The organism is Nitrincola nitratireducens, from assembly GCF_000585235.1.
In the GTDB taxonomy this organism is placed as follows: Bacteria; Pseudomonadota; Gammaproteobacteria; order Pseudomonadales; family Balneatricaceae; genus Nitrincola; species Nitrincola alkalisediminis.
On the sequence record NZ_AONB01000002.1, the window covers coordinates 171,586 to 229,256 of the forward strand.

Sequence of the window (57,671 nt, forward strand, 5' to 3'; positions counted from 1 at the left end):
TGAGTAAGCAGGTGGCTCAGTTAGAGTCAATTCTGGAACATCTTTTGTTTATTCGTGTTCGAAAACGCCTGCAATTAACTCCAGAAGGGTCTTTGTACCTGACCGAAGTACGGAAAATATTAACGCAGGTCGAGATGTCAACGCGTTATATGCAATCCTATGGTGGGCAAAGTGAGGTGTTGAATATAACAACCTTGCCCACTTTTGGTGCTCGTTGGTTAATTCCGCGGTTAAAGGGTTACCGACTTCGACATCCGAATGTGTATTTAAATATCAGTAATAAAACCGATCCCTTTGATTTCGATGAAGAACATGTTGATGTCGCATTCTTCTTTGGGCAAGGCTCTTGGCCTAAAGCCGAGTGTGTAAAGCTGCTTGATGATGAAATGGTCCCGGTTTGCTCCCCCTCAATACTGCCAGAGCAAGGCATTCAAGATCCGTTGGATTTAGTGAAGCTAGTGTTGTTGCAGCACTCTAAACGTCCCGAGGCTTGGCATGACTGGTTTGATGGTCAAAATTGCTACACTCGCCATAGTTATCATGGGCCGCGCTTCGACACGTTTTACATGTCGCTTCGTGCGGCGCGCTCTTGCTGCGGAGTGGCCTTGGTACCTAAATTCTTGGCGCAAGATGAGCTAGAGTCCGGTCAGTTGGTCATACCCTGTGCCTTTTCATTGAACAGCAGTAATGCTTACTACTTGGCGTTTCCTGAGCATAAGGCCGAGCTAACGAAGGTTAAAAATTTTATTGAATGGATTCTTGAACATCGATAATGCAGGGTTGGACTTGAGCCGTTTGAGATTGTTCGTATGCGGTTTTGCACTGTATTTGAGCGAACATTGATCTGAGGGTGCATTATTTTAGTTCATTAGAATTTGGAATGAACTGGTTTGTTTTTTTCGTTTGCGAGCTATAGCCGGGTCTGTTTTTATCGTTAAACCATTTATTTTGGAATTAACGGGGACCCTCAATATGGATTTAGCCTGCGTCAGTCAATCGCTTGGAATCATTCACCCGATTTGTATCGAGCGAGGTCGTAATGCTGAGGTATGGGATCAACAGGGGACGCGCTACATTGATTTCATCGGCGGTATAGGTGTTCTAAATCTGGGGCATGGCCACCCTGAAATAGTCAATGCAGTGATCAACCAAGCCACAAGACTCATCCACTCTGCTTTCAATGCGGTTCCTCACCAAGGGTACATGGATGTTTGTCGGCAATTGGCTGACTTTGTACCAGTTACTTATTCTTTAACCTGCATGCTGACCAACAGTGGAGCGGAAGCCACTGAGAATGCATTGAAGATCGCGCGGGCAGCGACGGGTAGACAAGCCGTTATCGCCTTTGATGATGGCTTTCATGGACGGACACTTGCGGCCTTAAGCTCAATGGAAAAGTAAAGCCGTATAAAATTGGCTTAGGGGCGTTGCCCGGGCCTGTGTATCACCTGCCATTTCCAAGCCCCGACAGTGATGTCGATGCTGACCAAGCACTGCTAGCCTTAGAGCGACTGTTTGAGGTCGAAATTTCATCTGAAGACGTTGCTTGCATCATCGTTGAGCCGGTGCAAGGCGAGGGTGGTTTTAGACGGCTGTGTCCGCAATTTGCTCAACGCTTGCAATCCATATGCAAGGATCTGGGCATCTTGTTAATTATTGATGAGATTCAGTCAGGGTTTGGTCGCACAGGGCGTCGCTTTGCCTTTTCACAGCTCAATATCGAACCTGACTTGTTATTAATTGGAAAAAGCATTGCCGCTGGATTGCCGTTAGCGGCGGTTGTGGGTCGACCTGAATTGATGAACGCCCTCACCAAAGGTGGATTGGGTGGAACCTATTCCGGCAATGCACTTGCCTGCGCTGCAGCCAGTCAAGTTATGAAATTAATGACTGAAGATCAGTTGCGTACTTGGGGAATACAGCAAGAAGAGATGATTCTGGATTTTCATGCGGCTTTAAAAGCCACTCATCTGTATCCAATGCTGGGGCCGTTAACGGGTATTGGGTGTATGCGGGGCATTGTTTTTGAAAGCACACCTGATGTCACGGGCGCTGAGCACTTAGCAAAGCTCTTGGTATTTGCGCGTGAAGAAGGAGTGCTTTTAATGCCCAGTGGCCGCCATAAAAACATTCTGCGTTTGTTGCCCCCTTTAACGACCGAAGCCGAGATCCTTCAGGAAGGGTTGGCTTGCATCGAAAGGGCATTAAGAAAGCTCTAAGTACAAACCTATGTCAACACATCTTAATAACAAATGAGTCCTTTAAATAAGGGAGCTGTAAAACGATGAGCCTGTATGTTTCGAGTGATGAAATTCGTGATCACTTCTCAAAAGCTATGTCTGTGATGTATCAAGAAGAAGTTCCACAGTATGCCGCGCTGCTTAGCTTGGTTGAGCAAGTGAATCAAGAAACCTTAGATAAGAATCCAGCTTTGGCAAAAAGGCTAACGGATTCAGGCGAGCTAGACCGCATTAGTGTTGAGCGTCATGGCGCTATTCGGGTTGGAACGGCTGCTGAAATCGGAGTTTTACGCCGTTTATTTGCGGTGATGGGAATGTCTCCCGTGGGATACTATGATTTGTCGGTAGCGGGTGTGCCAGTGCATTCAACGGCTTTTCGCCCGATTGATGTGCAGGCATTGGCACGAAATCCCTTCCGCATTTTCACATCCTTGCTTCGATTAGAGCTGATTGAGAATGAGGCCCTTCGAGAAAAAGCGGCGGCGATTTTAGGTGCACGTCAGATTTTTTCTGAAGCGCTTATTGAGTTAATTGCTTTGTATGAGTCACAAGGTGGCTTGAATGAGCAGCAGGCGGAAAGGTTTATCACTGAGGCTATTAATGTGTTCCGTTGGCATCAAGAGGCAACGGTTGATTATGCCACCTATCAATCACTTCATGCCGAACACCGTTTGGTTGCGGATGTTGTCTGTTTCAAAGGCCCTCATATTAATCATCTGACCCCGCGCACGTTAAATATTGATTGGGTTCAAGAGCGGATGCCTCAAGCGGGCTTAAATCCAAAGGATCTAATCGAGGGTCCGCCGTACCGTGTCCATCCGATATTGTTGCGCCAAACCAGCTTTAAAGCCTTAGATGAGGCCATCACGTTTGCTCAATCAGAAGCAGGCTCTCATTCGGCTCGTTTTGGTGAAATCGAACAGCGAGGCGTGGCATTAACGGCGAAAGGTCGCCAGCTATACGATCAGCTATTAGTCGAAGCCCGGGCCGTGACAAATACATCGGATAACAAAGCGTATCAAGCAACGCTTGCCGATGTTTTTAAGGCATTTCCAGATGATGAGTTAGAACTGCATCGTCAAAGGCTGGCTTTTTTTGAGTATCAGCTGACCTCCTTGGCTAAGTCAGCGGCAAATGTTGACTCAACCGATATCGATCAGTTGATTGAAAACGGATGGGTTACTGCGCAGGCACAGACGTACGAAGACTTCTTACCTGTTAGTGCCGCGGGTATTTTTCAATCTAACCTTGGAGACAATCAACGAGATGCTTACCAAGCGAACGCCAACCAGAGCCTTCTTGAAGAGGCGCTCGGCGTTAAGATTCTTGATGAAATGTCACTATACGCGCAGCGGGAATCTGATTCCTTAAAGGCTGTATTCGATATATTGAATCGATAGTCACTCGTTGAATAAGTCGTGTCGCTGAGTCACGGCTTCTGAGTAAATTAGAGAGTTTCAAACGTTTATGTACGTCTAGTCATTTATCAATCGCGGTCCTTGGGGTAGATCGAAGAATCTACCTCAAATGGAGATTAAAAATATGAAGAAAAGCAACTCACCTGAATGCTGTCGGCTACCAAACCTTGCTTTAGCGATGATACCCATTGTGTTAACGCTATTTGTTCTTGGAATTCAGCTTTTTTACTTTGGCGACTTTACGCCGCACATTCCTTTGGCAATTGGGTTAGCCATCACATCCTTATTGGGAATCTATCTGGGTTTAAACTGGAAACAGATTGAAGAGGGTGTCTTTCATGTCATTCATGTTTCGCTTCCGTCAGTTTCGATACTTATTTGTGTGGGGATGACCATTGGTGTTTGGATCGCGAGCGGCACCGTTCCTACCTTGATCTACTATGGATTAAGGCTATTTTCACCTGAGATATTTTTAGCCGCTGCGATGGTGCTCTGCTCTATCGTTTCGTTAGCTTTAGGTACGTCTTGGGGAACCGTGGGTACGGTGGGTCTGGCTTTAATGGGGATTGGTGCTGGCTTTGATATCCCAATGTATTGGACAGCAGGTGCTGTTGTATCGGGTGCTTTCTTTGGGGATAAGATATCGCCGTTATCGGATACAACCAATTTAGCGCCTGCCGTTACGGGAACCGACGTTTTCTCACACATCAGAAATTTGATGCCGACCACGATTCCTGCCATGTTAATTGCATTTGTTATCTACCTAGTCGCAGGCATGTATTTAATGGGTTCTGGTGATGTTTCATCCACCAGAATTGATGCCATTACAAGTGCTCTACAAGAGCACTTTGTGATTTCACCTTGGCTGTTATTACCCGCACTGGTTGTGATTATTTTAGCTGCGAAACGTATGCCTCCTATTCCATCGTTGTTCGCTGGTATTCTCTTAGGGGGAGTTGCCGCGATGTTTGTTCAGGGTAATGGTCTCCATGATGTTTTTACCTATAGCAATAGTGGCTACACTGTTGCAACTGGTATTAGCGAAATTGACAGCTTGCTCAATCGAGGTGGTATTCAGTCGATGATGTGGACGATATCACTCGTCTTAATCGCACTAGGGTTTGGAGGAGCTCTAGAAAAAACTCGCTGCTTGGAAGCAATCATTAATGTCATTATTGCTAAAGTCAGAAGCTTTGCGGGTATTCAAACCGCTGCCGTCTCAACATCCATGGCAACGAACTTGGTCGCAGGTGATCCTTACTTATCGATTGCATTGCCGGGACGCATGTATGCACCTGTTTATCGAAAAATGGGGTACTCACCACTGAACTTGTCGCGTGCAATTGAAGAAGGAGGCACGCTTGTCTCTCCGCTGGTGCCTTGGAATGCAGGCGGAGCGTTTGTAATAAGCGTGCTGGGGTTAGGAATTGCAGAGGGTAACTTGGAAAATCTGCTTTATATTCCGCTGTCATTCGCATGCTGGATATCTGTAGTACTTGGGCTCATCTATGCCTACTTAGGCATCTTCTCACCACGAGCTACTGAATATGAAAAGCGTGGCTGGGAAGCAAAAGGTGAGTTGGTTTCAGAGTTCCAAGCACCGCTTAGCAAGTAGGGTTAGCTCTTGCTCGGGTGCAGAGTTTTACGATAACTAGAGGTGTTTTTTGTCATCCGTAAATTTTCAGCCTGTGCCTAGTGTTCATTTAGGTGCAGGTTGTTGTCGGAAATGGCGGTTACGTGACGTTTTTTTGTCGTTGTGATTTCGTTACTTCAACGCGAAGTCGGAGAATCAGGATTAAAAAACCAACAACTAAAATTTTGAATGTAGAGAAATTCTCTAGGACGGGTGAATGGATGACCGTAAACCGCCGGCAATAATCGGGAGGGAATAACTGATACTCGCAGGCAGTGACTGGCGCTGGCTGGCATCACAGCTGAGGCTTCAAGATCCCGCAATTGAGCGATAGACTGCATAAAAATACAGCGTTGAAATGCGCGGATCATGCTCCACACGGAGGCTAGGATGACTATCTGGGACGAGAACACTAGTTGTTACCAACTTAAGCGCTTCGGCAGTGCACTGAACCTCAACATCCTCTTTCACATACTGTTCCTCAATGGCGTATACGTTGAGTGGCTCAATGAAATAGCCCTGTTTCTCTGTGTCAAAGCACCAACCAGTCAGGAACTATACACCATCGCCCATCGGGTCGGCTGCTTTTTTGAGTGGCTAGGTCTACTGGAACGGGGGGCGAAAACAGCTATCCGAGTGGGGATGCGGTGGATGATGATCCTATGAGCTAATTGTGCGGTCACTCGATCACGTTGTAGGCCTTGCACAAGGTGTTTACTATACCTAGAAATTTAGTACTTCGGGTTCCGTTCGATGATCAACAAGCCTTTGCTGCAGAGGATCGGGTAGCCGAAGTTGAGTGGAGGGATTTGGGGCGGAAAACAATTCGATTTACAGAAAGAGAATGCATGGCAAGGCCCCATTTTGCTGTATACTTAGCAGAAATTGGCTTCAAGTAGGATTCGTTCTTTGAACAGACTGTTCAAGGATGCATTCGTGAGTCTGAAATTTTGATTTACGGCCACTTGAATATATAATACAGGCCTTTTACTTCTTCTGGTGCGTTATGTATTTGAATAATTCTGTCGCACTATATTAAAACCCTAGCTTATGAGATGACTATGTCAGCAGACTTATCCTTATACAGAAACATTGGTATCTTCGCCCACGTAGATGCTGGCAAGACTACTACAACTGAACGTATCCTGAAACTGACCGGTAAAATCCATAAAGCCGGTGATACTCATGACGGCTCTACCACTACTGACTTTATGGAACAGGAAGCCGAGCGCGGCATTACCATCCAGTCAGCCGCCGTTACTTGTTTCTGGAAAGGTCACCGTCTGAACGTTATTGACACCCCGGGGCACGTTGACTTCACCGTAGAAGTTTACCGTTCACTGAAAGTACTGGATGGTGGTATCGGTGTATTCTGTGGTTCCGGCGGGGTAGAGCCTCAGTCCGAAACCAACTGGCGTTATGCCAACGATGCACGCGTTGCACGTCTGATTTTCGTGAACAAGCTCGACCGTATCGGTGCAGACTTTTTCCGTGTAACAGAGCAGGTTAAAAAAGTACTGGGTGCAAACCCGCTGATCATGGTGCTGCCAATCGGTCGTGAAGATACTTTTACCGGTGTTGTCGACCTGCTGACCCAGAAAGCCTACATCTGGGACGAATCAGGCCAGCCAGAAAACTACACCGTTACCGATATCCCTGCAGACATGGCTGACGATGCTGAAATGTACCGCACCCAACTGATCGAAACTGCGCTGGAGCAGGATGACGATCTGCTGATGGCCTACATGGAAGGTGAAGAGCCTTCTATTGAAGACCTCAAGCGCTGCATCCGTAAAGGCTGCCGTGACATGGCATTCTTCCCGACTTTCTGCGGTTCTGCATTCAAGAACAAAGGCATGCAGTTGGTACTGGATGCAGTTGTTGATTACCTGCCTTCACCAACAGAAGTTGACCCACAGCCACTGACTGATGAGGAAGGTAACGAAACTGGCGAATACGCTATTGTTTCTGCGGACGAGCCGTTCCGTGCGCTGGCATTCAAAATCATGGATGACCGTTTCGGTGCTCTGACCTTTATCCGTATTTACTCAGGTGTTCTGAACAAGGGTGACACCATCCTGAACTCTTTCACCGGTAAAACAGAGCGTGTTGGTCGTATGGTTGAGATGTACGCAAATGACCGTATCGATCTAACCTCTGCTCAGGCAGGCGATATCCTTGCACTGGTAGGTCTGAAGAACAACACCCAAACGGGTCACACACTCTGTGACGTTAAGAAGCCATGTACTCTTGAGCCAATGGTGTTCCCGGAGCCCGTAATCTCTATCTCTGTTGCGCCTAAAGACAAAGGCTCTATGGAGAAAATGGGCGTTGCGATCGGCAAGATGGTTGCTGAAGATCCAACCTTCCGCGTTGAGACTGACGAAGACTCAGGCGAAACCATCCTGAAAGGTATGGGTGAGTTGCACTTGGATATTAAAGTTGACATCCTGAAGCGTACTTACGGTGTAGAACTGGTTGTGGGTCAACCACAGGTTGCATACCGTGAAACCATCACGCGCGCCGTTGAAGACAGCTATACCCACAAGAAGCAATCCGGTGGTTCAGGTCAGTACGGTAAGATCGATTACCGCATTCGTCCAGGCGAGCAAAACTCTGGCTTCAAGTTCTCATCAACTGTTGTGGGTGGTAACGTACCTAAAGAGTACATCCCAGCACTTGAAAAGAGCTTTGCTGGCATGATGGCAACAGGTCCTTTGGCTGGCTTCCCTGTATTGGACGTTGAGATTGAAGTATTCGACGGTGCCTACCACGCGGTTGACTCCTCTGCGATTGCGTTTGAGATTGCAGCGAAAGGTGCTTTCCGTCAGACCATGCCAAAAGCCGGTCCACAACTGCTTGAGCCAATCATGAAAGTTGACGTATTCACCCCTGAAGATCACGTGGGTGATGTTATCGGTGACTTAAACCGTCGTCGCGGCATGATTCAAGGCCAGGAAGCCGGTGTGACAGGTGTTCGTATTAAAGCAGATGTACCGCTGTCTGAAATGTTTGGTTATATCAGCTCTTTGCGTACCATGACGTCAGGTCGTGGTCAGTTCTCCATGGAATTCTCTCATTACGCGCCTTGCCCAGCTAACGTTGCTGAAGCAGTTGTTGCGAAAGAGAAAGAAAAGAAAGCAGCGGCTGCTAAAAACTAAGTTGTTAACCTGCTTTTAAAAAGCCCCGTCAGTTTACGCTGACGGGGCTTTTTTGTTTGAATTTTTTATTAAGTCATCCATCTCAGATTCAATCCCTCTCTCGTTGAAACAATTCTGTCATACCACTTGGGTATAAAGAGGCCTGTTTATTAAGAGAGATTGAGTATGTTGTCCAGCCTCAGTATAGCTAAGAAATTATCCATCCTAGTTGTCTTCCCCATCATGATTCTGTTGGGACTTTTGAGTATTAACTATTGGGTATCTGTTCAAAAAGATCAATTATTTCATCGACTTTACAATGATCACTTGGCCGTATTGTCGGATGTGCTTCGAGTGCAAAGTATTTTAATGAATGAAGGGTTGAGTTATTTAAATCAATATCGAACTGGATGGATGGGGGCTGAACAGGCGAAAACAACAGTGACTGAGTTAATGGAAAATGCGCAGTCACATTGGCATAAATTCCAGCAGATTCGACCTGATGAGGGTGACAGTGAGCCCGATTCGTTGGTTGCTGAACTGGATGATTTGTTTGAAAAGTCTGTTCGGCAGTATCAAGAGTGGATTGAATATGCAGGCAGTGATGCTCTAACGATACGCATTCTGAACGAGTCGACCGTAAATGCTGAAAAAGCACGCAATATAGGCTTATTTAACGAACGCGTTGATCTATATATTCAAGCGCAAATACAAGCCGCTGGCGATGTTCGAGTGGAAGCTGAAACGCTAACAGACCAATTGGTATGGGGGTATATTTTAGGGGCTCTTTTGGTCAGCTTAATCTTGGGAGGCATTGGTGTGATCATTCAACAATCGATTGCAGACCCGATCCGACGGCTACGAGATGTGTTGGTCAATATCGAAACCCAATCGGATTTGTCTTTGCAAGCGGATGAAAAGGGTCGGGATGAAGTCGCTGCGGCGGCGAATGCTTTGAATAAGATGCTCAAGCATTTTCGTGAACTGATACAAGAAATTGTTCAGGATACGCAGGCTCTGGAAAAACAAGCCAATGCGGCTCAGCAGGTGAGCAATCAAGTGGCAGAGGGTGTTGACAGTCAAAGTCAGCAAGCCAGTGCCTTAGCATCAGCCATTGAGCAAATGGCCGGTGCGATAGAACAGGTGAATACCAATACCCGTCGTGCAGTGGATGTCGCTGTCAACGCGCAAGAGATCAGCGGACAAGGCAATCGTATTTCGAAGTCCAGCATGAGTAAGGTGATTGAGTTAGAACAGCATCTACAACAGACACAATTGGTTATCAAACTGCTGAACGAAGGCTCCAAAGAAATTGCAGACGTTCTGACAGTGATAAAGAACATCTCGGAACAAACCAACCTGTTGGCGCTAAATGCTGCAATAGAAGCCGCTCGCGCGGGTGAAGCTGGAAGAGGGTTTTCGGTTGTTGCCGATGAAGTAAGAACTCTATCATTAAACACGCAGCGAGCAACGGAGTCGATCAACCAAATCATTGAGAAGTTGCAAGCACAGTCATTAAAAGCAACCGAAGTCATGAATATCGCTTGTCAGCAAGCCGTTCACAGTGTGGATGACGCTCGCAAAGCGGATGAGCTGTTCAGTGATATCAGTTCAGCGGTGACAGAAATTGTCTCTTTAAATCACAATATTGCACTGGCTACACAAGAGCAAACCGGTGTCACGGATCACTTAGGCCGGTCCATGCATTTACTCAATCAGGATATTGAACAAATTAGCCGCACCGCAAATCTCTCAGAAGGTGCCAGTGAAAGCTTGAATCGTCTAGCGGTAAAACTATCCCAAGGCTGTGCAAGGTTTCAGTAGAAATGCGTTTGAAGCCTACTCAAGGCTCATCCAGACACTTCTGTGAGAAGGGTGAGGCGGAAACGCCGTACCCTTCTATCAAGTTAAACAGATTTTTGTTTAGCGGATTGCTTTATTGAGTCTATCCAGGCTGAATCAAAGCGTGTCTGTTGTGGGTCCAGTTCTAGTGCCTCAATTTTGAGCAAGAGCTTTTGGATAGGCTTCTGCAACTCGCTAACACCGCCGTCATTGCCCTCTAATTGGTGCATTTGCATTAGGCCTAAATGATAGAAGCGCAGCAGCTTGATGGCGGTGATATCGTTTTGTTCAACACTGGCTTCGACCTGATGCATACAATTTGTGATGCTCATCAGGCAGCGTTTAAGTTTCCAGCCATAGAGCGATGAACTCATCCAGGGTTGCTTCAATAGAATCTGCTTAAAAATAATGGTTGTCAGTATGAAACCAGTGAATACCCCCGCCGCATTCCATTTAAAGTTATTGCCATCAGGATGACCGAAAAATGACACACTCAAGGTGGCCAGACTCATTGCCAGAACAATAAAAATCGCCATTAAGATCAGGGTGTTTTTTCGGGTTTCTTTGCGATAAATCTCTGGGTCACGCGCTTCCAACTCAAAAATGTCTGACACACGGGTCTCCTGATATCGTTTGTTATGGATTGGCATGGTTCATCATGCGCGGAAGTAAGATGGGGATAAGGTTAACATTTTTGACGATTTTTTAGTAAATGCCATCTAGCCTAATAAGAAGTTTCTTGTTAACGATTTTCGTGGGATTGAGTTACAGTATGTTCGAGTAATGAATGGCAAGTTTATATATGACGAAAATCAAAGGGTTTCATGCGTTATGACTAAATTAGAATCAAAAAAGCCAGACGTCTTGGTCGTTTGGCCTAACCGTCCAGTGCAAATGCAAATTCTAGAGCAAACCTATACTTTGCATCGATTGGATTTGGCTAAGAATCCTCAAGCTCTCATTAAAGAAGTAGGTGAAAGAATTCGTGCTGTAGTGACCTCTCATGGTGGAGGTTTTACCCGTGAGTTACTAGATCAATTACCAAATCTTGAAATTGTATGTTCATCCGGTGTTGGGATTGACAGTTTATGCGTCGAAGCATGCCATCAGCGAGGTATTCCTGTCACGCATACACCGAATGTATTAAATGATGACGTTGCCGATATGGGTATGATGTTGTTGCTGGCAACACTTAGACGTTTAATTCCGGGGGAGCGTTGGATAAGGGGAGGGCATTGGCAAAATGAGGGAATGATGCCTCTCAATACTTCAGTTAGAGGAAAACGACTTGGAATTGCTGGTTTTGGGCGTATAGGTAAAGCCGTTGCTTTGCGCGCTGAGGCGTTTGGAATGGAGGTTCAGTATTATGGCCGATCGCCTCAGTTGGAGGTTGCTTATCCATGGTATAGTAATTTGATTGAGCTGGCCTCAAAGTCGGATGTCCTATTACTTACTTTGCCAGCGACTCCGGAAACGCACCATATTGTTAATTCAGACGTCTTGGATGCCTTAGGTGCTGCAGGTTATTTAATTAATATTGCTAGGGGAAGTATTGTGGATGAGATCGCTCTTCTTCACGCATTGGAAAATAACATTATTGCAGGTGCTGGACTTGATGTTTTTGAAAATGAACCCTTTGTGCCCGAAGCCTTCTTTGCATTGGAAAATGTAGTTCTTCAGCCTCATGTGGCCAGTGGAACTCTTGAAACTCGTGGGGCGATGGCCCAATTAGTGGTTGATAATCTTGCTGCTCATTTTGCAGGCAAAAATTTACTGACCCCTGTTTCTGTATAAAAAACCACCTGCTCAGATGATAGTGAAACTTTCGTCTAGTTGATAGACAAGTTGTATGATGTATTATATATTACTAGTTATGAGATGTGCTGAATCCCAAGTGTATCTAGGGTATGCTTTGTGGAATTCATACTACTTCATACAACATGTGCAAGACTTAGCTAACTATAATTACAGGAAAATGCCATGAAAAAACTCCTATCCAGTTTGACTCTAGCCGCCTGCGCGGTTGCTGCAACCCTTCCCTCCTTTGCCGTTGCCGATAATCCAATTCGGGGCAATATTCGTGTAGTGATTGGCTCTGATTCTACGGGCGGGGATACCTACCAAGCGGCCTCATTAATTGCCAATGCAATGTCTGAGCGGATGAAAACAAATGTGCGTGTTGATGCGGTGGGTGCCTCGCAAGCCTTTCGATTCCTTGATCGAGTGTCGAATGGCTCAACCATTATGTTTTTCCATGATCAGTCATACCTTGGCAACCTATACGGTATTCGAGGCTATGAGGATATTTTTGAGAAATATACAATTGGCCAGACTATTACCATTAATCCGGGTGATGCATTTGTTGTCCCAAAAAACTCACCATACAACAATATCCAAGAACTTATTGATGCTGCTGGCCAAGGTGAGCGTATTCGTGTAGCGATTCAACCAGGTGGTGTGTCTGAGATAGGTTATACGGCACTTAAAAATGCAGTAAAGCTTTTATATCCTGGTCAAGAGGGTAATGTTGTTGCTGTTAATACGGGTTCGCAAGCCGATAAAAATCAACAATTGTTTGATCGCCAAGCTGATATTATTCATGGCAGTATTCAAGCCAATGAGCAATACACTCGTTTACCTGAAGATGATCAGCGTGCCATGCGCTTTTTGTGGCTAACCGCTAAGAATGAGACTCTATCACAAGCTGACCCCGCAGGCTTTGGTGGAACGAGCCGTGATGAATTGTTACAGTTTGTCGAACCCATCAATGTTGTACCTATGACGGCAGACAACAATTTTACGTTTGATAAAGAGTTTTTCTTTCTATACAACAAAGATACCGATCCAAAAGTTCTTGCTTACTATGATCAGGTGCTAACGGATATTTTTGCAGAAGGTAAGGTGCAGGAAGAAATGAAGAAAGCTTTCTTCATTCCTAACTTTCGTCCGGCATCTGAGGCTCAGGAATATTTAAGCGCTAAGAAAGATGCTTACAGAGCAATAATCGAAGCGATTAAAGAGTAAAACATTATTTTACCCACTCTCGTCTAAAGGCGTGAGTGGGCATTGTCTTATGTCGCACTTATCTCCATCATTGCGGTTTATAAATATAATTTAATCCGGTGAGTTTATGAGCAGTCACTCTTTATTTGAAGTCAATGTCGACTTTGCTACGTCGCATGTGTTTTTTCCAAAAATAATTTTGACCCTGATGGCAATCATGCTGCTGGTTATTTTATTTAAAAACTTAGCTGCGATTAAGCATTTTATAATCCAAGAAGGCTTTATTTCGGTTCTATTTGATAAGGGCGATGACCGGGTACGCTTTTTTCTATGTTTAGTCATCACATCCTTTTATTTCGTTTCGATGGAGTATGTAGGGAGTGTCTATCCTAACGAAGGCTTTGGTTTTCTGTTTTGCTCAGTTCCTTTCTTAATTGTTTTGTCTTTGCTTTTTGCTAAAGAACTGTGTCGACGTGTTTGGATAACGATACTGACCTGTGCAGTCATTGCTCCCTTGTTGGTTTGGTATGTGCTTGGTCGCTTGTTTGGTATCGCGTTGCCTTGAGTCTTTAGGAGAAAATCATGGATTTTTTGTCACACTTATCACCTTTGTATTTCTTTTTAGCGGCTGCTGGGACGTTAATTGGAATCATTTTTGGCGCGATACCCGGTATGACAGCTACTATGGCTGTGGCGGTGTGCTTGCCTTTGACTTACTACTTCGGGCTTCATGAAGGTTTAGCGCTTTTACTTGGATTGTACGTGGGTGGAATCTCTGGTGGTTTGGTTCCAGCTGTCATGCTTAATATTCCAGGAACTCCGTCGTCCTTGACAACCACCTTTGATGGCTACCCAATGGCCCAGAAGGGGGAGAGTGAGCGTGCATTAAAAATATGCATTATTTCTTCACTGTTTGGAGGTGTGTTCAGTACCTTAGTACTTTTCTTTTTTGCGCCGGTTTTAGCCGATGTGGCGATTAAGTTTTCGTATGTTGAAAAGTTCCTGATTATTTTCTTTGCGCTTACAGTCATAGCCTCTTTATGTAAAAACATGTTGTTAGGCATATTTAGTGGTCTGTTGGGTGTATTGCTGAGTTTGGTTGGTACCTATGATATTTCATCAGGTGGTAACGGAGAGTATCGCTTGATGTTTGATTTTATGGAACCCTATCTCGATATGGGTTTTTCTCTTTTGCCGGTATTGATAGGTCTGTTTGGTGTTTCTGCGATCATTGCTGCAGCTGCAAAACATTCAGAAGAGGCTGTTCAGAACGATATTAAGTTGACGAAAACCAGTCCTTTCCGTTTGAGTGTTTTTAAGGGCCAAAGCATTAATTTATTCAGATCGTCTTCCATTGGTACGTTTGTAGGAATGTTGCCGGGAATTGGTGGCAGTGCTGCGTCAATCCTGTCCTACACCCAGCAAAAAAATGTTTCTAAGCAACCGTCCGAAATGGGAAAAGGTTCACCTGAGGGGTTAATAGCCTCTGAATCTGCGAATAATGGTTTAACTGGCGGGGCTCTCATTCCTTTGTTATCACTCGGTATTCCGGGGGATGCGACTACAGCGGTATTGATAGGTGCTTTCACTTTACAGGGGTTGCAAGTTGGTCCTTTGTTTATAGGTGAAAACCTAGACACTTGGTATTCAATGATGGTTGCTTTATTGTTTGCTAATGCCGTGATGTTTTTATTGATGTTTTTTGCAATTAAATACATTGTTAAAGTGGTGCTAGTACCAAAGTATGTTTTATTTCCATTGATTATGATGATGTGTGTGGTTGGAGCTTACGCTATTAATTACGGTATTATGTTTGATGTTTGGACATTATTAATTTTTGGAGTCTTTGGTTATATTGCTACGCGTATAGGATTGGAAATAGCTCCACTTGTCATCGGCTTTATTCTCGGTACTTCTGCTGAAGTGTATTTTGTCAAAAGCTTAGAGTCTCATGGGAACTTCTTAGTTTTCTTCACTAATAGTTATATTGCCATGTTTTTGTGGGTGCTGATTGGTTTGTCTATCGCATTTTCTATCTATGTTTCTAAGAAAAACAAATTGATTAGTGCCTAATTCAGGAGGCCGCATGAATCGTAAAATCATTCAAATTACAGATGTAGATAATGTTGCAATAGTGGTCAATCCCGAGGGGTTAGCAAAAGGTGAATCGATCAATGATGTGTTATCTGCAGCAGAGGCAGTGCCACAAGGTCATAAGGTCGCACTTTGTGGACTGGTCCTAGGACAAGAAATTATTCGCTATGGTGAAGTTATTGGTTATGCACTTAAGGATATTCCTGAAGGAGCCTGGATACAAGAAAGTATGGTGCGACTGCCTACACCACCTGACTTAAAGTCCTTGCCAATTGCTACTCGTCCTGCACCAGTGCAAGGGCCTTTGGAGGGTTATACTTTTGAGGGCTACCGTAATCCTGATGGTTCGGTGGGCACTCGTAATATTTTAGCGATCAGTACCAGTGTTCAGTGTGTCGCAGGTATGACCAACTTAATTGTTGAGAAGGTCAAAAAAGATCTATTGCCGCTTTATCCCTATGTTGATGACGTCGTTGCATTGAATCATGCCTATGGGTGTGGTGTCGCGATCAATGCTCCAGATGCTGTAATCCCGATTAGAACGCTCCAAAACATGGCGAAAAACCCCAATTTCGGTGGTGAAGTTATGGTGATTGGCTTAGGGTGTGAAAAACTACTGCCTGAGCGAGTACTCTCCGACTCACCTACACAAGTATTGCAAATCTTGGATGCCGCAGCTCATGTGCCTCCCTCTGCTAGACCGACATTATCGTTACAGGATGAGAGTCTAGTGGGTTTTGAAGCTATGATCAGTGAAATTATGGAAATGGCAAAATACCATCTAGAACGTTTGAATACTCGTCGTCGAGAAACCTGTCCAGTCTCTGAGTTGGTGCTTGGTGTTCAATGCGGCGGCAGTGATGCTTTCTCTGGAGTCACAGCTAATCCAGCCGTAGGCTTTGCATCGGATCTGATCGTGCGCGCGGGAGGAAGTGTCATGTTCTCTGAAGTAACAGAGGTTAGGGATGCTATCCATTTACTAAGCCCGCGAGTGATTAATCAAGAGGTGGGCCAAGCTTTGTTGGATCAAATGCAATGGTACGATGATTACCTTAATCGAGGGCTGGCCGATCGCAGTGCTAATCCGTCGCCAGGTAATAAAAAGGGTGGGTTAAGCAATGTTGTCGAAAAAGCGCTCGGGTCAGTCGTCAAATCGGGCAGCAGTCAAATAGTTGATGTGCTCGGTCCAGGAGAAAAGCTTCGCCGTAAAGGGCTCAATTTTGCAGCAACGCCTGCAAGTGATTTTGTGTGTGGCACACTGCAGTTTGCTTCGGGAATGAATGTGCAGATATTTACTACAGGGCGTGGCACGCCTTATGGTTTAGCAGAAGTGCCTGTGATCAAGGTTGCGACCAACAGCAAATTAGCGACACGCTGGTTTGACTTGATTGATGTTGATGCCGGACGAATTGCTACAGGTGAGGCGACAATCGAGTCACTCGGTTGGGAGTTGTTTCACTTAGTGCTTGATGTTGCCAGTGGGCGCACAGAGGTGGCAGCTGATCGCTTAGGTTTACACAATGATTTAGTGCTGTTTAACCCTGCACCGGTTACCTGACGGGGCGAAGATTTGCTCCGAATAATGATTGAATATTATAAATAATGTTGTATGATGTATTACATCATAATAATCGAGTTGTCAGTGTGATATGCAGTGCAGCTCCCATGCCGAATAGAGGAATAAAAAATGACGATATCAGTAGAGCAAATCCGAAATTCATTGAGTGATGGACTTTTATCCTTTCCGGTGACTGACTTTGATGCACAAGGTAATTTCAATCCAGAAACCTTTCGTCAACGGATTGAGTCATTTATTGAGCATAAGGTTTCTGCTGTATTTGTAGCGGGTGGAACGGGTGAATTTTTCTCTTTATCGCTTGATGAATACAAGCAGATAGTTGATATCGCAGTTAAAACTGTTGCCGGTCGAGTTCCAGTGATTGCGAGTGCTGGACGTAGCATTGCGGATGCTAAAGTCTTTGCAAAAGCAGCAGAAGATGCAGGTTGTGATGGTATTTTGTTAATGCCTCCATATTTAACGGAATGTCCTAGTGAAGGTGTTATGGCCTACGCTAAAGAGGTTATTGAAAGTACTCCACTTCAAGTCATTTATTATAACCGCGCCAATGGTGTGCTTCATGCTGAAGATGTAAAAGCGCTTGCCGATTTATGTCCGAACTTAATTGCCTTAAAAGATGGTGTAGGAAACATGGCTGCACTGAATGATACGGTTAAAACGGTAGGTGATCGTTTGGTGTATATCGGTGGAGTACCGACGGCAGAAATTTTTGCTGAAGCGTATTTGTCTATTGGTGTGAATACTTACTCCTCTGCTGTATTTAACTTCATGCCTGAGATGGCGAATACCTTCTATGCAGCACTACGCTCTGGTGAAAAAGCAACGGTCACTCGCATTATTCAGAAATTTTTTATCCCATTCTGCCGTCTTCGTGATCGTAAGGAAGGGTATGGTGTGAGCTTAATTAAAGAAGGTGTTCGACTCGTAGGTCAGCCAGCAGGAAATGTACGCTCCCCATTGACCATGCCAACGGCCGACGAAGTGGCATCATTAAAAGCGATTATTGAAGCCAATCGATAAGTATTAACTTTTGGAACGATTGAGTGAAATTAGGCACGAAATTGAGTGCTCAAACAGATGGGGTCGAATATGTTTACAACCATAAAAAAAATGCAGGTTGTCCCTGTGGCCGGTTACGATGGTTTTTTGCTTAACTTGAGCGGTGGTCATGCGCCATGGTTTATTAGAACCGTTGTTATTCTTGAAGATGATGCGGGGAATATTGGACTAGGTGAGGTTCCTGCGAGCACGGGTATCATCAATACTCTAGAGCGATGCCGAGAGTTGGTTGAAGGAAAAAGTGTTGGTCATTACAAGTCGATTATTAATCTTGTTCGCACCTCTATTTCTGGAGAAAGTAATGATGTTAGAGGTAACCAAACCTTTGACCTGCGCATAGCTGTTCATGTTGTCACGGCCATTGAGTCCGCTCTTTTGGATTTGGCAGGGCAGAATATGCAGTTACCAGTGGCTGAATTGCTTGGGCAGTTTGGTAAACAGCGCGATGAAGTTGAAGCATTAGGTTATTTGTTTTTACTGGGAGACCCTAAAAAAACGGATCTTCCTTATCCTGTCTGTACAGAGCCGAAGGATGAATGGGATAAACTCCGCACACAAGAAGCGTTAACACCTGAAACGGTAGCTAATTTAGCGAAAGCTGCCTTTGATCGTTATGGGTTTAAAGACTTCAAACTCAAAGGGGGGGTGTTGGATGGACGTCAAGAAGCTGAGTGCATTGCTGCTCTTTATGAAGCCTTCCCAGAAGCTCGCTTAACTTTAGACCCGAATGGTGCGTGGACCTTGGCTCAAGCGATAGAGTACTTAACCCCTATTAAACACATGCTGAGTTACGCAGAAGACCCTTGTGGTCAAGAAGGTGCCTGGTCGGGCCGCGAAACAATGGCTGAGTTCAAGCGCATCACCGGTTTGAAAACGGCGACAAACATGATCGCAACTGATTGGCAACAGTTACGCAATACAGTCAGACTTGATGCGGTGGATATCCCCTTAGCAGATTGTCATTTTTGGACAATGCAAGGAGCTGTTGCTGTCGGAGAACTCTGTGCTGAATGGGGAATGACGTGGGGCTCACACAGTAATAACCATTTTGACATTTCGCTTGCCATGATGACTCATGTCGCCGCAGCTTGCCCAGGAGATATTACAGCCATCGATACTCATTGGATTTGGCAAGATGGACAACGCATCACAAAAGAACCGCTGAAAATTCGTCAGGGAAAACTGCGTGTTCCTGATAAGGCTGGGTTGGGCATTGAGCTGGACCGAGATAAATTAGAAGAAGCACATGCACTTTATAAGACGCTGACTCTAGGTCAACGTAATGATGCAATGGCTATGCAATATTTGATACCAGGTTGGACGTTTGATCCAAAAAAACCTGCATTAGTTCGTTAAACCCCTCTTGGGTTAATGTTACAATCAACTCCGCCACAATGGATGAGTATAATTAAAAAATGACGATCAAAGCTTCCTCAACAGCCTCTTTTCAGGTCGAACGTGTTGCACGTTCTGAAAGCCTTGCACTAACGGTTGCTTCTCAGTTGGAAGCGATGATCACTCAAAGCAAAATACTGTTGGGTGAAAAGTTGCCTACTGAAAATGCGCTGTGTGATATGTTTGGTGTGAGCCGGACGGTTATCCGGGAAGCGATTACCCAATTGAAGTCATTAGGCTTGGTTGAAACACGTCGAGGCGTTGGCACGACAGTGGTTCGTAATCAGCCAGCAGAAACCTATTATGCTTACACCATCAACCCGACGGCTGTTGAAGATATACTGCATATCCTAGAGCTTAGGATTACATTCGAAACGCGCGCAGCTGAGTTAGCAGCTTTGCGTCGAGATGATCAAGACATACAAACGCTTGAAGAAACATTGCTTGCATTTGATGCAGCATTGGAAAAGGGTGAAATGGCGCGTAAGGAAGATTATCAATTTCATTATGCAATCGCTAAAGCATCTAAAAATCCTTTCTTCAAACAGTTTTATGAGCAGTTCAATAAAAACATTATCCCAAGAGCGAAAATCGTCAATAGCAACCTAGATCCGGCTGCTGCAGAGGTGTATTTGGCTCGCATACGCGAGGAACACCATGAGATTCTGCAAGCCATTCGATCTGGTAATGCAGAAGCCGCTCGAAAAGCTATGCATCAACACTTGTACAGAGCTTACCATTTGTACGAAAAGTATCGGTCAACATCTCGATTTGACTGATACAGTTGTAGGTTAGCGAGAAGGCTTCTTCAGCGTGAATAACGGCTGTCGCATTTCCGCGTCAGTTTTACTTCGTAATTGGAGATGTCAGCAATGATTAAGGGTGAAATGTTAATCGGCTCTCAGTCGATTAAAGGTAATCAAGCGCCGATTCAAGCATAAATCCTGCCAGTAACCAAGTTCTTGAACCTGCATATGCAGGTGGAGATCTATCCCATGTTAACCAAGCAGCAGAGTTAGCAGATGCTGCCTTTGATACTTTTCGAGAAACTACATTAGAGCAGCGGGCCTGTTTCTTGGAGGGTATTGCTAATGAAATCATGGCATTAGGAGACCAGCTGGTTGAGCGCGCTATGCTCGAAACGGGCCTTCCTCAAGCACGCATCGAAGGGGAACGTGGACGGACCATAAATCAGTTACGATTGTTTGCGGACGTAGTCAGGGCTGGTCGGTGGTTGGATGCTCGCTTGGATTCTGCGTTGCCTGAGCGGACACCACCTCGTTCAGATTTACGAATGCGCTATATTCCTTTGGGGCCAGTGGGTGTTTTTGGTGCCAGTAATTTTCCGTTAGCCTTTTCTGTCGCGGGAGGAGATACCGCTTCCGCGTTTGCAGCAGGGTGTCCTGTGGTTGTTAAAGCGCATTCAGCACATCCCGGGACTTCCGAATTGGTAGGACGTGCCATTCAAGCTGCTGTTAAACAAGCGAATCTTCCCGAAGGTGTGTTTTCGCTACTTTATGGCAGTGGTCAACAGATTGGAGTGGGGTTGGTACAACATCCTTTAATCAAGGCCATCGGTTTTACAGGGTCACGCCAAGGCGGAGAGGCCTTGATGAAGGTGGCAGCCGCTCGTCCTGAGCCGATTCCTGTGTACGCTGAAATGAGTAGTATTAATCCGGTATTTTTAATGCCATCGGCATTGGAAAATCGTGCTGAGTCACTGGCGACTGGTTTTGTAGCCTCTTTAACAATGGGGGCGGGGCAGTTTTGCACCAATCCGGGACTGGTGATTGGATTAGAGAGTGAAGGTCTCAATGTCTTTCTTAATCAAACAGTTGCATCCTTAGAGCAAATAAATGCTCAGACTATGCTGACACCGGGTATATTCAAGGCATATAGCCAAGGTATTTCGCATTTGCAACAACACCCTCAGGTTCAGCAAGTGGCTATAGGTTTAGACTCAAAAGGTGAAAACCAGTGTGTAGCTGGCTTTTACGAAACAACAGCGGTTGCATTTTTACAGGATAAGTCGTTAACTGAAGAAGTCTTTGGTGCGAGTTCATTGTTGATTCGCTGTCAAACGATGGATGAATACTTGGCGGTAGCTAAGGCATTAGAGGGACAATTGACGGCCACGGTGCAACTGGATTCAGCCGATTATGACCAAGCCGTTCCGTTACTTTCAGTACTTGAACGTAAAGCAGGACGGGTCTTGTGTAATGGCTATCCAACCGGAGTCGAAGTCTGTCACGCCATGGTGCATGGGGGGCCCTTCCCATCAACATCTGATAGCAGGACCACATCAGTAGGCAGCGCAGCCATTCAACGCTTCTTAAGACCTGTCTGCTACCAAGACTGGCCTGCAGAATTATTGCCATCGGTATTACAGGATGCCAATCCGTTTGGGCTAATGCGTCTTATCGATGGTAAAGTAAGCTAATTTAGTAATAGTGCAGTATCAGTTTAACGGCTCTGCATCCTTGTAGGGCCGTTTTTGTTTCTGTATACGTTAAAAGGATCAGTTTGATGAATGGGCAATTAGATATTGTGTTTCAAATTTTAGCCATTACTGGGCCTGTATTTATCATGGTGATTGTCGGATGGTGCCTCAAGCGCTTTGCGATAATTGATGATGCCTTTATTTCAACTGCTTCAAATTTAACGTATCGCATTACGATGCCCTTCTTGCTGTTTATCGGTATAGTAAAAGCTGATTTAAACACAGCACTTCAGCCAAAGTTAATTGTGTATTTCTCGTTAGCCACTATTTTGGGATGTGCTGTTGCATGGGTATGGGCCATTAAGCGCATACCTGTGGCAGATAGAGGCGTCTATGTGCAAGGTGCTTTTAGAGGAAATTGTGGCGTTGTGGCGTTGGCATTGGCGGTGAACCAGTTTGGCGATTACGGTTTGTCGATAGGCAGTGTTTTATCTGGCTTAGTGATTATCTTATTCAATGTTCTTTCAACGATTGTACTGTCTGTTTACAGTTCGGTATTCACGTTTAATTTTCGTTCAATTATAAAGGAGTTATTGCAGAATCCTCTTATCATTAGTGTATTGATTGGGCTGTTGGTGTCCTATGCGAATTTATCACCTCCGACATGGTTTATGGTGTCAGGCGAGTATCTTGCGTCGATGACTCTTCCGATTGCACTGATCTGCATTGGAGGCACTCTGTCATTGAGTGCTTTGGTTTCGTCGGGTGGAGCTGCTTTAAGTGCCAGCTTATTCAAGCTCGTGTTCATTCCTGTTGTTTTCACAGTGATTGGTTGGTTGATTGGGTTTGAAGGGCGTGAGCTTGGTGTTCTTTTTCTTTTCTTGGCCGCACCGACTGCTGCAGTGAGTTATGTGATGGCAAAAGCGGCTGGTGGAGATGCTCGGTTTGCAGCTAATATTATTGCGCTTAGTACGGCTTTATCTATCGTGACAATCTCTGCTGGATTATATGGGTTAACCGCTTTGAGGTGGGTTTAGTGCGTATGTATCCTTATATATCCATCTTGGATGCGAACCTGTTACTCGGGCTAAAATTTGAAATGATTATTGTAAAATAACGTATTTCTTGAAGTTTATATTGTTTTGTGTTCTCAGCTGTCCCGCGTCCTAGGACACGGGGACTGTTGTTTTTCATAATGTGGACCGTCGCAGGCTTCTGATTTTTGGGTCGATTATCGCTACATAAATCTTTATACTTCGCGTCATTAAACCGAGCTGATGCATGAAGGAGTGTTTTATTTTGCTATTCAAAATCGTATCCCACCAGCAAGAAAAGCCTGCTGGCCGAATCCGTAAGCAAAATGAAACACTCATTCTTCGTGCGGCTGAAATCGAGTTTGCCGAAAAAGGCTTTGCGGGTGCGAGCATGAATGCGATTGCGCAGCGTGCGGGCCTCCCTAAAGCCAACCTGCACTATTACTTCAAAAACAAAATTGGCCTGTATATCGCTGTATTGAGTGACATTATCGAGTTGTGGGATGAAACTCTGAGCGCAATTACGGCTGAAGACGATCCCGCCGAGGTGTTAACCCATTATATCCGACGGAAAATCGATTTCTCACGTGAATACAGTCTAGCGTCGCGTATCTTCGCATCTGAAATCATCAGTGGTGCTCCGAATATGAGTACCTATTTCAGTGACAACTACCACGGGTGGTTTGCAGGGCGCGTTGCTGTTTTTCAAGCTTGGATTGATCAAGGAAAACTGGACCCAATCACGCCTGAACACTTGCTGTTTATGATTTGGTCCACCACGCAACATTATGCCGATTTTGCCATACAAATTGCCGCTGCTTTGAATAAACCCGAACCGGATATCGAGGATTATGAAAAGGCGACTGAAACAATCACTCACATTATTTTGAAAGGGTGTGGGGTGAAAAGGGTTGATTCGGTTCGCTCATAAAACGACATGTACATCACTTCCCAATTAGCTCCATAATCTGCAAACAATAGCCGTCCCTGGCTGAGAGTTGTGGCTTGTGCTTTAAGACCTCTTTACCTCAATCAAATACATACAAAAGCTCAACAGTTCTCGTATTGATTCGTTATACTGCATTATTGGTTTAAAGTTTAGCACGCGTTTCAAATATGAGTGCGTTCGTCTTTATAGTTCGATACCTGCCTGAAACTCTTTCCAACGCATGACGGAGTTAGCGCCTAGAGATAAGAACGGTTCCGGAGGCAACTTCTTCGGTGCTGCACTGGATTGAAATTCTGACAAAATGTCAGATTGAATTCCTAGCGATAACTCTGCGGCTAAATTGCCAGATAAAGTACCCTTAACCGTCCCTAGTCCGTTTTGACAAGAAGCTGAAAAAATACGCGGTTCTAACTCACCGAAAGCAGGCACAGAGTTTAGAGATAAACAGAGGCGACCTCCCCAGCGATGCTCCATTACTACATTATTCAGTATTGGGAAACGCTGTCTAAATGCCTTATCGTGAAGTTTAGCTGCTGTTCGTATGTGACGTTCACTTACTTCCATGGATTGGTTGAGCGTAAAGTGATTTCGTACAGTAACTCTATCACCGCTACCGTCAAAGTTTGATATTCGTCTAACCGTTGTTCCCATTGGATCTGCAGGTAAAATCCCCCAGTCAGATTGTCCTCCGAGCTTTACTAATTCATCTGAACTAAGAGCACGGGTCATTGAAGCATACGTGAAAACATGTAGAAGTCTTTTTGGAAAGAAGCCGAAGGATTGTATATGACCATTAACAGCTAGAATGATACGACGCGCTCGAATATTGCCTTTAGGCGTTTTGACTTGGTGCATATCACCCTTTTCAATACTCAGGGCAGGTGTGTTTTCATAAATTTCAACATCTTTTCGCAAGTTCTCTGCTGCCATGCGTATAAATGCGGCAGGTTGGATCATGACGGCTCCAGGTGTGAAAAGACCACGCCGGTAATAGTCAATGCCTGTCATCTCTTTTAATGCCTGTGCATCCATAAACTCATAGGGCTCACCTAAGCTTGCCAGATGCTTGCTGTAGCTTTCTATGTGATGTAAACCTTTATCAGTAACAGCCCCCGTAACTTTTCCGCAAGGGTTGAATACAGGTATCGGCATCTGTGCGTCAAGAGCTATTTGCTTTGCAAAATCGATCGCATAGCGATTGAGTTTGATTTGTGATAAGTCAATCCTGTGGTCACTCGTGTATGATTCCGAGTTGAGCTCATGAGGGAGGTCAATCATAAAACCACTGTTTCTGCCTGCAGGGCCCTCTGCTATTCGACGAGCTTCAATCATAACCAAGCGCTCATCACCCACAAGTTGGCTGAGACGTTTAGCGGCCGCAATACCTGCAAAACCAGCACCAATAACTAACCAGTCGGCAATAATCTCTTCTTCAAGTGTTGGAAATGTGTTTGCTGGAGATAAAATACTGTTCCAAGCAGCTGGACCTGTGTCAATGGGCAATTTTTTTACTTTAATTGTATTGTTCATAATCTCCCTCCGTTGAGGAGACATCAAAAAGGTAGGTCAATCAGCGAAGTTTAATTAAAACAGCTCTAATTTGAGCTGTTTTGGGTTTATGGCTAATAAACTCAGTCTAAGCTGTCATCGGAATCATCACTTAAATCAATCCAAATGGTTTTAAGTTCAGTAAACTGGTCATGCGCATGAATGGAATTGTCTCTTCCACCAAATCCTGATTGCTTATAGCCACCAAACGGAGTTGTAATATCGCCCTCGCCAAAGCAATTGACTGTAACAGTGCCTGCTTTGATAGATTGAGCTGCACGAATAGCCCGCTTAGCGTGACTTGTGAAAACAGAGGCTGATAGCCCATAGTCGGAGTTATTAGCAACCGCAATCGCCTCATCAAAACTGGAAACGGTAATGATTGATAGCACAGGTCCAAAAATTTCTTCTTGAGCGAGAGCATCGTCTGGCATTACGTCGTCAAAAATAGTTGGGTGAATAAATGCACCATCTATACACTCTCCACCAAAAATGAGACTCGCGTTTGACTCTTTCCCCAGTTGTATGTAGTTAGCCACTTTTGCAAAGTGACATTTATCAATTAGAGCGCCTAGATGATTAGCCGGATTAAGAGGATCTCCCGTTTTCCATTCACACGCGTGAGCTTTTATGCGCTCTAGTAGCTTGCTTTTAATGCTCTTATGAACAATAAGTCTTGAACCAGCTGAGCAATTTTCTCCCATGTTCCAAAATGCTGCTTGTACGGCAAATGCAGCGACTTTATCTAAATGCTCGGCGTCTTCAAGAACAATACAGGGGTTTTTTCCACCACATTCCAGTACAACTTTTTTTAGATTTGATTCCGCCGAATAGCTCAAAAAGCGCTTTCCTGTAGCAGTAGAACCCGTAAACGTGACCATGTCGACGTCTTTATGGCGCCCCAGTGGCTCACCAACTTCTACGCCAGTGCCGGTTACAATATTGAGAATGCCTCTTGGTAAACCGGCTTCAAGTGCTAGTTCAGCAATCCTTAATGCAGTTAACGATGTTTGTGCGGCTGGTTTTATTACCATTGAGCATCCAGCTGCGAGGGCGGGTCCTATTTTCCAAGCCAACATTAATAGGGGAAAGTTCCAAGGTAAAACAGCTGCTACGACACCTATAGGCTCACGCACTACCATCGCGACTGCATTTGGGCCAACAGGAGCACTTTGGTCATATATCTTATCGATTAATTCAGCATGCCATTTTACTACATGAATAAATTCTGGAATATCAATCAGCTCGCAGTCTCGAATAGGTTTGCCGGAGTCCATACTTTCGAGTACAGCCAGTTCGTGCTTATGAGTTTCAACCAGATGACATAGATTAATGAGCACGTGTTTGCGCTCATTTGGATGAAGTGAACACCAGCGTTGATCATTAAAAGCAATTTTAGCTGCACTGACAGCAAGATCAACGTCAGCAGCGTTACCTGCAGCCAACTGAGCTATGATCTGTCCAGTGGCTGGGTTAGTTGTAGGTATGGTTTTACCAGATAAAGAGGGCCTGAATTCTCCATCAATAAAACACATGCTTTTTGGTGCTAACTGAGCAGCAATACGGTTATATTCATCATGGCTTAGTAATTCGCACATCTCGTATTTCCTCTTGCTTATAAACTAGATGGGTTATCTTGCTCAATTGCATCGATAGATATTTTTAGCTTCTCAATTACTTGTGCTAAGGTTTGCTTTTCATCTGAATTTAACCCTCTAAGAGGTTTTCGTGTTTCACCCGCAAAACGACCAGAAAGCGTAACTCCGTACTTAACACTTTGAATAAACTTGCCACCTTGTTCTAGTACTCGCATAAGAGGCATCATGGCTGACATTATTTGGCGACCTTTATCAAAATTGCCTTCAAGAACGCAGGCTTTATAGAGTGCAATATGTTCCTTGGCTAAAAAGTTTGAACCCGCGCATACCCAGCTTTTTGCACCCCACGCAAAATACTCCAATGCTTGGTCATCCATACCACATGACAATTGAATGTTTGGATAATCGCATGCCAGAAGGTGAAGACGATTGATATCGCCTGAACTCTCCTTGATGGAGCAAAAATTCTTTGATTGACCGATGTGTTCAAAAAAAATCTCACCCATCATGACGCCCATTCGAGCGGGGTAGTTGTAGAGCATGATTGGAAGGTTCGCTGCTGAATCAACGGCTAAGGCATGAAGTGCTAACTCCTCCTCTGTTGGCAAGGAGTAAGGTGGTGTTGCAACGAGCAAAGCATCTGCTCCTAAGTGAGCAGCTGACTCTGCGAGAGATATTGATTCGTTTGGATCAATAGATCCTGTTCCAAATATGACGGGAACTTTACCAGCACAAGTTGATTTTGCGAGTTCAAGAAGATGCAGGCGTTCTTTGACTGACTCGACGTAATACTCTCCAGTTGTACCTCCCACTATAATTCCGTGAACACCTGCGTCTACAAGGTGATTAACACTATCGAGATAAGCATCGTAATCGATGCTAAAGTCTTCTTTAAAAGGAGTAATAACGGGAGTGTAGATACCCTCAAATTTCATCATAACTAAACCTACTGCTTAAATTAATTGTGGTCGTGTTGCTATCTCTAGCCTTTTAAGAGAGTAACTAGAGTAGGCGAAAGGGCACAATCGACATTTAATGCAGCTAAAGCATAACGCTGGGTTATGGTTTTTAAAGTATGGAAAGAAACTATTTAGAAACGGTTGTTTTTACAGCCGTTGATTCACACTGAATATGATCGAGTAACCATTTTTTAAATCGAATGAAAGGTTCACTGTTGGCTTTATTTTCAGCGTAGGTGAGGTAATGGAGTTTTTCTTTGAATTCAACAGATTTTGATACAGGCATAACCAGTTTTCCTTCTTTGACTAATGGGTCAATTAAGTGATGCCAACCTAAGGATACACCTTGATTGTTGAGCATCATTTGGACAAGCATATTGTAGTCATTCGCGTTAAAAAAATGAGTGGTAATATGTCCGCGAATATTAGGCTCTATATCAAAAAACGAAAACCATACGGACCAGTCAAGATGTTCAGCAATTTGCGCGCGTCCATAAGGACTCAGATTCAGTAGTACTGTTTCTTGGAGTCCTTCTAAGGTGTTGATATGTTTATTTTTCTCTAAGTAGTTAGGCGTGCAAACTGGATAAATTAAGTCATGAAACAGCGGGATGGAATGGTATCCCTCGCGTGGGCCAGCGATTTTATTGATGAACACATCTGGATGCACGCCTGGCTCCATGTGTAAAAAGTTTTCTGTAGTTACGATATTCAAATTTATATCTGGGTTCACCGCAAAGAACGTCGGGAGGCGCCTAGAAAGCCAAAGTGCTGAGAATGCCGGTGTACAGCATATAGTAAGTTGTTTTTTTGACACGCTCGTGCTGCGAATACGCTCCGCTGCTTGAGCAATATTGACAAAGGATAGGTATGCAGCATCGTAAAAGATATTTCCTGCCTCTGTCAGCTCCACGGCACGACCTGAACGTGTGAAAAGTTCAACGCCTAGGTGTGCTTCGAGCTCCCTGATTTGTCGACTGATTGCCGCTTGGGTAACACACAGAGCTTCTGCTGCTCTAGTAAAGTTTTGATATTTCGCTGCAGCAACGAATGACTTTACTGCCCGAAGCGAGGGCATTTTAACCAGAACCCTGTCTGGCTCAACGTGTTTAACCATAATTTTGTATTCAAAGAGTCCAGTTAGAGGCGGTGTTGTTGGGTAATTACGATAATTCTTTACTAGTTAACACAAATAATTAAAAAATGAAACCAAAATTGTCTGGACGCTCTCCACTTAAGCTCAGACTACATCAATCTACAGTAACCATAACCTCAGGTTTTGAATAGCTACTAGTAAAAGTCGTTTTCATTAATCTAGTGACTGTAATAGTTTAATTAAGCCCCGGGATGATACAAAAAAATAATTATTAAAGGTAAAACAACCTCACTGGAGAGCGCAGTATGTTAGTAGCTAAATCAAAAACTGTAAAAACATTAACAGCATCTATTGTGGCATTATCCGCGATGGCATTTTCTGTGTCGTCGTGGGCCAGCGAACGTGTTCGATTGAGCATAGCAACCGAGTCGGGTGACGTAAGCTCACCTAACGGTCAGGCTGTTAAGCGTATAGCCGATTTAGTGTCTGAAAAATCAGATGGACGAATCTCAATCAATGTATTTTATCAGGGTCAATTAGGTGGGCCGCAGGAGCTGTTTGATCAGTTGGTCAGAGGAAACGTTGATCTTTTCTTGGGATGGCCGCAAACGTCTTATGATATGCGTCTGGGTGTGCTCACACTACCCTATCTAACCTTGAGCTGGGAGGAAGCGCTGGAAGCCTACAGCAAAGATGGTTGGGTTTCCGAAGTGATTAATCCTATTCTTTCTGGCATGGGGTTAGCGTATTTAGGGCCTTTCCCTGAGGGATTTGGTGGTGTGGCAACAGCTAAAAAATATGCAACGAATTATGATGATGCACGCGGCATCAAAGTAAGATCTGCCCCTATTTTCCCATTGCCACAGACGGTGCAAGCGATGGGTTTTCAGGCAGTTCCAATCGACTGGTCAGAAGTTTATACCTCAATTCAAACGGGCGTTGTAGATGGTGACTCAAGCAACGTTATCTATTGGGATTATACCTACTTTAATGATCTTTTAGATTATTTTGTTCATACCAAGCATAACTTTTCATTCTATACTTTCTTGATGAATGAAGATTCTTGGAATGCTCTCAGTGAGTCTGACCGTGCAATTGTTGCAGACGCGGTCGAAACGGTGGTAAATGAGCAGTTCAAAAATGCCAGATCTGAAGATGAAAAATGGATCCAAAAGGCTCAAGAAGATGGGATGCAGTATATTGTTCCCACGGATGAAGAAATGAGTGCTTGGGTCGAGCGTGTTCGTAGTGATGTATGGGAAAGAGCGGAAAGAGCAATAGGTAAGGATATTATGGACGTCGTCAGAGCTAATGCAGAGCAGGTGCAGTAAAAATAGTGACTTAGAGAGACTGGATGTTTCTCTAGGTCATATTATATAGGTATGATTATGAATGTTATAATAAAAATATCTGTCTTCATTGAAAAGCTTATCGCTAATTTGATGAGTGGGGTAGTTGTTATTTTCGGTCTTTTTATTGCATTTTCTATGGTATCAGGAATTGTATTAAGAACGTTCTTTGATATTCAGATGTTTGGCCTTGAAGAACTAATATTAATTGCTGCAATGTGGGTCTATATGTTAGGTGCTGCATTAGCATCTAGAGAAGGATCACATTTAAGTGCAGATTTCTTTCAGACATTTTCAAAAAATGAGAGCGTTAAAATTACTATCCGACTTATAGTTGGATTGATCTCTGTTGTTATGGCTTTGTACTTTGTTAGTTGGAGTTATAATTTGTTTTCCTGGGGTTTTCAAAGAAAGCAGGTGACCCCTGTTTTTAGTATCCCTCAATATGTTTCTCAAGTGAGTCTTCTTGTTGCAAGTGTATTAATATGCTTGTATGGAGCAAGAGATCTTGCTAGAGATGTTCTGAAATTACTAAGAATAAAATTTCAATGATTTTTACGTGAATATTATTAAAAGGTTTTTATCATGGGTGCTTTATTAGCCATAGGTGTTGTTATCCTGTTAATGTTTATAGGGGTGCCTGTCGTTTTTTCTTTTGCTGCAATGACTCTAGTATTATCCTACGTATATAGCGTTGATATTTCATCATTAATGACGACAGGTTTTTGGTCAATTAATTCTATAATACTTCTAGCGTTACCTTTGTTTGTAATGACTGGTTATCTTATGCAGTCTGGCGGGATTGCAGTTCGTCTTATACGTTTCATTGAAGCTGTTATTGGATCTTCGCGAAGTGGAATGGGGACCTCAATGATCTTGGGGTGTGGTGTCTTTGGTGCCATTTCAGGAACAGCTTCTGCTGCTGTCGCATCCATCGGAACTGTCATGATAGACCCTATGGAAAAGCATGGCTATAAGCGCTCATACTCTACTGCACTAGTCGGAATTTCCTCATTATTAGGGTTGCTGATTCCTCCCAGTATTACGATGATTCTTTATGCTGTCGTTACAAGGCAGTCTGTAGCTGCTGTCTTTCTTGCTACCATAGGGCCAGGAATTTTATTAATAATTCTCTTGTGTATTATCAACGCTATTAAAATGCGAGTTAACCCTGATTTTGTTCCTGAAAAGATAGCGTTGAGTCAAAGGTTTAAAAATATCGGGATTACAGGATTTAAGGCTTTTCCAGCGCTGATGTTACCAGTTATTATTTTAGGTGGAATTTATGGAGGATTTTTCACACCGACTGAAGCTGCAGCTATTGCTGTTGTGTATGCAATTCCTGTTGGTCTCTTTGTCTATCGTGATTTGAATATAAAGCTGTTGGTTGATTGTTTAGTTAAAGCAGCAACTACGACAGGTGTTATCATGATTATTTTACTCTTTTCATTTGTTGCAAGCCGTATTTTTACCTTTGAACAAATCCCACAGCAGTTGACGGAAGTGTTGATGGACGTGTTCGAAAACAAATTGTTAATATTACTGATGGTCAATTTATTCCTGATTTTGATGGGAATGATTATGGATGATGTTAGCGTCGTAGCAATTTTAAGTCCACTTCTCTTACCGGTTATGGAGAGTATTGGGATTCACCCTGTTCACTTTGCTGCAATTGTTGGAACGAGTGTAGTCATAGGTTGCAACAGCCCCCCAATGGCACCCATTCTTTTTATGAGTTGCCGTGTAGGGAAGGTTGGTATGTCAGAGGTGATTAAGCCAGCATTTAGTTTTATGTTGTTGGCTGCACTACCAGTGATGTTGATAACAACCTACTGGCCCTCACTTTCCTTATTTCTTCCTCGATTATTAGGATATATTGCATAAAAGTGGACCCTTTGTAGCCAAGGGCTAATCAGCTCTTGGTTACTTTTTTTAACTGCGAATACTAAAGCGAATTTTTTTCGGAGATAAACCGAATTTTTTTCGGAAAGCTCTGCTAAAGTGTGTGGGGCTTATGAAACCACAGGCGACGGCAATTTGAATCACTGGCATATTTGTTTGGAGCAACAAACGCTTTGCTTGCTCAAGGCGTAATTCGATATAGTATTTTGAAGGTGATACATTGAGATGACGCTCGAAATAGCGTTCTAGTTGTCGGCGAGATAAATTAGCGTATTGCGCAATGTCCTCCAGTGAAAGAGGCTCCTCAATATTATTCCTCATGAGCTCAACCGCTAACCGAAGATTATAGGGTAGTTGTGACTCCTTCCCGTGTCTGACCAAGTTTGCACCATCAGACACAGGGACATCACAAGCCAGTATAACTTCGACACTACGTTTAATCGTCTGTCCAAATATGTGCCCACATACTTCAATCATCATTTGCATTGCACTGCTTGGACCTGCGCTACTAAAAATGCGCTCATGTATTACGTAGGCTTTATCACTTGGGTGGGTAGTAGGGCAGTTTTCAGTCAGAAGTGCAAGGCTCTCAGGGTGAATGCTTACCTCTGTACCACGGAGCAATCCTTCTTTGGCGATATAGTAACTCCCATTCCATAGACCTCCTAACCACATGTTTTCTTTAACCGCTAATTTTATGAGCGCTTGAATACCTGAATTAGGTGATAGAGAAGTGCGATAGCCTCCACAAATAATTACCATATCTAGAGAGTGTGTTATTGATAAGCATGGAAAAGACTCAACAACGACTTCAATCCCTATATCACTCATAACTCTAGTTGAGTCAATTTGATTGCCATACATGATTTTCTCAATTTGGATCGATGGACTGACGAGTTGTGCGGTAACTAGGGCGTCTACAGCACTTGTAAAGGAGGCCATTGAAAAGTTTTCAAGCAAAACGAATGCAACCCTAAGCTCTTGAAATAGATTTTCATCCTGTGCGGTGGAGTTTTCAATTTTTTTTATTGGTTTAATTGTCGAAGATATCATGTATAACCTGTTAGATTGAGGTGAAGCTCACTGATAGAATCTAAAATAATCGCAATTCCCCTCTTACCAGATTACAGCTTCATCCCCATAGATCACAAACAATTTTTGATAGGCTGTAATGATAACAATCTGTTATGACGCTTGTACTTTCTTAATTTTCGATTTGTAACGATTGTTAATAACCTGAAGTTATGATTTGTGCCTAAATAAGATCATTTGCAGTTGCTTGGTTAAAAACATACCGTAGACTACTGTAGTTAATCCTTTACTCTGATAACTTAAATCATTTTTCAGATTTGATCAGTCCTAAGTGAGTTTCTTGTAATGATTCGAAAAATTAATCCGATGAATGGTAGTTATAAGGTTTATTTCTTTTCAGGTGTTCGTGACTTGTTGCCAATGATTCCTGGTATTATTCCGTTTGGACTAATTACAGGTGCATACAGCTCAAATCTAGGTTTTAGTTTCGATATGACGCTGTTTGCAACTTTATTGTTCTTTGCTGGTTCGGCACAAATTATAGCTTATCAACTTATTCAAGATGGTGCATTACCAATAGTAATATTTTTTACTGCGATGATGGTTAACATACGCTTTATGATTTACAGTGCAGCATTTGCTCCCGTTTTTTATACTTTAAAAAACTACCAGAAGTGGATTCTTGCTTACTTGCTTAGTGATCAGGCATATGGGCTATGTGCTTCGCGCTTTCTAGCCAGTGATCATGGTCGAGACAAGCTCTTCTACTATAGTGGAGCAGCCATTTCCATGTGGTTTGTCTGGATTGTTTGTGTCCTTATTGGGCTAAGAGTTGGCGAAAGGATTCCATCCGAGTGGTCATTAGAGTTTGCAATACCACTTGCGTTTTTGGCAATGCTTGTATCCGTTTTACGCGATTTTATTACTTTTATGACAGCAATAATGTCGGCCTTTATTGCAATAATTCTTTCTCAACTTCCGTATAATCTTGGTTTTCTTATTGCTATTGTAGGAAGTGTCGTTTTTGGTGTTAAAATAGAGTCTTTTATTTTAAATAAAATCAATTTCAAGAAATGAAAAATCTATGATTAATGCTTCGGTTTGGTATCTTTTTATTGCAATAGGTATTGGTACTTTTGCAATAAGATTGTCATTTATTCAGCTCTATGGTCGAAAAGGTTTTAATATAAACCAATATGAAAGAGTATTTTTGCTGTTAGCGCCAGCAGTCCTTTCTGCATTATCAATTCCTGCAATTTTATCTCAAGGCTCTACTGACCTGAGCGAGATTAGTATTGAAAAACTATCTGCCGCTATCGTTACTGGCTTGCTTGCATGGTATTTTAAAGGTGTTTTCTGGCCATTAATACTAGGTATGTTAACTTTTTGGCTGATCAGATACTTATGACAGATTCTTTTAGTCAAAAATAGTAGATCAATGGCCAGAGTATCGCAACTCAATTTGTTCATTTACCTTAGAGTCAGAATTGTGAGAAATTTTTGTACTTTTTGGGTCTGTTTGAGAAAGATTTGTATTTTCCTCAACTCGAGCGGCAACCACTCAATAAATAGCCGTCCCTGGCTAGGAGCTGTCTGAGCGTTAAGACCGCTTACGCTGAATCCACTCGCCTAATAAAGCGCGCTCTTCCAGCGTCATCTGCGTTTTGTTCAAAAAGGGCATATCGTGCGTCTGAATGCTTCGCGCTTCTATCCGATCCAGCATGCGCAAAATATCGGGCCCTGTTTCGAGCATGATACCGCCGGGCGAAATGGCAAAGATATCGTCGGTGGGAGCACGGCTGTGACAGGTTGCACAGCGTTCAATCACGATGGCAAAGGCTTGTGAGTCGTTTAATTGCGCATCACCTATATCGGCCTGTTGAATTGGTTGAGGCTGTGCCACTATCGCGAGTAGAACAAAGGCGCCAAACGCCGAGATCAATATCCAAGGCTTCACAATCCCACGATGACGTAGATTGAAAAAGTGCCGTGCCCAAGCGCCAATGAGTGCCAAGGCACCTAAAATAGCCCAACCGTACTCATGGCCATAGGTCATGGGTGAGTGGTTGCTGAGCATGATGAACAAAACAGGTAGGGTGGCGTAATTGTTATGGGTCGAACGGCGTTTTGCGTTCACTCCATAAATAGGATCGGGCGCTTCACCCTTTTCAACCGCACTGACCAACGCTCGTTGTGAGGGCATAATGGTCGTAAACACGTTGGCGGCCATACAGGTTCCGATTAACGCGCCAATATGAATATACGCCGCTCTATCGCCAATCACCTGACTCAGCGCCCAAGCTAGGAAGGTAATGATCGCCAATAAGACAAGGCCTAATATCAGCTCTTTATCCACTAAGGGCGTTCGACACAACAGCTCATATATCAGGTATCCCACCCCAATGGTACCTAGCCCGATTGCAATCGCCTGCCAAGGTGCGAGATCCGCTTTGGCGGGATCAATCATGTAGCTGCTGGCACCCACATAGTACATGAGTGTCAGCAGAAGCATACCCGTGATCCAGGTTGAGTAGGCTTCCCACTTAAACCAGTGCAGATGCTTGGGCATTTTTTCAGGGCCGAGCTGGTACTTAGCCACTTCATAAAAGCCGCCGCCATGGATCGACCATAGATCTCCCTTGATTCCTTTATCTTTTTTCCATTGAGGCGGCTCTTCCAAGGAATTGTCTAACCAGACAAAATAGAAGGAGGCTCCAATCCAGGCAATGGCGGTGACGACGTGCAACAGCCTGAGTAATAAATGCAGCCAATCAGATAAATAAGGATCCATCGCTTAGTTCTCCCGCTGATAGGCTTTGCTGCCCAAGATGTAGGTGGCTTCAATCAGTCGATCATCACCGAGCATGCTTAATACAAATAAGACCTCGTTGAGTGTTTGACAGGTTCCGGTTCTAAACGCCATGAGGGGAGTTGATTTCAGATTGATGACGACAAAGTCAGCCTCTTTCCCCGGTAAAAAGTTGCCCAGATGTGTCTCCAGTGATAAGGCTCTCGCACCGCCTAGCGTCGCTAGGTAAAAGCTCTGATCAGGGGCTAATGAGACACTTTGCAACTGTTGGATTTTGTAGGCATCCCCCAGCGTTTGGAACATAGAAAAACTGGTACCGGCACCCACATCGGTCCCTATGGCAAAGCGAACACCTTGAGCGTGCATGCGCTCCATGTCAAACAAACCTGAACCTAAAAATAAGTTGGATGTCGGGCAATGGGCGAGCACTGTACCGGAGTCTGCTAAGCGTTGGCAGGCATGTTCTGATAAGTGGATACCGTGTGCGTAAATGCTCTTGGGGCCAAGCAGCCCGAATTGCTCATAGGCATCCAGATAATCGCGTGCATTTGGAAACAACGTGGCAACCCATGCCAGCTCATCACGATTTTCAGCGAGATGGCTTTGCAAGTAGACACCTGGGTAGTCTTGCAATAGCTGCCCTGCTTTTTGCAGTTGTTCAGGAGTGCTGGTGGGGGCAAAGCGTGGGGTAACGGCGTAGTGAAGGCGGCCTTTTTCATGCCAGCGCTCGATCAGCTCAGCGGAGTCGTCATAGGCTGATTGGGCGGTATCCGTTAAAAAGTCAGGCGCATTGCGATCCATCATTACTTTGCCCGCTAAAAGGCGCATGTCCTGTGCTTGCGCGACTTCGAAGAGGGCATCAACCGACTGTTTATGCACCGTACCAAAGACCATTGCGGTGGTGGTGCCGTTGCGCAGCAGCTCATCAACAAAAAATGTGGCGATGGCCTTGGCATAGTCTTTGTCAGCGAATTTACGTTCGGTTGGGAAGGTGTAGGTGTTTAACCACTCCAAGAGTTGGCGTCCATACGCCGCAATCATTTCCGTTTGAGGGTAATGGGTGTGCAAATCGATAAAGCCCGGCATGATTAAATGACCGCTGTAGTCTTCAACCGTAATGTGGCTATCCAGGGTTTTGATGAGGTCGGAATAGGGACCTAAGGCAGCAATGCGTCCATTTTCGATCAGCAATAAGCCATCTTCAAAATACTCGCGAGCCGATTCACCCTGAAGGCGAGGATCATCGAGGTAATGTAAAATCGAGGCGCGAAAGGCGTGTGACGTCATAGGTTAGGAGCCTCGGTAGGTTGAATAGCCAAAGGGACTGAGGAGCAGGGGGATATGGTAATGTTCACCCTCGCCCGATAGATTGCATTCAATGTCCACCTGTGGATAAAAAACCGATTGTTGATGTTCGATAAAATACCCATCTAAGCTAAATCGCAAACGATAGCGGCCCTCGCTAAGGCGTTGAGAAGCGGGTAAAAGATCCGATACACGTCCGTCTGCATTGGTGATGCCTGAGGCGATCTCAATCCATTCGGCCGCTTGCCAATGGCTAAGGACAATCGGAATGCCAGCCGCAGGAAGTCCGCGACTGGTATCTAAAACATGGGTGGTGATTTGGCTCATGGTAAAATCCTGCAGCTTAAGTCGATAACATTTTTTGTAAACGGATCTGAGTAATTTTATTTTGCTCTGCCGCCGCAATTGCCAATTCATCATCGGGTGCATTATTCAAACGTGCGTTGAGTAAGCTCAGCATCTCTTCTGCACTTTTTCCTGTCGCACAGACAATGAAAATATAGCCAAAACGAGCTTCATAGGCGGCATTGCCCTCGGCCAACGCGAGGAGTGTTTGCTCATCCGCGTCAGAAACGGCTGCCTGTTCGCCCGCTGCCAAGGCTGTGGTGTTGGCGTATTTAGCCCGCAAGGAGCTGACATCGCCAATTTTTGGATGACCTTCAAAGGCTTGCAGGTAATCGGTTCGGTCGAGTCCTTGCCAGCAGGCCTCGGCAATTGCGTAAAGTTCGTGTTCGTATTCAAATGGGCGTGCACCTAGCATGCGCACCACCCAGGCCTCACTCACACAGCATTGGCGCAGTGCGTTGGCAGCGGCCAGTGTGTCCAGTTGGTTAAATTCATTGAGTGTCATGGGCTGTCTCGTTTAGTGTATCCGTCAATTGATGAAGGTCGCCTGTATTAATGTTGAGGGGTAAAGGGTTTGCTTGGGCGCTGTAGACCTCGATCAGGCGGCTAGCAATCGATACCGCAACCTCCATTGGGCGTTTTCCTCCCGTCCCTTTTATGCCAATCGGACATTCGATGCCGTGTATCTGCTCGGAAGAAAAACCTGCGCGCTGCAGGCGATGACGAAAGCGAGCGGCTTTGGTTTTGGAGCCAATCAAGCCGAGAAAGCCTTCATGCTGTTGTGCGAGTGCCGCCGTGCAGATTGCGTAATCCTGAGCATGGCAGTGCGTCATGATGAGGATCACGGCTTGTTTGGGGATTTTCTGAAAGACCTCCGTTGGGTCTTGTACTCTATAGGGGGTGCGATTGGGTTCGTTTTGTTGTGGTAAAAACCCTTCTCGCGTATCGACCCAATGCAGGTGAACGGGCAATTCAGATAGGATCAAACTCAGCGCTTTGCCCACGTGGCCGGCACCAAACAGCCACACCTGTGTGCTGGTGTTTACAAAGCATTCAAAGAGTAAAGTGGCGTGTCCACCGCAGCATTGGCCCATGGCGGCGGCCAGTGGGATTTTCTCGATGCGTTGACAGGCGTTTCCTTCGGCTAAGAGTTGGCGTGAAAACTCAATGGCATGTTGCTCTAGGTTTCCACCGCCGATGGTGTCAATCGCGTGCTCAGGGGCAACAATCATCTTGCTACCAGCATTGCGAGGGACCGAGCCTTCGGTGTTGATGACACTGACCAGCACATGAGGCAGCCCCTCGCGTTGATAATCGGCTAAGGCATCGCTCCAACGAATCATTCAGCCTCCTTAGCCGCAAAGCGAAGCGCATTAATGGCTGTAAGCACACGCTCAGGCGTCGCCGGGGTATCGAGATCGGGACTTATGCGGTAATCACTCAGGCTGCTGATGGCATCTCGCAGGGCTGACCAGACCGAAATGGCGAGCATAAAGGGGGGTTCACCCACAGCTTTGGAATGGTAAATGGTCGCTTCAGGATTGGGTTGTTCGTAAAGGGCAACATTGAAAATGGGCGGAGCATCACTGATGGCCGGAATTTTATAGGTCGCGGGTGAGTTGCTCAGCAGTATACCGTCTGGATTCCACACCAACTCTTCGGTGGTTAACCAGCCCATGCCTTGAATAAAGCCACCCTCAATTTGTCCAATATCGATTGCAGGGTTCAAACTTTGGCCTACGTCATGAAGGATGTCGGTTTGCAACAGACGGTACTCGCCCGTTAAGGTGTCGACCAATACTTCAGACACCGCCGCTCCCATGGCAAAGTAAAAGAATGGGCGGCCTTTGGCTTGAGTGCGGTCATACCAAATCTTCGGTGTTTTGTAGTAGCCCGTGGCCGATAAGGGCACTCGCGCCAAATAGGCGTCTTGCACCACTTCCGCAAAGTGTTTTGAATCTGTGTCTGTCCACCAGATGCGGTCGTCCGCAAAGCGCAGTTGCTCAACATCGATTGACAGTGTTTGCGCTAGATACTCGGCTAGGCGTTGTTTCAAAATGAGCGCTGCTTGTTCGGCAGCTTTGCCGTTTAGGTCGGTGCCACTGGAGGCCGCCGTGGGAGAAGTGTTGGGCACTTTGTCCGTGCGCGTAGCTGTGACCAAAATGTGCTCGCTGCTGATCCCTAAACACTGCGCAACAATTTGCGACACTTTGGTATGCAGCCCTTGTCCCATCTCGGTGCCACCGTGATTTACCTGAACACTGCCATCCGTGTATAGATGAATCAATGCGCCAGCCTGATTCAAGTGCTGCACGGTAAATGAAATACCAAACTTAACAGGCGTAAGCGCCAAGCCTTTTTTCAGAACAGGGCTCTTGGCATTCCAGTCACGGATCGCGGCTCGGCGAAGCCAATACTGGCTACTCTCTTCTAAGGTCTCGATAATCTGATGTAGGGGCGCATAGTCCACGTCTTGATGATAAGGCGTGACATCGCGCTCGGCTTGGTAAAGGTTGCGTTTGCGTATGTCCAAGGGGTCACAGCCTAAGTGACGGGCGATATCATCCATGGCGCGTTCAATAATCATCATGCCTTGCGGCCCACCAAAGCCACGAAAGGCCGTATGTGAAACCGTATTGGTTCGCGCGCGGTGGCCTTGAATGCGGGCATTGCTTAAAAAGTAGGCGTTGTCCGCATGAAACATGGCTCGATCGACGATGGCATCGGTTAAGTCAGGCGAGTGCCCGCCATTGCCAATGACCGTGATGTCGGCGGCTAAAATGCGGCCTTGATTATCCGTGCCTATACGGTAGTGATTGACAAAAGGATGGCGTTTGCCGGTCATCACCATATCGTCGATACGGGGCAATCTGAGTTTTACGGGCCTCTGAATCTTGTTGGCCACCAACGCCGCTAAGCAGGCCCAGGGTGCGGCTTGTGTTTCTTTGCCGCCGAAGCCACCGCCCATGCGTCTCATATCAACGGTCACACGGTTAAACGGGATGTGCAGGACCTCTGCGACCAGTTTTTGCACTTCGCTCGGGTGCTGGCTGGATGTATAAATGAGCATGCCGCCCTCTTCGCAAGGCACGGCCATAGACACTTGGCCCTCGAGGTATAAATGCTCTTGTCCACCAACATACATCTTGCCCTCAAGACGAATCGGAGCGCTGCTTAGGGCGAGATCTATGTCTTCCCCTATTTGCATCTGATGGCTGGGTCTGACCAGTTCGCCAGCGGCAACTGCGGCCTCAGCGTCAAGTTGTGGAGGCTCCTTTGCGTACTCAATCACGGCTAAACGGGCGGCTTGGCGCGCTTGGCGTTCGGTCTTGGCTGCGACCACAGCAATCGGTTGGCCTGCGTAGGCAATGATGTCGCTGGTTAAAATAGGGTCACCTGGAAATACCGGACCAATATCCGTAATTCCAGGAATATCGTCCAATGTAAGCAGGGTGACGACGCCGGGCGCATGTAAAACGGGGGTTAAATCCAGACGGGTAATCTTGCCCTTGGCAACAGTGCTACGTATCACAGCGGCGTAGATGAGCCCCTGCGGCTCGCGAATGTCGTCCACGTAGATGGCACTGCCTGCGACGTGGCGCTCGGCACTTTCATGGGGGATTTTTTGACCTATCCCTGAAGGAATCGACGCCGATGCTGTATCTAACGTGGTTAAATTACGCATAATGGCTAACCTCCAGTGATGTGCCTGTCTGGTATTCGTGCACTGCGCGGGCGAGTAAATTGGCGGCCACCTCCAGTCGGTACTGAGCACTGGCTCTGACATCGGTTAAGGGCGAAAAGTCTTGTGTTAGTGCATGCTGTGCCGCTTGGATGCCTTCTAGGGTAAAGGCTTGACCTAACAGGGCCTGCTCAGCATGCAAGGCGCGTGCTGGTGTTGCGGCCATCCCCCCGAAGCCTAAACGCGCGTCCGAGATACACCCCTTGTCATCTAATCGAATGCGCAAGGCAAAGCACACAGCCGAAATATCATCATCAAGGCGTTTTGAAATTTTATAAACTTTAAAAACGTCAGCGGGGTCCAGTAAGGGGATGCGAATACTTTCAAGAATGCCAGCTTTGGGTAGGCAGGTTTGTCGGTAGCCCGTAAAAAAATCCTTAATCGGTAGCGTTTGCTGTCCCTCGGGAGACACGAGCCTTAACTCAGCATCAAGGGCTAAGAGTACAGGGGGTGTATCGCCTATAGGAGACGCATTGGCAATGTTACCGCCAAGGGTGCCTTGATTGCGAATTTGTTGTGAACCTAAACGCACAAATAGGGCAGCTAGAGGGGGGAAGTGCATTTTCATCTGTGCATGGCATTCTTGATAGGTCACTGCTGCGCCTAAAATCAGAGCCTCATCCGTCACCTCAATGCGCTTAAGCTCAGCCACCTTGCCTGTATAGATAAGCTTAGGAATATCCTTAAGTTGTTGGGTGGTGTCCAGCGCAAGGTCAGTGCCACCCGCCACTAAGCGTGCATCGGGATGCGCCTCAAGCCACTCGATTAACTCGCTCAACTGCGTGGGTGAGTGAAAAAACGCAGAAGATGCTGTTAAGGAGGGCTGGGGCACATTCGTTTGAGCGGACGCTTGCAGGGTGAGCAAGGCCTCTCGAATTGATTGAGTCTGTTCTGTGAAGGCGTCAGGTTGGGTGCTGAGGGATAAAGCCGCATCGATAATGGGTCGATAGCCCGTGCATCGACAGAGGTTGCCGCCTAAATGCTCGTTGATCTCTTCTCGTGTCAGACGTTCTTGCTGTGTTAGCTGTTCACGTTGCTTGTAAAGACTGAATAACGACATGACAAAGCCAGGCGTACAAAAGCCACACTGAGAGGCATGATGATCGACCATCGCTTGTTGCACAGGATGGAGCTCGCCCGTTGAGGAGCTCAAGCCTTCAACCGTAATGACTTGTCGACCCTCTAAGCTACCAAGATACGTGATGCAGCTGTTGACGGTTCGATAGGTTAGCCCATCGGGACTCGGGTCAGCGACGACGAGGGTACACGCACCGCAGTCACCGGATGCACAGCCTTCTTTGCTACCACGGTGCATCAACTGAGTGCGTAAATACTCTAAAAGCGTCGTATCTGGTGCAAAATTTTCAACCGTCAACTCTTCTTGATTTAGTATGAATTGCATCCCGAGTCATCCTTAAATTGAATGGTGTTTTTAACCTATTGATAGTTAAGTTTATTTTATTGCGTGCATGACATGTTTGGTTTAATGGCTAAAAAGAGCCGATGCTTCAGTACAACTATAGATCAAAATAAACTTGTCTGACTGGTCAAGTATTGCATTAATCTTGCCAGTTTTCGAATGCTTGGCGAAAACTGTCGAAAATAATTGAAATGAGCGGGACACATTTTTTGCCCTGTGTGTCGAATAAAGATAGATCTCTGTGCACTTAAGCACCAATCTCTCTTGCGGTGCGTAGCGAGAAACGAAAGAATCAAGGGCGTAAATGGTGTTCAACGTAATAACTCGAAATGGGTTTAAATCCAGCGATTAAGGATAAGATAGATGCTGCAAGTGACGCACTTAGCGAAGTCTCATCAGACGCCACAGGGCCCGCTACAGTTGTTTAGTGATGTGCATTTTAACCTTCACGCCGGGGAAAGTGTCGCCTTAATGGGCGAATCTGGGTGTGGTAAATCCACACTGCTGCACATGGTTGCAGGCCTTGAGCAGGCCGATAAGGGGCGCATTTTGATTGCAGATCAAGATATTTGTCAGATGAATGATCGCCAGAGGTCTCAGCTTCGACGCGATCAGTTGGGCATTATTTTTCAGCAGTTGAACTTGATACCGAGTCTGACCATTTATGACAATCTGGTCTTTCAGGCACGCCTTGCGAATAGAGTCGATGATGCCTGGCTAGCCTATCTTGTCGCCAGTTTAGGGTTAGAGACACTCCTGACACGCTATCCGGCACAGTTATCGGGGGGACAGCAGCAACGCGTGGCGATTGGGCGTGCGCTGGCGGCGCGTGCACCTCTATTATTGGCCGACGAGCCCACTGGCAGTCTTGATGAAGTCAATGCTGAACAGGTGATCACGCTCATGCTGGCGCTGGTTAAAGAAACGGGGACAAGCTTACTCATGGTGACACACAGTTCTTTGCTGGCGGCACGGTTGGATCGTTCATTGACCTTAAGCCAAGGACAACTCAAGTAATGCGCCTTCGGATGCCTTCCTTATGGATATTGCACGCGTTGCTCAGTCACTGGTGGCGACACCCGGTTCAACTCAGCACGCTTGTTTTAGGATTACTGGCCGCGACCGCGTTGTGGAGTGGCGTACAAGCGCTGAATCAGCAGGCGCGACTGAGTTACGATCAGGCAGCAGCTCGATTCGATAGCCTCAATCAAGCGCAGATCGTCAGTGCTGGTGATCAACCCATTCAAGAGTCCGAGTATATTCGTTTGCGACGCCTTGGTTGGGCAGTGACGCCCTTGGTCGAGGGGGTATTGTCGTTAGAGATTTTATTTAAGCTAGAGGATTTGCCAGAAAAGGATGTCAAGATTCAGATTGTTGGCATTGACCCAATGACCCTACAATCCCTGAATAGATCTGATCAAGGTTCAACGGGCTTACCGGACAACTTGTCTTTAAACGACTTTTTAACGCCTCCTTGGCAGGTGTGGATGTCGCCCGCTACGGCAGAAGGTTTAAGGCCGCTGCTTGCGAAGGCTAAGGCAGATGGATTTCCCTTTAATCCGCAGGGTGAAAAGGTCAGCATTCATACCAGCACGGCGTTGGCGCATAACGAGCTGATCACCGATCTCTATTTAGCTCAGCACTGGCTGGGAATGGAGGGGCTGCTCTCGCGTTTACTGCTGCTAGACGCAGACAACCCCTCTGCGTTACCTGAGGCGTTAGCGTCGACTCTGCGCCTAGTGCGGCCACAAAGTGATCATGATATTTCGCGTTTAACGGCTAGCTTTCACCTCAATCTAAGTGCATTAAGCCTGCTGGCTTTTTTGGTGGGATTGCTTATGGTTTACTCGGCCATTCATCTAGCGCTCACTCAGCGTTTAACCTTGCGTCGTATTGTATTCAGTTGCGGTGTTAGTCAGCGTGAGTTGATGGCGTGGTTACTGCTAGAGCTCTTACTCCTGAGTGGCTTGATTGCTCTTCCGGGGTTAGTGGCTGGCTATTGGATCGCCACTCTTTTATTGCCTGATCTGTCGGCCAGTCTTGCTGGCTTGTACGGTGCTCAAGTATCAAGTGAGCTACAGCTGTCTTGGCAATGGTGGCAGCAGGGGGTGTTCATGGCGTGGGGTGGCACTTTAATTGCCGCAATCGTGCCTTTGATCAAACTCATCAAACAGGATGGTGTTCATTTAGGTCAGTCAATGCCATCGCTAAATGATCAACGACGGCTTAAAGGACTAAGTATATTGGGGCTTGTATCTCTCCTGATGGCAGTCCTCACTGCAGGGCTAGGTCAGTCCTTACTCAGTGGCTTTTTACTCTTAGCCTTGGTGTTTTTGAGTGCAGCCCTGTTGATGCCCGTGATCTTGGATAGCTCCTCAGCCTCTGTCAACGTTCGGCTAAATCAATGATCACTCAGTGGCTCTGGGCGGATGCACGCTTGCAAGTTCCGAACCTAAGCGTTGCATTGGTGGCACTCTTGCTTGCCTTGTCGACGAGTATTGGTGTGGGAGGCATGGTGGAAGGGTTTCGTAACACCTTCACCGGATGGCTCGATCAGCGTCTTGCTGCCGAAGTCTACGTGCGCACAGACAGTGAAGGGCAAGCTCAGCAAGTGACACAATGGTTGGCAGGCACTCCAAATGTGACGGCTGTTCTTCCATCGGCGAGGGCTGCGACCCAACTTGAAGGAGTCCCCATTGAGTTACGAGGCTTTCAGGTGCATAGCACCTATGTCGACCACTGGCCCCTTCTGAGCGAAGCACCACAGGTATGGCAAGCAATAGAAAGCGAGTCTGCGGTCATGATCAATGAACAGTTGGCACGACAGCTCGCGCTTAATTTAGGCGATTCGATTGCATTGCAGGGGATGCAGCAGCGTGAATTTACCATCCTTGCCATTTTCAGTGATTATGGCAACCCTAAGGGGCAGGTGATGATGTCGCTGGATACCCTGTATCACAACTGGCCTGATGCTGAACGTGGAAGTTTTGCACTGCGTGTGGAGCCTTCTCAGATAGATGGATTAATATCGGCTCTGAAAGAAACGTTCGGGTTTACGGGGACACAAGTCTTGGAGCAGCAAGCGGTCAAGCGTTACTCGTTGCAACTGTTTGAGCGCACCTTTGCCGCGACTCAGGCTCTAAACCTGTTGGTACTGGCGATTGCGGCCATTGCACTTTTTAGTAGCCTGCTGACCTTATCGAATATGCGCTTAACGCAGGTTGCGCCGATTTGGGCCTGTGGTGTCTCGCGTCGACACTTGGTGCTGATTGAGTTGCTGAGACTGTTAGCGCTTGCCTTGATCACGGCTTTGTTAGCCATCCCCTTGGGTTTAATCATTAGCTACTGCTTGGTGAATGTGATCAATATCCGCGCCTTTGGTTGGGCACTTCCTTGGCAGATGTTTCCACATCAATGGTTTTACTTAACACTTGCTGCACTGGTGAGTGCAGGTTTGGCGGCGCTGATTCCCATTTTAAAATTACACTTTTGCTCACCCGGTGAGCTGTTAAAAGGCTTTCGTGATGATCAATAAAGTCGACATCCTACTGATGCTCTTGTGGGCTTTGGTGGGCTGTGAACCTGCTCCCTCGACACACGGCTTTGCTGGGCTTGGATCGGATGCAACAGGGTTTGCTCAGGTCGAGCCTGACGCTGAAATTGGCTATCCTGAGGCACTCAATCAGCACCCGGATTTTCGTATTGAGTGGTGGTATGTCACAGCCAATCTAGAAAGTGAGTCAGGTGAAACACTCGGCATTCAATGGACCTTGTTTCGTCAGGCCAATTCACCGTCACCCCAGCGCGAAGGGTGGGCGAATCAGCAACTCTGGCTTGGGCATGTTGGGCTCACACGTGCCAATCAACATTTCTCGGCGGATCGATATGCACGTGGTGGTGTGGGACAAGCAGGGGTTGCAATGGACCCCTTCACGGCGTGGATCGACCATTGGGCAATTCAAGCAGACGATCAGGCCCGTGAGTTCACATTGACGGCACACACACCTGAGTTTAGTTATGACTTGGTGCTAGCCAAGGTTGGACCTCCCGTGTTGCAGGGTAATCAGGGGGTTAGTGTGAAATCTCCGCAAGGCCAAGCCTCGTATTATTTGAGCTTACCTTTTTTGCAGGTCTCAGGTTCAATCCAAATAGGCGATGAGACGTTGAGTGTCACAGGTGAGGCTTGGCTTGACCGAGAGTGGAGCAGCCAACCCTTAGCCGAAGATCAAGAAGGCTGGGATTGGTTTTCGCTCCATCTGGATCAGGGGGATAAGTTGATGTTGTTTCGTCTTCGTCATCGTCAAAGCCAAGACTACTTTTCCGGCACCTATATTTCAGCCGATGGCACGGCGCATCCTTTACAACCCAATCAAATTCGAATGCAGCCGTTACGTCAACATTCTGTTGCGGGCAGACGGCTTCCGGTTGAATGGCAGCTGAGCGTCGACGATTTCGGTATTGACCTGCGCACGCAAGCACTGAATCCGAATGCTTGGATGGCAACAGGTATCGCCTATTGGGAAGGCCCTATTCGTTTTGAAGGGAGTCATTCGGGCAAGGGCTATTTGGAAATGACTGGGTACTGAGCGAGGATTTACCTAAAAAACGGCCACATAGAGTGGCCGTTTTGATGAGTAGGCTGTTGTGTTTAGGGGAAGAAAACAAACTTAATAATGAAAAAGGCGGCTAAGGCATAGACGCTGACGCTGACACTTTTTCCCTGACCTGACAATAGCTTGATGATGGCGTAGCTGACAAAGGCCAAGGCAATACCGTGAGCAATCGAAAAGGTTAACGGCATGGTCAATGCTGCAATTAGCACGGGGGCGGCTTCGGAGACATCGTCCCAATCGACCTTAGATAGGCTGCCTGTCATTAAAACCGCAACATAAAGCAACGCCCCTGCCGTGGCATAGGCTGGGATTGAACCGGCTAAAGGGGCGAAGAACAAGCTGATCAAAAACAACACCGCCACTACAACCGCTGTTAACCCCGTGCGCCCACCTGCGGCAACACCCGATGCACTTTCAATGTAGCTGGTGGTCGATGATGTACCTAAGCCTGCACCAATAACCGTCGCCGTTGAGTCAGCAAGTAAGGCTTTTTTGATGCGGGGGAGTTTGCCGTCTTTATCCAAGAGCTTGCCGCGCTCACCCACACCGATCAGGGTACCTGAGGTATCAAATAGATCGACAAACAAAAAGGCGAATATGACGCTGATCATACCCACTTCAAATGCACCCGCAATATCCATTGCCATGAAGGTAGGCGCAATGGAAGGTGGCATAGACATTAACCCACCAAACTCATTGTGTCCTAAAATCATCGCGACAATCGTAACACTCAGAATCCCAATCATCACGGCACCTGTCACTTTTAAGTAAGCCAGCGCTGCAATGATAAAAAAGCCCAAGAAACCGTAGATCGCGGATGGGCTTGAAAGATCACCGAGTGTTACGAGGGTGGCAGGGTGTTGCACAACAATTCCGGCATTTTTCAGCGCAATGATAGCCAAAAATAGACCGATACCTGCGGCAATACCGAGCTTGAGTGAGGAGGGAATGGAGTTGATCACCCACTCGCGTATAGGAAACACACTGATCAGGATGAACAGTACGCCGGACAGAAAGATCGCGCCGAGTGCGACTTCCCAAGAATAGCCCATGCCCAGCACCACACCGTAAGTGAAAAAGGCATTTAAGCCCATTCCTGGTGCAAGCGCGATCGGATAATTTGCATAAAGCCCCATAATTAAACAGCCAATCGCGGCTGCAAGACAGGTGGCAACAAACACAGCACCCTGATCCATGCCGGTTTGGGCCAACATCGAAGGGTTAACAAAAATGATGTACGCCATCGTCAAAAAGGTGGTGATGCCGCCTAATACCTCGTTTTTCACCGATGTATTGTGGGCTTGGAGCTGAAAGAGTCGTTCAAGCATAGGGATTCCCTTTTAGAGTTTTCTGCCACAGCTGGGCATGATCAGCATAATTATCTCGTCGTAAAGACCGAGTGTCTGAGAACTTAATGGCAAATCTCATGCCAAAAAATTGATCGACTGGTCAACTTAATAAGTTAGACGATGATGCGTATAATACAACGTATCCTGCGTATAATTTTATGATTTTACGCATTTGAGAGACTCATCACCCGACTTAACCGACTGATTAGGAAACTATATATGACAGAGCATCACTATCGAATGGATTTTCCCGTGGGTTGGGAAGAGCTGCATCGCAATGCGAGAGCCTTGGCTTGGCGTTTGTTGGATAAAGGCGAGTGGAAGGGCATTATCGCGATTACTCGCGGTGGCTTAGTGCCCGCGGCGATTCTCGCGCGTGAAATGGACATACGTTTAATCGACACCATTTGTGTGGTGAGTTATCAAAAAAGTGATGCCTCGGGCACGGCGGCGAAACAAGGCGCACTGGATGTCCTAAAAGGGGTTGAAGGGGATGGTGAGGGCATGATTTTGATTGACGATCTGGTTGATACGGGGAAAACCGCGCGCCATGTTCGTGAAATGCTCCCTAAAGCGCACTTCGCAACGATTTATGCCAAGCCAGCAGGCAAGCCTTTGGTAGACACCTTTATTACTGAAGTCAGCCAAGATACTTGGATACGTTTTCCATGGGATATGGAGCATACATTTTCGACGCCGCTGGCGGATCGGACGAAAGGACAGTCGGGTAGTTGAGCGTTTAGTGACAGTATCCCAGCGCTTAATGAAGTTTAGCGCTGGGATATTTGCTGTATTTCTTCAGTGGTAAGGTCTATCAAACAAAGTGCTTGCAAAAGAGGAGGAGTCCATACACGCTCATTCTAAGACGTCATTGACATAGCAATAATAGTCACGAGCAATTTCGATGACGTTTAGGCTTATCAGTTGTTTTCTATATCTGTTGTTGATGAACCAGAAACCTCTTGATATAAATCTTCATTGAATATGTGCATGGTTACAATTCGTTCGGTAGGAATGGCAATTATATAATCTAATTTTGAATTTAAAATAGAGGGGTCTTGTTTCAATAAACCATCGATAATAGATGTGTATTTTCGATCCAGTTTGAAACTTTGAGAGTCCTTATCTCTGTGGCCACTGTATAAAGGTAATAATGATAGATACGATTCTCCATCTGAGGGCTCAATGGAATCTGCAACCATACCAACATATACTTTATTAGAGTCTAGAGTGACTGCAACTGGTTTAAGATTAAATAGTGCGTGAGCACATATTAATTCAAAATCATTATCTTGCCATGCCCTCCAAAGTGCTTGAATCCCCCTTATGTTATCTTCTTTATCCTCTTTTATCTCTTTGCTTAGTTTAGATATGGTGTTTTTTAATCCATTATTATTAAATGATTTTAGAATTGTAAAAATTGACTTGTAATTTGGATTTCGGTTGTAAAGTTCGGTATAAGTTAACGCGCTAAATACTGTAACTATGGCTGTAATAAAATGTGCGTTATCGCTATAGCTTTTTGGTAAAAATAACCAAGTAGTTAAAATTGCAAAAAATAATGAGTAGGTTCCAAGAGTTAAAGAAGATAAATAAAGTCTATGACCACTTTGGCGTGCAATTTTATATCGATATTTAACGCATTTGCTTGAAATAATATATCCGGCCGAGGCTGTGGCAACAACAAGTATTGCAATGCTTCCATTCATTTAGTTTACTCTGCTCCGTTATCATCCTGTTTATTATTATTTTTAATTTTTATGGCTGCAAGCTTTCTAATAGCGCTTTTAAATCTTTCATCGTGTACGGCTTTATCAAGCTTTAGTTCAGCTACACCATCACCTTTAACAGTATAGAGCTCGCTGAATTTTTCTAGTTCGCGTCTAGTGTATGCTTGGGTTGCCATGGTATTTGCTCCATATGTTGCGCTAGTCTTGCTTATTCTTACACTAACTTGATCTTAGCATATCAAGAGTGTGACGTGTATGTCTTTTTAGTTTAGGCTATCCTGATCGCCAATATAGATCGACTCATGGGCTGTCGCGGCCTGTTATGGAGCACATGTGACCCAATTGTCCCAGCCACACCCGTTTGAGCGTTTGACGCCAGACTTTATTCTTGATGCGATTGAAGCACAGGGTTTTCTATCGGACGGTCGTGTTTTGGCGCTCAATTCGTATGAAAACCGGGTCTATCAGATAGGCATCGACGAAAACGTGCCGATCATTGCCAAGTTTTATCGGCCAGGGCGTTGGACGGATGCTCAAATTCAAGAAGAGCATGATTTTTGTGATGAGTTAGTGGCACAAGACCTGTCAGTCGTGCCCCCCATGCGTGTACAAGGTCAAAGTCTTTTGCATTATCAAGGTTTTTCCATCGCCTTGTACGAGCGTAGAGGTGGACGGGCACCGGACTTAGACAACCCTGATCATTTATATCAGCTCGGTCGAACCCTTGGACGCATGCATTTGGTGGGCGCCGCTAAACCTTTCACACATCGTCCAACCCTCGATATGCAAAGTTTTGGCTATCAAAGCATCGAACGCTTGCTATCTGGGTTTATTCCAGCGTCATTAGAACCGGCCTATCGAAGTTTGACGCAAGATCTCATGCAGCGGATCGAAGCGGCGTTTGCACTTTACCCTGATATTCGCTACCTGCGTGTGCACGGAGACTGCATGGTGGCAATTTGCTCTGGCGTGACGATTTGGCGCATTTTGTCGACTTTGATGATGCGCGCATGGCTCCCGCGATTCAAGATTTATGGATGCTGTTGAGCGAAAGTGAGCGTACCCAGCGCGAGTTGCAGCTTGCCGAGGTGCTGGCGGGGTATGAGGAATTTGCAGAGTTTGATCCACGTGAGCTTCATTTGATTGAGCCTTTGCGGACCCTTAGAATGCTGCATTACAGTGCCTGGTTGGCCAGACGTTGGGAAGACCCGGCCTTTCCATTAAACTTTCCTTGGTTTAATACTGAGCGCTATTGGGGAGAGCATATTTTGCAACTGCGTGAGCAATTATCGGCTTTAAACGAACCGGTCTTACGGATTTTGTAATCGAATGAGCGCAACGAAAACCCTTGCTAGCGCAGTGGAAACCGAGTTCGAAATCAAGAAGTCGCGTTTTATCGGTCGTATCGAGCCGATTGCCAGTCATGAAGAAGGGCTGAAACGGGTGGCTGAGTTATGGGTGCAGCACCCAGAAGCGCGGCATATTTGCTACACCATGTTAGTAAAAGGACAGGTGCGTCAATCCGATGATGGCGAGCCTTCCGGCACCGCTGCTAAGCCCATGCTCAATGTCTTGCAGCATAAAGGTTTGGACAATGTCCTAGCAACCGTGGTGCGCTATTTTGGTGGCATTAAGCTCGGAGCCGGTGGCTTGGTGCGTGCCTATTCGCAAGCGATTAGCGACCCTTTGAATGATGCAGAACTGGACGAGGTGCGCCCCCAAGACGTCATTCAACTGAGCGTTGCCTATGAGTATGAGTCGCTCGTTCGTCATCAGGCGCAGCAACTGAATTTAACCCTAGCGGTGGAATACCAGCATCAAGTCCATTTTCAGATATCCGGTGAGGTTGAAGCACTCAAAGTGTGCGTGGATACCCTCACCAATCAACTGCGTGGGCAGTTGAGTATCTGTGGTCACGATTAATATAAATCTAAATGGATTTGAGCATCCAATACCGATTCATCGAACCAATCATGCAATAAGGCTAATACCCCTTCGCCAAAGCCCTTTTGACTTCCACACACATAGATATGAGCCTGTTGTTCACTCACCCAGCTTCGAACTTCGTGTTGATACTCTGTCAAGCGATCTTGAATATACACGCCATCATCACGCGACCAAGCGCAGGTCAGGTGAGTCAGAATGCCCTCTTGTTCAAAGCGACTGAGTTCGTCGGATAGATAAGCATCTGTGGCTTGGTATTGCTCGCCAAAAAACAGCCAGTTCGGCGCCATGCAGCCCTGGGCTTTGCGCTGTTGCAAAAAGCCAATAAAAGGCGCTAAGCCAGTGCCAGCACCGATCATGATCAGGGGAGCCTCATGCGCTAAATGGAAACTTGGGTGGGGGCGAATGCTTGCTTCAATACGAGTGCCGATGGATGCTTCTGTTAGGTAGCCGGACGCATTGCCGATGCTGCCATCTTGACGTTGATGCTGGCGAACCAATAAACGCAAGGTATCGGCTTCATATGAGGCAATGGAGTAGAGACGTTCGGTTAGAGGCTTGAGTTGATCCACCAATTGCTGAGGAGAGGGTGCAGACTCATCCGTCCAATCCAGCGTTAAGAGTAAATCGAATAAGGCATAGGGCTGACCTTGGTAGGAGACCGTGTGATCCGCAGACCAGCCGAGGGTTGCAATACGTTGTGCCAAATGCCTTGGCACAATGCTGGGTTTTACCGCCAGTAAGTCACCGGCTTGGTAACGTAAACCAGGCTGCGATAGGCTCAGCCAATGAACGGGGCGGTGAGATTGTGTAGGGTTCAAGTATTGATTGTCCGTCAGCATGAACTCATCGTACTCGATAGAAATGGCATCTTGTGTCAGCCCATCGGTGTTGGAAATGGCGGCCCACCATGTATTGATGGCGTTCATGTCCATTTTGTCGACTTCGGTAATGGGCATCAGCTTTTGTAACCCCTTGACTTGTAAGCGGTCAGCCAAGTGGTGACCAAAGGCACAAAATTTTGGGTAATGGCGATCACCTAATGCCAGAAGGCTAAACGGAGAGCCTGACACCTCTGAGGTCTTTTCCAGTGCTTTAATAAAGGGGATGGCCGTATCCGGTGCTTGACCATCTCCCTGAGTGCTCACAATAAAATGCACCTGTTGATACTGGTTGAGGCACTGCGGTGTCAGTTGCGATAGACAGCGAAGATCCCATCCAGACGGAGTGGAGGCTTGCAACTGTTTGGCCAATTGCAGAGCACTGCCTGTCTGACTGGCATAGGCCAACAAGCCCAACCCTTTTGTTTGTATGCTTACGTTGAGCTGGCCTTTTAAAACCAGCGCCGCGGCTAAAAGACCCAGCATTAACAACATATCTAGTACAGGACTTTCCATGCCGTTGGATAAAAAGAAGGGAAGGTCACAGCATAAAAGTAACGTAACGCTGGCGGCAATGAACGCGAGGTGTTTCTTAAAACGTTTGCGGTGATTCAGCAACAACACACCCGCACTCAGCAAAAGCAACGCCACTCCCAGCCAGACACTGGCGATGAGCGCGTGCAAGGTGAGCACTTCGGGTTGGTTAAAAAGATGGGTGACTTGCTGTCCTTGCCAAATTGTGGCGAACGAATCGTCCAGATGAAACGCATATTGGCCAAAAGGCGATGCGGTCGCAAAGGTATCAGTGGCTGAAAGTGTTAAATGAATGCGCTCTTCATGAAAAAGAACCCCAACAAAAAGGTGAAGGAATAGACAAACGCCGCTTAGTGCGGCAACAAGCATCGTGACTCGATTGGCCACTAGGGTTGCAAACTTTTCCACAAAACACCCAACTCAAATACTGATAATGATTCGTATTATATTGTTAATTTAGTTTGAGTGCGATTATCATACGGCAACTTTACCTTTCTTTTCGATGTGGAATGAATGAATACGAAGATGCTAGTGGTGAATCGCTGGGTGCGATGGTTGCATATTTACAGCGCCGTGCCTGTTCTCTTGTCGATGATATTTTTTGCAGTGACGGGTTTTTTCCTAAACCATACCGATTGGAATTTAGGGCAAACCAAGCAGTATGAACAATCGTTTGACTTACCTGACACCTTAGTTGAGATGGACTGGCAAGACAGCCCATCGCTGTATGCGCTGCAGGTGCTGAACTGGTTGGATCGGGAGCACAACGTGCGTGGCATCAAAATGGAGTTTGAATGGGACGAAGATGAGCCCCTTCTCGCGATTGCGCTCGACAGCCCTAATGGCAATCAGTCGATTGAAGTTTTTCCAGATGAAGGTGTTGTCGAAGTGTTTACACTGTCCTTGCCCTTGCTTGTTATGCTCAACAACGTGCACCGTGGAAAAAGCGTCAGTGATTTTTGGCGTTTATTGTCGGATCTGTCCGCGATATTTATGCTGGTGTTTTGTTTAACAGGCTTGTGGTTAGTGCTCATTAATAAAGTGCAACGCCTAACCAGCAGTGCCTGGATTACCTTAGGCTCAGTGGTGTTTTTCTTATCCCTCTACTTGATGCATTAAGCATCAAACAGGCCTTCTCCAGATACCGTTGAAGGCCTGTGTATTTCCTCTGCACGTTTTTGGCCATCCGTGCACCGTCTCGGTTCTCTTTTGCATCTCATCAACGTCATGCCAAGGTTTTACCCAGTGGGTGCGATTTAAAGAAATAGGCCCGCTGATTGGCTAGTCAATTGTTTTTATAGGGTTTAATCAAAAGTGGCTTAGACTTTAGTCAAGTTGGCACTTTTGTTGCAATTATATCTTTGAGTGAATCAAAAGTTACAACTTAAAGGGTGAGTGAAATGCAACAAGTATTAAAAAACGTAAAACGAGGACTGCTTGCAACGGTAGCAGCTGTTGGCGTAACCCTATCACTAGGGGCTCAAGCTAACCTGTTGGCTGAAATAGAAGAGCGGGGTGTATTAAGAGTAGCGGTGCCGCAAGACTTTCCACCCTTTGGATCGGTGGGAACTGATCTGAAGCCACGTGGCTACGACATCGATATGGCGAACTACATTGCGGAACAAATGGGTGTGTCTGTTGAATTGATTACCGTCACCAGCGCCAACCGTATCCCCTATTTACAAACAGGTCGTGCTGACCTTGTCATTTCCAGCTTGGGTAAGAATGAAGAGCGTGAGCGCGCGATTGATTTCAGTCATGCCTATGCTCCGTTCTTCTTGGGTGTGTTCGGAAACGCGGACATTGCCGTCAGCAGCCCCGAGGATCTGGCAGGTAAAACTGTGGGTGTGACCCGTGGTGCTGTTGAAGACATGGAGTTAGAAAAAGTGATTCCAGCCAGCGCGACGCTGCAACGCTTTGAAGACAACAACACAACCCTGTCGGCTTACTTGTCTGGCCAAGTGCAGTTGATCGCAACGGGTAACCTTGTTGCGACTGAAATTGCAGAGCGCCGTCCAAACCAAGCGCCTGTACCTAAGTTTATGCTGCGTGACTCACCTTGCTATATCGGTCTGAAAAAAGGTGAAGCTGAGCTGCAAGCCAAGGTGAATGAGATCATTGCAAAAGCCTTTGAAGACGGCACGTTAAATCAAATCTCTGAAACGTGGCTGAAGGCACCTCTGCCTGAAGGTTTTGGTAGCTGAGGTAGAATAATGCTCAATTTCAGTGACCTATTGCCCTATACAGATCAACTCTTGAAGGGTTTATGGGTCACCGTTGAGCTGACGGTCTATGCCACACTGGGCGGTGTGGCAATAGGCACCGCCGGGGCGGCGGGTCGGCACTACGGTGGCAATCTATTACGGGGGATGATTGGTATGTACGTCGAACTCATCCGCAATACCCCCTTTATTGTACAGTTGTTTTTTATTTTCTTTGGCTTACCTGCACTGGGAATCAAGCTGTCAGCATGGGAAGCGGGGTTAATTGCAATGCTGATTAATCTTGGTGCCTATTCCACCGAAATTATTCGAGCGGGCCTGGCCGCAACACCCAAGGGACAAGTTGAAGCGGCAAAAGTATTGGGTTTAAGCCCACAGCAAGCCTTCTTTCGTGTGGTGTTGATTCCTGCGTTTGAAAAGATTTACCCAGCGCTGACCAGTCAATGCATTATCGTGATGCTGGGATCGGCGGTGGTGTCACAGATTTCGGTGATGGATTTGACCTATGCAGCCAACTTAATTCAGTCCCGCAACTTCCGAAGCTTTGAAGTGTATTTAGTGGTGGCTGCCATGTATCTGGTGCTTGCGATTCTCATGCGTCAGGCGTTTGATGCGTTGGGACGGTATTTGTTTCGTCACAGGAGATCCTCATGATTGAATTTAGTAATTGGGATTTGCTGCGCAACTTACTCTTAGCGGCACGCTGGACGGTTTTGCTCTCACTCACGGCCTTTATTGGTGGCGGTTTGGTTGGCTTGCTGTTGACAGCCATGCGATTGACGCGCCGTCGAGCCTTACATTGGTTTGTGCGCTTATACGTTGAGGTGTTTCAGGGGACGCCTCTGTTGATGCAACTTTTCTTGGTGTTTTTTGGCTTGTCTCTGATGGGGTTTGATATCTCCGCTTGGGCGGCAGCTGCCATTGCCCTCACGCTCTTTACCAGCGCCTTCTTAACTGAAATCTGGAGGGGGTGTATCGATACGTTGCCTAAGGGGCAGTGGGAGGCATCACGTTGCTTAGGCTTGAGCTTCACGCAAACGCTCAAAAACATTATTTTGCCTCAAGCGATTCGAGTGGCCTTGGCACCGACGGTTGGCTTTTCAGTGCAAGTGATTAAAGGCACTGCATTAGCATCAATCATTGGCTTTGTTGAGTTGACCAAGGCCGGAACGATGTTGAACAACGCGACGTTTGAGCCATTTAAAATCTTTACCATGGTAGCGCTTATTTATTTCTTACTCTGCTACCCCCTATCTTTGGCCAGTCAACGTTTGGAGAAAAAATTCAATGGCGCTCGTTAATATTGATAAAGTCCATAAATACTACGGTGACTTGCATGTCCTTAAAGGCGTTGACTTAAAGATTCAAGCGGGTGAAGTGGTTTCGATTATCGGACGCAGTGGTTCGGGTAAAAGTACACTGTTGCGTTGTATGAACGGATTAGAAGCCTACCAAGAGGGAGCCATC

The 57,671-nt window shown here is 46.0% G+C and carries 48 protein-coding genes and 4 pseudogenes (2 of these 52 only partly in view); 35 read left to right on the forward strand and 17 right to left on the reverse strand.

The features are described 5' to 3' along the window. The 7 genes and pseudogenes from gcvA to D791_RS03315 form a co-directional block, all read left to right on the forward strand. Positions 1-773: the 3' portion of a transcriptional regulator GcvA gene (gcvA, locus tag D791_RS03285; protein ID WP_036507743.1), read on the forward strand. 112 nt of this gene lie to the left of the window's left edge; 773 of the gene's 885 nt are visible here — the last part of the coding sequence; the start codon falls outside the window, past its left edge; it ends in the stop codon at positions 771-773. Between the two features lie 199 nt (positions 774-972). Then, positions 973-2,219, forward strand: a pseudogene (locus D791_RS03290) (2-aminoadipate transaminase). Between the two features lie 65 nt (positions 2,220-2,284). Then, positions 2,285-3,640 (forward strand): 2-oxoadipate dioxygenase/decarboxylase HglS, encoded by a 1,356-nt coding sequence (hglS, locus tag D791_RS03295; protein ID WP_036507746.1) that lies wholly within the window; start codon positions 2,285-2,287, stop codon positions 3,638-3,640. A gap of 142 nt (positions 3,641-3,782) precedes the next feature. Next, positions 3,783-5,273, forward strand: coding sequence for a Na+/H+ antiporter NhaC (nhaC, locus tag D791_RS03300; protein ID WP_036507748.1), 1,491 nt, complete (start codon positions 3,783-3,785; stop codon positions 5,271-5,273). Positions 5,274-5,717: 444 nt separating this feature from the next. After that, positions 5,718-5,959: pseudogene (locus tag D791_RS03305) on the forward strand (transposase); the annotation flags it as partial. A gap of 393 nt (positions 5,960-6,352) precedes the next feature. Then, the gene (gene fusA / locus D791_RS03310) at positions 6,353-8,452 is read left to right on the forward strand and encodes an elongation factor G (protein ID WP_036507750.1); all 2,100 of its coding nucleotides are present in this window, start codon (positions 6,353-6,355) and stop codon (positions 8,450-8,452) included. A gap of 165 nt (positions 8,453-8,617) precedes the next feature. Beyond that, a complete protein-coding gene (locus D791_RS03315) occupies positions 8,618-10,255 on the forward strand; it encodes a methyl-accepting chemotaxis protein (protein ID WP_036507753.1) in 1,638 nt (545 codons plus the stop codon). 83 nt (positions 10,256-10,338) lie between these two features. Here the strand turns inward: D791_RS03315 and D791_RS03320 are convergent, their stop codons facing one another. Next, entirely contained in the window at positions 10,339-10,887 is a 549-nt protein-coding gene (locus D791_RS03320; RefSeq protein WP_051514094.1) for a DUF3087 family protein, read from the reverse strand. Between the two features lie 217 nt (positions 10,888-11,104). On the opposite strand from D791_RS03320, the gene D791_RS03325 reads away from it, so the two are divergent. The 11 genes and pseudogenes from D791_RS03325 (at position 11,105) to D791_RS03375 (ending at position 23,808) form a co-directional block, all read left to right on the forward strand. Continuing rightward, entirely contained in the window at positions 11,105-12,067 is a 963-nt protein-coding gene (locus tag D791_RS03325) for a 2-hydroxyacid dehydrogenase (protein ID WP_036507756.1), read from the forward strand. A 186-nt stretch (positions 12,068-12,253) separates the two neighbouring features. Continuing rightward, positions 12,254-13,297, forward strand: coding sequence for a type 2 periplasmic-binding domain-containing protein (locus D791_RS03330; RefSeq protein ID WP_036507759.1), 1,044 nt, complete (start codon positions 12,254-12,256; stop codon positions 13,295-13,297). Between the two features lie 106 nt (positions 13,298-13,403). Beyond that, positions 13,404-13,841 (forward strand): tripartite tricarboxylate transporter TctB family protein, encoded by a 438-nt coding sequence (locus D791_RS03335; RefSeq protein WP_036507762.1) that lies wholly within the window; start codon positions 13,404-13,406, stop codon positions 13,839-13,841. A gap of 17 nt (positions 13,842-13,858) precedes the next feature. Beyond that, complete coding sequence (locus D791_RS03340) at positions 13,859-15,349, forward strand: tripartite tricarboxylate transporter permease (RefSeq protein ID WP_036507765.1); 1,491 nt, start codon at positions 13,859-13,861, stop codon at positions 15,347-15,349. A 13-nt stretch (positions 15,350-15,362) separates the two neighbouring features. Beyond that, complete coding sequence (gene garD, locus D791_RS03345) at positions 15,363-16,928, forward strand: galactarate dehydratase (RefSeq protein ID WP_036507768.1); 1,566 nt, start codon at positions 15,363-15,365, stop codon at positions 16,926-16,928. A 129-nt stretch (positions 16,929-17,057) separates the two neighbouring features. Further along, positions 17,058-17,969 carry a 5-dehydro-4-deoxyglucarate dehydratase gene (kdgD, locus tag D791_RS03350; RefSeq protein WP_036507771.1) on the forward strand — a complete coding sequence of 304 codons (912 nt, stop codon included), beginning with the start codon at positions 17,058-17,060 and terminating at the stop codon, positions 17,967-17,969. A gap of 69 nt (positions 17,970-18,038) precedes the next feature. Further along, the gene (locus tag D791_RS03355) at positions 18,039-19,364 is read left to right on the forward strand and encodes an enolase C-terminal domain-like protein (RefSeq protein WP_036507773.1); all 1,326 of its coding nucleotides are present in this window, start codon (positions 18,039-18,041) and stop codon (positions 19,362-19,364) included. A 59-nt stretch (positions 19,365-19,423) separates the two neighbouring features. Beyond that, a complete protein-coding gene (locus D791_RS03360; protein WP_036507775.1) occupies positions 19,424-20,182 on the forward strand; it encodes a FadR/GntR family transcriptional regulator in 759 nt (252 codons plus the stop codon). Positions 20,183-20,266: 84 nt separating this feature from the next. Beyond that, positions 20,267-21,843 (forward strand): annotated as a pseudogene (locus tag D791_RS03365) (aldehyde dehydrogenase (NADP(+))). Positions 21,844-21,929: 86 nt separating this feature from the next. Next, positions 21,930-22,880: an AEC family transporter gene (locus tag D791_RS03370; protein ID WP_036507776.1), complete on the forward strand. Its 951-nt coding sequence runs from the start codon at positions 21,930-21,932 to the stop codon at positions 22,878-22,880. A gap of 262 nt (positions 22,881-23,142) precedes the next feature. Next, on the forward strand, positions 23,143-23,808 hold the full coding sequence (locus tag D791_RS03375; RefSeq protein ID WP_237748496.1) for a TetR/AcrR family transcriptional regulator: 666 nt from the start codon (positions 23,143-23,145) through the stop codon (positions 23,806-23,808). A gap of 201 nt (positions 23,809-24,009) precedes the next feature. Here the strand turns inward: D791_RS03375 and D791_RS03380 are convergent, their stop codons facing one another. The 4 genes from D791_RS03380 to D791_RS03395 all read right to left on the reverse strand — a co-directional run bounded on the left by D791_RS03380 (position 24,010) and on the right by D791_RS03395 (position 29,048). Continuing rightward, positions 24,010-25,356 carry an NAD(P)/FAD-dependent oxidoreductase gene (locus D791_RS03380; protein ID WP_036507780.1) on the reverse strand — a complete coding sequence of 449 codons (1,347 nt, stop codon included), beginning with the start codon at positions 25,354-25,356 and terminating at the stop codon, positions 24,010-24,012. 101 nt (positions 25,357-25,457) lie between these two features. After that, positions 25,458-26,909, reverse strand: coding sequence for an aldehyde dehydrogenase (locus D791_RS03385; RefSeq protein ID WP_337588591.1), 1,452 nt, complete (start codon positions 26,907-26,909; stop codon positions 25,458-25,460). An 80-nt stretch (positions 26,910-26,989) separates the two neighbouring features. Beyond that, positions 26,990-27,910, reverse strand: coding sequence for a dihydrodipicolinate synthase family protein (locus D791_RS03390; RefSeq protein ID WP_237748497.1), 921 nt, complete (start codon positions 27,908-27,910; stop codon positions 26,990-26,992). A gap of 148 nt (positions 27,911-28,058) precedes the next feature. After that, complete coding sequence (locus D791_RS03395; protein WP_036507786.1) at positions 28,059-29,048, reverse strand: LysR family transcriptional regulator; 990 nt, start codon at positions 29,046-29,048, stop codon at positions 28,059-28,061. Positions 29,049-29,332: 284 nt separating this feature from the next. Here D791_RS03395 and dctP point away from each other — a divergent pair, with 284 nt between their 5' ends. From dctP to D791_RS03410, 3 genes are read left to right on the forward strand one after another with little or no spacing between them, the layout of a single operon-like run. Next, positions 29,333-30,358: a TRAP transporter substrate-binding protein DctP gene (gene dctP, locus D791_RS03400; RefSeq protein ID WP_036507788.1), complete on the forward strand. Its 1,026-nt coding sequence runs from the start codon at positions 29,333-29,335 to the stop codon at positions 30,356-30,358. Positions 30,359-30,415: 57 nt separating this feature from the next. Continuing rightward, entirely contained in the window at positions 30,416-30,928 is a 513-nt protein-coding gene (locus D791_RS03405; RefSeq protein WP_036507791.1) for a TRAP transporter small permease, read from the forward strand. A 33-nt stretch (positions 30,929-30,961) separates the two neighbouring features. Continuing rightward, positions 30,962-32,260 carry a TRAP transporter large permease gene (locus D791_RS03410; RefSeq protein WP_036507793.1) on the forward strand — a complete coding sequence of 433 codons (1,299 nt, stop codon included), beginning with the start codon at positions 30,962-30,964 and terminating at the stop codon, positions 32,258-32,260. A gap of 48 nt (positions 32,261-32,308) precedes the next feature. Here the strand turns inward: D791_RS03410 and D791_RS03415 are convergent, their stop codons facing one another. After that, entirely contained in the window at positions 32,309-33,331 is a 1,023-nt protein-coding gene (locus D791_RS03415; protein WP_051514097.1) for a GlxA family transcriptional regulator, read from the reverse strand. Between the two features lie 324 nt (positions 33,332-33,655). On the opposite strand from D791_RS03415, the gene D791_RS03420 reads away from it, so the two are divergent. Both D791_RS03420 and D791_RS03425 read left to right on the forward strand, forming a co-directional pair. Further along, positions 33,656-34,387 (forward strand): AzlC family ABC transporter permease, encoded by a 732-nt coding sequence (locus D791_RS03420; RefSeq protein WP_081763702.1) that lies wholly within the window; start codon positions 33,656-33,658, stop codon positions 34,385-34,387. A 7-nt stretch (positions 34,388-34,394) separates the two neighbouring features. Next, positions 34,395-34,718 (forward strand): AzlD domain-containing protein, encoded by a 324-nt coding sequence (locus D791_RS03425; RefSeq protein WP_036507794.1) that lies wholly within the window; start codon positions 34,395-34,397, stop codon positions 34,716-34,718. Positions 34,719-34,910: 192 nt separating this feature from the next. On the opposite strand, the gene D791_RS03430 is transcribed toward D791_RS03425, so the two are convergent. Genes D791_RS03430 through xdhA form a run of 7 tightly spaced genes read right to left on the reverse strand, consistent with a single transcriptional unit; the run spans position 34,911 to position 42,913 of the window. Then, positions 34,911-36,101: a urate hydroxylase PuuD gene (locus D791_RS03430; RefSeq protein WP_036507797.1), complete on the reverse strand. Its 1,191-nt coding sequence runs from the start codon at positions 36,099-36,101 to the stop codon at positions 34,911-34,913. A 3-nt stretch (positions 36,102-36,104) separates the two neighbouring features. After that, positions 36,105-37,406, reverse strand: coding sequence for a guanine deaminase (guaD, locus tag D791_RS03435; RefSeq protein WP_036507801.1), 1,302 nt, complete (start codon positions 37,404-37,406; stop codon positions 36,105-36,107). Between the two features lie 3 nt (positions 37,407-37,409). Beyond that, positions 37,410-37,751 (reverse strand): hydroxyisourate hydrolase, encoded by a 342-nt coding sequence (gene uraH / locus D791_RS03440; protein ID WP_036507804.1) that lies wholly within the window; start codon positions 37,749-37,751, stop codon positions 37,410-37,412. Positions 37,752-37,767: 16 nt separating this feature from the next. Then, positions 37,768-38,274 (reverse strand): 2-oxo-4-hydroxy-4-carboxy-5-ureidoimidazoline decarboxylase, encoded by a 507-nt coding sequence (gene uraD, locus D791_RS03445; protein WP_036507806.1) that lies wholly within the window; start codon positions 38,272-38,274, stop codon positions 37,768-37,770. Further along, positions 38,261-39,112, reverse strand: a complete 852-nt coding sequence (gene xdhC, locus D791_RS03450) for a xanthine dehydrogenase accessory protein XdhC (RefSeq protein ID WP_051514104.1) — start codon at positions 39,110-39,112, stop codon at positions 38,261-38,263. Before xdhC ends, uraD begins: the two co-directional genes overlap by 14 nt. Beyond that, the gene (xdhB, locus tag D791_RS03455) at positions 39,109-41,454 is read right to left on the reverse strand and encodes a xanthine dehydrogenase molybdopterin binding subunit (RefSeq protein WP_036507808.1); all 2,346 of its coding nucleotides are present in this window, start codon (positions 41,452-41,454) and stop codon (positions 39,109-39,111) included. Before xdhB ends, xdhC begins: the two co-directional genes overlap by 4 nt. Next, a complete protein-coding gene (gene xdhA / locus D791_RS03460) occupies positions 41,447-42,913 on the reverse strand; it encodes a xanthine dehydrogenase small subunit (protein WP_036507811.1) in 1,467 nt (488 codons plus the stop codon). The genes xdhB and xdhA overlap by 8 nt, the downstream gene beginning before the upstream one ends. 381 nt (positions 42,914-43,294) lie before the next feature. On the opposite strand from xdhA, the gene D791_RS03465 reads away from it, so the two are divergent. Genes D791_RS03465 through D791_RS03475 form a run of 4 tightly spaced genes read left to right on the forward strand, consistent with a single transcriptional unit; the run spans position 43,295 to position 47,517 of the window. After that, positions 43,295-43,948 (forward strand): ABC transporter ATP-binding protein, encoded by a 654-nt coding sequence (locus D791_RS03465; protein WP_036507813.1) that lies wholly within the window; start codon positions 43,295-43,297, stop codon positions 43,946-43,948. After that, positions 43,948-45,339, forward strand: coding sequence for an FtsX-like permease family protein (locus D791_RS18765; protein WP_051514106.1), 1,392 nt, complete (start codon positions 43,948-43,950; stop codon positions 45,337-45,339). Before D791_RS03465 ends, D791_RS18765 begins: the two co-directional genes overlap by 1 nt. Next, the gene (locus D791_RS18770) at positions 45,336-46,466 is read left to right on the forward strand and encodes an ABC transporter permease (RefSeq protein WP_051514116.1); all 1,131 of its coding nucleotides are present in this window, start codon (positions 45,336-45,338) and stop codon (positions 46,464-46,466) included. The genes D791_RS18765 and D791_RS18770 overlap by 4 nt, the downstream gene beginning before the upstream one ends. After that, complete coding sequence (locus tag D791_RS03475; RefSeq protein ID WP_036507816.1) at positions 46,456-47,517, forward strand: lipocalin-like domain-containing protein; 1,062 nt, start codon at positions 46,456-46,458, stop codon at positions 47,515-47,517. The genes D791_RS18770 and D791_RS03475 overlap by 11 nt, the downstream gene beginning before the upstream one ends. 62 nt (positions 47,518-47,579) lie before the next feature. On the opposite strand, the gene D791_RS03480 is transcribed toward D791_RS03475, so the two are convergent. Next, positions 47,580-48,872 (reverse strand): NCS2 family permease, encoded by a 1,293-nt coding sequence (locus D791_RS03480; protein ID WP_036507820.1) that lies wholly within the window; start codon positions 48,870-48,872, stop codon positions 47,580-47,582. Positions 48,873-49,112: 240 nt separating this feature from the next. Between D791_RS03480 and gpt the strand changes: the two genes are divergently transcribed. After that, the gene (gene gpt, locus D791_RS03485; RefSeq protein ID WP_036507821.1) at positions 49,113-49,628 is read left to right on the forward strand and encodes a xanthine phosphoribosyltransferase; all 516 of its coding nucleotides are present in this window, start codon (positions 49,113-49,115) and stop codon (positions 49,626-49,628) included. Positions 49,629-49,813: 185 nt separating this feature from the next. Here gpt and D791_RS18775 read toward each other — a convergent pair whose 3' ends face one another. Next, positions 49,814-50,602, reverse strand: a complete 789-nt coding sequence (locus D791_RS18775) for a hypothetical protein (RefSeq protein WP_051514118.1) — start codon at positions 50,600-50,602, stop codon at positions 49,814-49,816. Positions 50,603-50,607: 5 nt separating this feature from the next. Then, a complete protein-coding gene (locus D791_RS03495) occupies positions 50,608-50,799 on the reverse strand; it encodes a hypothetical protein (RefSeq protein ID WP_036507823.1) in 192 nt (63 codons plus the stop codon). Between the two features lie 157 nt (positions 50,800-50,956). Here D791_RS03495 and D791_RS03500 point away from each other — a divergent pair. Together D791_RS03500 and D791_RS18780 are read left to right on the forward strand one after the other, a co-directional pair. Further along, positions 50,957-51,948: pseudogene (locus D791_RS03500) on the forward strand (serine/threonine protein kinase). A 4-nt stretch (positions 51,949-51,952) separates the two neighbouring features. After that, positions 51,953-52,546 (forward strand): IMPACT family protein, encoded by a 594-nt coding sequence (locus tag D791_RS18780; protein ID WP_051514119.1) that lies wholly within the window; start codon positions 51,953-51,955, stop codon positions 52,544-52,546. On the opposite strand, the gene D791_RS03510 is transcribed toward D791_RS18780, so the two are convergent. Then, on the reverse strand, positions 52,543-54,390 hold the full coding sequence (locus tag D791_RS03510; RefSeq protein WP_051514122.1) for a flavodoxin domain-containing protein: 1,848 nt from the start codon (positions 54,388-54,390) through the stop codon (positions 52,543-52,545). The two genes, D791_RS18780 and D791_RS03510, sit on opposite strands and share 4 nt — an antisense overlap. A gap of 105 nt (positions 54,391-54,495) precedes the next feature. On the opposite strand from D791_RS03510, the gene D791_RS03515 reads away from it, so the two are divergent. The 5 genes from D791_RS03515 to D791_RS03535 form a co-directional block, all read left to right on the forward strand. After that, positions 54,496-55,101, forward strand: coding sequence for a PepSY-associated TM helix domain-containing protein (locus D791_RS03515; protein ID WP_081763703.1), 606 nt, complete (start codon positions 54,496-54,498; stop codon positions 55,099-55,101). 281 nt (positions 55,102-55,382) lie between these two features. Continuing rightward, positions 55,383-56,186 (forward strand): transporter substrate-binding domain-containing protein, encoded by an 804-nt coding sequence (locus D791_RS03520; RefSeq protein ID WP_036507828.1) that lies wholly within the window; start codon positions 55,383-55,385, stop codon positions 56,184-56,186. A gap of 9 nt (positions 56,187-56,195) precedes the next feature. Beyond that, positions 56,196-56,858 (forward strand): amino acid ABC transporter permease, encoded by a 663-nt coding sequence (locus tag D791_RS03525; RefSeq protein WP_036507830.1) that lies wholly within the window; start codon positions 56,196-56,198, stop codon positions 56,856-56,858. Further along, positions 56,855-57,505, forward strand: coding sequence for an amino acid ABC transporter permease (locus D791_RS03530; protein WP_036507833.1), 651 nt, complete (start codon positions 56,855-56,857; stop codon positions 57,503-57,505). The genes D791_RS03525 and D791_RS03530 overlap by 4 nt, the downstream gene beginning before the upstream one ends. Beyond that, positions 57,492-57,671 carry the 5' end (the start) of an amino acid ABC transporter ATP-binding protein gene (locus tag D791_RS03535; protein WP_036507836.1) on the forward strand. Its footprint extends 549 nt past the window's final position, so only the first 180 of its 729 coding nucleotides appear in the window; the start codon lies at positions 57,492-57,494; its stop codon lies off the right edge, out of view. Before D791_RS03530 ends, D791_RS03535 begins: the two co-directional genes overlap by 14 nt.

Bases quoted from the DNA above. Each gene is read 5' to 3' on its own strand.
- hglS (WP_036507746.1), top strand. From the start codon at position 2,285: ATGAGCCTGTATGTTTCGAGTGATGAAATTCGTGATCACTTCTCAAAA.
- nhaC (WP_036507748.1), top strand. From the start codon at position 3,783: ATGAAGAAAAGCAACTCACCTGAATGCTGTCGGCTACCAAACCTTGCT.
- fusA (WP_036507750.1), top strand. From the start codon at position 6,353: ATGTCAGCAGACTTATCCTTATACAGAAACATTGGTATCTTCGCCCAC.
- D791_RS03315 (WP_036507753.1), top strand. From the start codon at position 8,618: ATGTTGTCCAGCCTCAGTATAGCTAAGAAATTATCCATCCTAGTTGTC.
- D791_RS03325 (WP_036507756.1), top strand. From the start codon at position 11,105: ATGACTAAATTAGAATCAAAAAAGCCAGACGTCTTGGTCGTTTGGCCT.
- D791_RS03330 (WP_036507759.1), top strand. From the start codon at position 12,254: ATGAAAAAACTCCTATCCAGTTTGACTCTAGCCGCCTGCGCGGTTGCT.
- D791_RS03335 (WP_036507762.1), top strand. From the start codon at position 13,404: ATGAGCAGTCACTCTTTATTTGAAGTCAATGTCGACTTTGCTACGTCG.
- D791_RS03340 (WP_036507765.1), top strand. From the start codon at position 13,859: ATGGATTTTTTGTCACACTTATCACCTTTGTATTTCTTTTTAGCGGCT.
- garD (WP_036507768.1), top strand. From the start codon at position 15,363: ATGAATCGTAAAATCATTCAAATTACAGATGTAGATAATGTTGCAATA.
- kdgD (WP_036507771.1), top strand. From the start codon at position 17,058: ATGACGATATCAGTAGAGCAAATCCGAAATTCATTGAGTGATGGACTT.
- D791_RS03355 (WP_036507773.1), top strand. From the start codon at position 18,039: ATGTTTACAACCATAAAAAAAATGCAGGTTGTCCCTGTGGCCGGTTAC.
- D791_RS03360 (WP_036507775.1), top strand. From the start codon at position 19,424: ATGACGATCAAAGCTTCCTCAACAGCCTCTTTTCAGGTCGAACGTGTT.
- D791_RS03370 (WP_036507776.1), top strand. From the start codon at position 21,930: ATGAATGGGCAATTAGATATTGTGTTTCAAATTTTAGCCATTACTGGG.
- D791_RS03380 (WP_036507780.1), bottom strand. From the start codon at position 25,356: ATGAACAATACAATTAAAGTAAAAAAATTGCCCATTGACACAGGTCCA.
- D791_RS03385 (WP_337588591.1), bottom strand. From the start codon at position 26,909: ATGTGTTTTATTGATGGAGAATTCAGGCCCTCTTTATCTGGTAAAACC.
- D791_RS03390 (WP_237748497.1), bottom strand. From the start codon at position 27,910: ATGATGAAATTTGAGGGTATCTACACTCCCGTTATTACTCCTTTTAAA.
- D791_RS03395 (WP_036507786.1), bottom strand. From the start codon at position 29,048: ATGGTTAAACACGTTGAGCCAGACAGGGTTCTGGTTAAAATGCCCTCG.
- dctP (WP_036507788.1), top strand. From the start codon at position 29,333: ATGTTAGTAGCTAAATCAAAAACTGTAAAAACATTAACAGCATCTATT.
- D791_RS03405 (WP_036507791.1), top strand. From the start codon at position 30,416: ATGAATGTTATAATAAAAATATCTGTCTTCATTGAAAAGCTTATCGCT.
- D791_RS03410 (WP_036507793.1), top strand. From the start codon at position 30,962: ATGGGTGCTTTATTAGCCATAGGTGTTGTTATCCTGTTAATGTTTATA.
- D791_RS03415 (WP_051514097.1), bottom strand. From the start codon at position 33,331: ATGATATCTTCGACAATTAAACCAATAAAAAAAATTGAAAACTCCACC.
- D791_RS03420 (WP_081763702.1), top strand. From the start codon at position 33,656: ATGATTCGAAAAATTAATCCGATGAATGGTAGTTATAAGGTTTATTTC.
- D791_RS03425 (WP_036507794.1), top strand. From the start codon at position 34,395: ATGATTAATGCTTCGGTTTGGTATCTTTTTATTGCAATAGGTATTGGT.
- D791_RS03430 (WP_036507797.1), bottom strand. From the start codon at position 36,101: ATGGATCCTTATTTATCTGATTGGCTGCATTTATTACTCAGGCTGTTG.
- guaD (WP_036507801.1), bottom strand. From the start codon at position 37,406: ATGACGTCACACGCCTTTCGCGCCTCGATTTTACATTACCTCGATGAT.
- uraH (WP_036507804.1), bottom strand. From the start codon at position 37,751: ATGAGCCAAATCACCACCCATGTTTTAGATACCAGTCGCGGACTTCCT.
- uraD (WP_036507806.1), bottom strand. From the start codon at position 38,274: ATGACACTCAATGAATTTAACCAACTGGACACACTGGCCGCTGCCAAC.
- xdhC (WP_051514104.1), bottom strand. From the start codon at position 39,112: ATGATTCGTTGGAGCGATGCCTTAGCCGATTATCAACGCGAGGGGCTG.
- xdhB (WP_036507808.1), bottom strand. From the start codon at position 41,454: ATGCGTAATTTAACCACGTTAGATACAGCATCGGCGTCGATTCCTTCA.
- xdhA (WP_036507811.1), bottom strand. From the start codon at position 42,913: ATGCAATTCATACTAAATCAAGAAGAGTTGACGGTTGAAAATTTTGCA.
- D791_RS03465 (WP_036507813.1), top strand. From the start codon at position 43,295: ATGCTGCAAGTGACGCACTTAGCGAAGTCTCATCAGACGCCACAGGGC.
- D791_RS18765 (WP_051514106.1), top strand. From the start codon at position 43,948: ATGCGCCTTCGGATGCCTTCCTTATGGATATTGCACGCGTTGCTCAGT.
- D791_RS18770 (WP_051514116.1), top strand. From the start codon at position 45,336: ATGATCACTCAGTGGCTCTGGGCGGATGCACGCTTGCAAGTTCCGAAC.
- D791_RS03475 (WP_036507816.1), top strand. From the start codon at position 46,456: ATGATCAATAAAGTCGACATCCTACTGATGCTCTTGTGGGCTTTGGTG.
- D791_RS03480 (WP_036507820.1), bottom strand. From the start codon at position 48,872: ATGCTTGAACGACTCTTTCAGCTCCAAGCCCACAATACATCGGTGAAA.
- gpt (WP_036507821.1), top strand. From the start codon at position 49,113: ATGACAGAGCATCACTATCGAATGGATTTTCCCGTGGGTTGGGAAGAG.
- D791_RS18775 (WP_051514118.1), bottom strand. From the start codon at position 50,602: ATGAATGGAAGCATTGCAATACTTGTTGTTGCCACAGCCTCGGCCGGA.
- D791_RS03495 (WP_036507823.1), bottom strand. From the start codon at position 50,799: ATGGCAACCCAAGCATACACTAGACGCGAACTAGAAAAATTCAGCGAG.
- D791_RS18780 (WP_051514119.1), top strand. From the start codon at position 51,953: ATGAGCGCAACGAAAACCCTTGCTAGCGCAGTGGAAACCGAGTTCGAA.
- D791_RS03515 (WP_081763703.1), top strand. From the start codon at position 54,496: ATGAATACGAAGATGCTAGTGGTGAATCGCTGGGTGCGATGGTTGCAT.
- D791_RS03520 (WP_036507828.1), top strand. From the start codon at position 55,383: ATGCAACAAGTATTAAAAAACGTAAAACGAGGACTGCTTGCAACGGTA.
- D791_RS03525 (WP_036507830.1), top strand. From the start codon at position 56,196: ATGCTCAATTTCAGTGACCTATTGCCCTATACAGATCAACTCTTGAAG.
- D791_RS03530 (WP_036507833.1), top strand. From the start codon at position 56,855: ATGATTGAATTTAGTAATTGGGATTTGCTGCGCAACTTACTCTTAGCG.